This window comes from Plantibacter sp. VKM Ac-2880 (assembly GCF_015351235.1).
GTDB lineage: Bacteria > Actinomycetota > Actinomycetes > Actinomycetales > Microbacteriaceae > Plantibacter.
The window spans coordinates 2468138-2523522 of the sequence record NZ_JADKSJ010000001.1 but is presented as its reverse complement, the minus strand read 5'-3'; the positions used below and the strand labels follow the sequence as shown (position 1 = coordinate 2523522).

Here is a 55385-nt window from a genome sequence, read left to right as displayed (position 1 = left end):
AGCTCCTCGGCGAGTACCGACTCGAGCAGTTCGCACGGAGCCGCCGCATGCTGGTAGAAGGTCGACCGGTTGATGCCGGCGCGGGCTGCGATCTCGGAGACGGACATCTCGCTGGTGGGGCGCTTGGCGGCGAGCTCCAGGATCGTTTTGGCGAGGCGAGCCCGCGTCCTGCGTTGACGTGCGTCCATGGTGGTCCTTCGCGTGAATCGGTGGGGAGGGCGCGATTGCGTCCGATGGTCTGATATTCAAGATATAACATACTCCATCAGGTGGTGGAGAGTTTGTGCACAGCGGGCGTGCGGCGCGGGGTTTCGTGACAGGCTTGAAGCATGACCGACACGCATCCGCCGAGCGACCCCGTGCGCGACGCTGGCGATGCCTGGGTCGAATCCGGAGACGGCCGGAAGTTCTGGGGTCGCTTTGGTGCAGCCGGCCTGTTGGTGCACGATCCCGCACGCGGGGTGCTGCTGCAGCATCGAGCCGGATGGAGCCACTTCGGCGGGACCTGGGGTATCCCGGGCGGTGCTCGACACCAGTTCGAGGACGCCGTCGACGGTGCCGTCCGGGAGTCGAACGAGGAGGCCGGCGTGCCGTCGGACTCGATCGAGCTCCGCTTCGCCTCCGTGCTGGACCTCGGGTTCTGGTCGTACACGACGGTGATCGTCGAAGCGGTCGCGCCGTTCGAACCGGTCGTCTCCGACCCGGAGAGCATCGCGCTCGCCTGGGTGCCGGTCGCGGAGGTCGAGACCTTGCCGCTGCACCCGGGCTTCGCCGACTCCTGGCCGGAGCTCCGGGCGCAGCTCGACCGTCGGGTCACGGTCGTCGTCGACGTCGCGAACGTCGTCGGATCGCAGCCGAACGGGTGGTGGAAGGACCGCGCGGGCGCCGCGCAGGGCTTCGTCTCGCGCCTGGTCGGTCTCGCTCATGACGGCATCGACGCGTCCACCCTCGGGCTGGACTTCGACCGCTGGTGGCCGGCCTACGTCGCCGTGGTCGAGGGCCAGGCTCGTGGCGCCCGGCCGGATGCGACCGCAGCTGGCGCCGGTCCGGAGCTGCGCGCAGGTGTCTCGGTGGTCGATGCGGCGGGGAGTGGCGACGACGCGATCGTCGATGTCGTCGGCGGGCTCCAGGGTGCGGTCGTGGTGGTGACCTCCGATCGCGGACTCCGCGACCGCGTCGAGCGACAGGGTGCGACGACGCGTGGCGCGGCCTGGTTGACCGATCGGCTCGACCACACCGACTGACGCCTGAGCCGGGGTCGGATCGGCGGTTGTCAAGCGGTGCGGTCTTATCCCTGGTGGAGCATACGGGTCCACCTATTCTGGGATGATGCGTGCGTTGTGCACGGCTCGTCTGGAGGATCAGCGTGGACCATCGAGGAAAGACACCCGAGCAGCGCGAGGGCGAAGCGTCGTCGGAGCCGACCGAGGCCGGCGAGGCGCAGCGTCGTCGCCTGGCCGAGCGGCCCTGGCTGTCGTCCTACGCGAGTGGCGTGCCGGCCGACATCGACGAGGTCACCGAGACGCTCGTGGACCTGCTCGACACCTCGGTGAAGCGGTTCGGGGATCGGATCGCTCTCGAGTTCTTCGGGGCCGAGACGAGTTATAGCGAGCTCGGCGAACAAGTCGCTCGAGCGGCCGAGGGGCTCCGGAAACTCGGCGTGAAGCCGGGTGACCGCGTGGCGCTCGTGCTGCCGAACTGCCCGCAGCACGTCGTCGCCTTCTATGCCGCCCTGCGGCTCGGAGCCACGGTCATCGAACACAACCCGCTGTACACGGCTCGTGAGCTGCGCCATCAGTTCGAGGACCACGGAGCGCACGTCGCGATCGTGTGGGACAAGGTCTACGACCTCGTGGCCGACCTCCCGGCCGACGTGATGCGCGGTCGGATCGTCTCCGTCGACATCACGCAGGCCCTCCCGCTGTCGAAGCGACTCGCGCTGCGGCTGCCCGTGAAGCGTGCTCGTGAGTCACGAGCGGCGATGACCGCCACCCCGTCGGCGAAGCACGTGCTCCCGTGGGAGCGGCTGATCGGTGGCCGGAAGCTGTCGAAGCGGGTCGTGCGGCCGACGCTCGACGACACCGCGCTCCTGCAGTACACGAGCGGGACCACGGGGGCGCCGAAGGGGGCCATCCTGACGCACCGGAACCTGCGCGCGAACGCCGCCCAGGGGCGCGCCTGGGTGCCTGGGCTGAGCGAGGGTGAGGAGATCTTCTACGGGGTCCTGCCACTGTTCCACGCGTACGGGATGACCCTGTGTCTGACGTTCGCGATGAGCATCGGCGCGCGGCTCGTGCTCTTCCCGAAGTTCGATCTGGAACTCGTGCTGACGGCGGCGAAGAAGTCACCGCCGACGTTCTTGCCGGCGGTACCACCGATCTACGACGCGTTGTCGCGTGCCTCGACCCGCAAGGGTGTCGACCTGACGAGCGTGTGCTTCGCGATCTCCGGGGCGATGAGCCTCCCGGTGTCGACGGTCACGCGCTGGGAAGAGGCGACCGGTGGGCTACTCGTCGAGGGCTACGGGATGACGGAGTCGTCGCCGGTGGCGCTCGGCAACCCGATCGGTCCGTCGCGACGGCCGGGAACCGTCGGTGTGCCGTTCCCGAGCACCGAGATCCGCGTCGTCGACCCCGAGAACCCGTCGGTGGATCGTGCGGCGGGGGAGTCGGGCGAGTTGCTGCTCCGTGGGCCGCAGGTCTTCCAGGGGTACTGGGGTCGTCCGGACGAGTCGCGCGAGGCGTTGCTCGAGGGCGGCTGGTTGCGGACCGGCGACATCGTGACGGTGTCGGCGGATGGCTTCGTGACGGTCATCGACCGCGTGAAGGAGCTCATCATCACCGGCGGGTTCAACGTGAGCCCGTCCGAGGTGGAGGAGACGCTCCTGTCCCACCCGGACGTCGAGTCGGCCGCCGTGGTCGGACTACCGCGCGATTCCGGTGGCGAGGACGTGACGGCCGCGGTCGTCATGCGCGCCGGCACGGTCTTCGACGCCGGTTCGCTGCGCGACTACTGCCGCACCCGCCTCACGGCGTACAAGGTGCCGAAGCGGGTCGAGCAGCTCGACGAGCTGCCCACGTCGCTCATCGGCAAAGTGCTGCGCCGCAAGGTGCGCGATCAGCTCGTCGAGGCGCGCAAGGCCGAGTAGCGGCTGCCGGCGGGCGAGCGCCGGTGGTCAGCCGCGGGACTCGGGGTGCACCCAGTGGCGCACGACGGGGATGAGCAGCGACAGCGCGACGAAGGTGATGGCGCCGCCGATGACGGCGTCGTCGACCGGGGTGTTGCGGCTGACCTGCACGATGCCGGAGACGATCGCGACGGGCAGGGCGGTGAGTGCCGCGACGCGGACCTCTTTCCAATAGTGGCTGTAGCGCATGATGGTCCTTCGTCGGGCGGCCGCAATGGCCGGTTCATCCTGTCGCGCGGGTGCGAACGAGTCACGGTAGCGTGCCCCGTTCGAGGGTGGGCAGGGGAGACCTCCCGTGTGTCGTGACGGCGGTGCGCTCGGTCGCCGGCACGACCGTCGGAGACGTGTCACGAGGTGGTCGCCGGATCCGCTAGACTGTTCGAGTTGTCTTCTCCGCTCAGCGGAGATGGCATCGGGCTGTGGCGCAGCTTGGTAGCGCACTTGACTGGGGGTCAAGGGGTCGCAGGTTCAAATCCTGTCAGCCCGACAGACTAGACCCGGAAACTCGCGAGAGTCTCCGGGTCTTCTGTTTGTCTGCTAAGCGCCAAGCCCTCCAAAACCCGTCCAATGTGTCGGCGTGTCGTGGCCCCAGCAATTGATGGCCGGATATGCTCCAGCCGAAGAGGGGGCATCAATGGAGATCGAAGAATTGCTTGCACGGGCTTGGTCCGCGGTGGAAAAGGCCCGAATTCCCGAACCTTTGCAGGAATACGCGTTCAAGGAGGCGATCACGCGTATATCTGCGCATGAGGGAACCGGAGCGGCACTGGCCACCCCGTCGCCTCCCAAGCCGCAGGAAGCGAATGCGGCTGAAGATTCCTCGGCGGCGGCGACGACACTGACGGATGCGCAGCTGTTCGCCAAGTTCTCGAAGGAGAGCACGGTAGCGCAGGGTCTACTTGAGCAGGTCTTCTACTTCGAAGGAGGAATACCTCATCTGAACGGACCGAAGGCGAAGTTCGGCTCAAACCTGGCGGATCAATCGCGTGCAGTCGCGCTCGGGTTGACCGCTGCCTATGACTATGCGCTGGATGAACAGAGCACGCCCGCATCGACTATCCGTGCCGAGTGTGATCGGCTCAAGTGTGACCCTGGAACCAACTTCGCGAAAGCGATGAACGGACTCACTACGGTCAATTACGTGGGTGCTTCAAAGAAAAAGACGACGCGCGTGAAAGGTGAAGTCACCTCAGACGCCCTGAAGAAGCTGGTAAACAGCGTCTTGGGCGTCGCTGAATGAAGCTCATTGAGTACCTGGCGCCGCTGAAGAACTCTAGCCAGCAAGCCCGAATTCTTGCATCGATGTATTTCCTCGAAGCGACGGAAGACAAGTCGACGTTCACGACGGGGGATATACGAGCGCAACTCGCGGCTGCGCGTGTTCCAAACCTGAAGACATGGAACATCGCTGCGCGGCTGGGTGCTGCAGGCCATCTCGTGCACGCAGACGGTGCTACGACCGCGCGAATATGGGAGTTGACGAGCAGCGGGCGCACCGAAATAGCTGCCTGGGCGCCGCCGCTGCCCGTAGAGGAACGATCGGTCATCAAGAAAGCCGAAGCGGCGGCACTGCGTGGGAAAGTTGCCGCGATTAGCGACCCCGAGACGAAAGCGTTCGCCTCCGAGGCGGTGGACTGCCTCGACGTCGGAGCGCATCGTGCTGCGATTGTGTTTATGTGGGTGGCCGCAGTTCACGAAGTACAAGAGCGGCTGTGGAACACGTCCGATGGGACGAGCATCACCGCTGCAGCGCAATCACACAATCCACGAGCGAAGGTCTGCAAGAAGCGTGACGACCTGAGTGAGTACAACGAGGAGCTTCTCCTCCAAGTCGCGCACGACCTGGGCATCATCGACAAGAACGAGAAGGCAGAGCTGATTAAAGCTCTTGGGCTACGCAACAGCTCTGGCCATCCGAACAAGCTGCGTCCTGGCGAACACCGGGCCAAAGCCCACATCGAAGACCTAATCACGATGCTCTTCTAGGCTCAGCGAACCGGCGGATACGAAAGGATCGAACCTTGGATAGCGCAATGAATCTGTTTCGTGTGCCGGGCGAACTCGAGTACTTAACTGCGAAGGAAGGCGCTGCCGCTCACCTTAAGGACTCGAGGAACGAGCGGCGAGCGCCGCTTGTGGCGCCTCGTGATCTGAGCGGAGTAGCCGCGCATCGCCTGACCAATCTCATGCGTGCGGAGCTACAGCAGGCGGAACTTGCAATTGCCTACCCGGGTTGGTTGCAGAACCGCGCTGTTCCGCGGCTCATCGTCACGCTGCGGTACGACGGCCATGATGCCTTCGGAGTAGCGCGCGCACTGCAACGACTCGATCTTGCGGCTCGACGCGCGGGCGCGATGCAACGAAGGCTTATAGACAGCGAGGTCGACAAAGCATGGCCGCAACCGTTACGAACGCATCAAGGGGGGCTCCACGTCCTCGATGCCCGCGTCGGCTCCGTCGACATCCTGATGACCGTCTGGGGAGCGCTCGTGACGATCGCAGGGAGCGCTCCAATATCTGTTGCCGCCCTGATGGCTCTGTCATGGGACGTCGGACGCGGAGCCGTCCACCTCACGAAGCGGTGGCAGGGCGGGATCATGGCTCGGCCGCAGCGAGACCCGATGGCGCACGAGCGAGTCGAAGCAACGCAGGATTGGGGCCTCAAGAAAACGAAGGCTCTCGCTCCGGTGCTTGAGAAGGCGATCGCGAATGGTCAAGGTTTCGAGTTTTCTCTCACAGATGGCGCTCAACAACTCAAGCTCACTGTGCTCCCTAAAGATTCTGGCGACAGGTAGTCTCCGACTGCTCGCTGAATTCGGAGTCCGTCTTCCCGCCGAGCCGCTGGCGCCGAGGGAGCGCTACCCGCCGACCTGCCAGGGCCTCTAATTCAAAGTGCGGGATGCTGGCCTCCCCAGTCGAGCCGATCACCGCTGACAACCCCACGCTCGCCGCCGCCTAGTCGGACGCCCGGTGAGGGACCACCATGAAGTCCCGGAAACCATCTGGTTTCCGGGACTTTTTCGTTGGCTCACAGCGTCGGGCGATACTCAGAACCGCTCGTCGTACGCGTTCCGATTCGCTTCGATCGTCGGGACGTGTTCGCCGGCCCACTCGGCGAGCGCCACTGCGTGGGGGATCAGCGATTCGGCGAGGTCCGTCAACTCGTACTCGACCCGCGGTGGCACCTCGGCGAAAGCGGTGCGGGTGATGAGTCCGTCGCGTTCCAGGTTCCTGAGGGTAAGGGTCAGCATGCGTCGGGAGATGCCCGGGATGCGCTGCTCGAGCTCCGTGAACCGGAACGGACCGTCGTGGAGCGTCGCGATGAGGAGGAGCGCCCACTTGTCGGCGATGCGGTCGAGGAGGGATCGGATGGCTTTGCCTTGATCGCCTCGGACGGAACACAGCTTCGCGTAGCGGAACATGACACCTCTCGGGACTCGGGTACACGCGTGTGCCTTTTGTACGCCGATGTTTCGTGGCCCACACTGGCCTGGGTTACCCATCGTAACCATCACGACGAATCAGCTCTCGGAGGTTTCGCATGGTCATCGCATACTGGATCGTGGCAGCACTGCTCGCGGTCATGTACCTGTACTCGGGCGGCGTCAAGCTCGTCCGCTCGGCGGGCCAGCTCCGCCCGATGATGGCCTGGGTCGACACCATGCCGCTCGCGGTGATCCGAGTGATCGGGCTCCTCGAGGTCCTGGGCGCGGTCGGTCTCATCCTGCCGCCACTCGCTGGCATCCTCACCTGGCTGACCGTCGCTGCGGCAGTCGGGCTGGTCCTCGTGCAGGTCGGTGGCATCACCGTGCACCTGCGTCGCGGCGAGGTCCGCGTCCTCGGGCTGAACGTCGCCCTGCTGGTGCTCGCCGCGATCGAGGTCTGGCTGGCGACCGTCTGGCTGTAGGGACGAAGGACCGGGGACGCGCCGGAGGGAGCGAGCGCACGAGCCTCGCCACGGCTCATCTGCTAGCGACCGTCCACCACCGTCGCTGAGCGACTGCCTGCGGTGACCCGTGCTCTCGCCACCTTCTCTACGAGGGGAACCGCTCCTGTGCCGCGGCGCTGGTGGGCGTGAAGACGTTGATGAGGTTGCCGTCAGGGTCGCGGAACAGGAGCGAACGGTTGCCCCACGGCATGGTCGTCGGCTCGTTCACGAACGTTTCGACGACGCCCTGCAGCGTCGTGTAGACCGCGTCGACATCCTCGACCAGGAAATCGAGGGTGATGGACCGGTTCGCGCGCGGCGCGGCAGCGTTCTCACCCAGCAGCGGAATGGTCGCCGAACTGGCGATCGCGAGGGTGCCGGTGTCGGTGCGCAACTCGGCGAAGAGCGGATGCAAGCGGGCCGCGGTCACGCCGGTGACTCGTTCGTAGAACGCGACCAGGCTGTCGACGTCGTCGGTGATGATCCGGGTGGCTGCGAGTCGCATGAGGTCTCCTGGGCTCGATGTGGTTGCCGCTCTTGCGGCGGCCATCCCGACGATAGGAGCAATACCGGACAGAAATTGCCCGGTATTCTGAGGTCATGGCACGATCGGGCTCGTCGACCTCTCGCGCGCTGCAGCTCCTCGAGTTGCTCCAGTCGGCGGAGATCCGCACCGTGCCTGAGCTGGCCGAACGGTTGGGCGTGGATGAGCGCACCGTGCGCCGCACCGTGCAGCGTCTCGTGGACATGGAGGTTCCGATCGAGTCGGTGCGCGGCCGCTACGGCGGGTACCGCCTGGCTGGCGGACGCGGAGTGTCGCCGCTGATGCTCACTGACGAGGAGGCGGTCGCCGTCTTCCTCGGCTTGAGCGACGCCCAGTCGGCCTCCGGCTCCCCGGACGTCGCGGCGCAGATCGCTCTCGCGAAGATCCGGCGTTCCCTCCCCGCCGCATCCCTGGACCGCATTGAAGCGGTCGTCGACGCCGCAGCGCTGAACCCGTCGAGCCTCGAGGTACCTGATGCCGGCATCCTGCTCACCGTCTCCGACGCTCTTCGCTCGAGACGTCCGCTGGAGCTGCGCTACCGCGACGTGGAGAAAACGCCTTCGCGCCGCACGGTGCATCCACTCGACCTGCTCGTCCATTCCGGTCGCTGGTACTTGGATGCGTTCGACGTCGAGCGAGCGGAGGAGCGCACCTTCCGTGTCGACCGGATCCGATCCGCGCGGACGCTGCCCGGCGTCTTGTCCACCCCGGTATCCCGAGCGGAGCGTCCTCGACTCGTCGACCGCTTCGCGGGGGCGGACTACCGATGGCACGTCCGGTTGCGCATCCAGGCGACCGTCCCGCAGATTCGGGCCCACCTCCCAGAGAGCGTGGCGGTCGTGGAGTCGATCCAGCACGCACCCGGCTGGCATCGGCTTTCGATCCGAGCCAAACGCCTCGACTGGCTTCCAGCGGTGATCGCCGGGCTGGGAGATCACGCGGTGATCGTCGACGAGCCGGAGGATCTCCGTGAGCTCCTCCGCGCGACGGCGACACGGATGCTTCGCATTGCCGGCGGTGCTGGAGGGGCGCCACCGGTTCCCGAGTAGCGCACGCCGATACGGAGTCGTCTCAGCGCAGGCGACTCGTCCCGTCCCATCCGGATCGGTCTACCGGATCAGACCCCTACGCCAGCGCTGAGGCGAACCATCACTGGCTCGTCGGGAAGGGGCGCAGCTCCAATCGCCCGTTGCGGGCCATCGGGTGACGGGCGGCGATGTCGAGCGCCTCGTCGAGGTCGGCGCACTCGAGAATGTCGAAGCCCCAGAGGGTGTCGGTCGCCCCAGGGATCGGGCCCTTGGTGACGAGCCGTTCGCCGGCGCGGACACGGACGCCGCGCGCCTCACTCGGGTCGAGCACATCCCCGAGGAGACGTCGCCCCGTCGTGTCGAGCTCCTGGACCCAGTGGTCGACATCCGAGTCGTCGGACGGCTCGTCGGGCACCGGGTCCGTGAGGACGAACATCATGAATCGCATCAGGTGGTTCCTCTCTCTGGGCGCCCGTTCGAGCGCACTCGTCGTTGCTCTCAGATCTCGGCAGTGAACGGTGCTGGGCTGTCGTCGCGCCACAGGGTCTCGATCGGGATGGTCTGACCGAGGACGCGCTCCGCGGCCCGGTGCCCGGAGTGCAGGGCGGCCGACACCGTCGCCGGGTCGTCCGTCCACGTCGCCTCGCCAGCGAGGTGCAGGACGCCACCGACCGGGGTGGCGAGGGCGTCGTGGTCATCCGTCGTCGAGCCGACGGTCATGTAGGCGTAGGACCCATGGGTGAAGCGGTCCTCGTGCCAGCGGGTGATGTGCACCTCCGTCGGGTCCTCGACGCGCTCGCCGTAGAGGCGCCGCAGCTGCTCGAGGATCGACTCCACGACGCGCGAGTCCTCCCAGCCCCGGATCTCCACGGCCGTCGGGCCGGCGGCGAACGTGAGGAGTGTGGGGGAGCCGTGCGCCGATGTCAGGTCGTACCAGGAGTGCCAGCGACGACTCTCCGGCCCCAGCTGCCTGACGGCGTAGACGTCGTCGTCCCAGAAGCGCCGCTCGAACCGCAGGAACACCTTCTCGAACGCGTTCATCCGCAACCGGGAGAGTGCGCCGGCGACCGGCTCCGGCAGCGGGGGATCGATCGTGAACGCCTCCGACTGCAGCACCCCGACCGGCACCGTCACCACCGCCGAGCCCGCATGCAGCACCACCTCGCCTGCCGGACCGTGGGCAGCGACCTCGACGCCGTCCGCGGACCACCGCACGTTCGTCACCACATGCTCCAAGCGCACGTCGAGCCCCTCGGACAGCCGCCGGGGGAGCACGTCGTACCCGTCGTGGAACACGACCTCGTCCCCGTCGATCGCGTCGTCGTCGAGGCCGTGCGCCGCGAGATCCTCGATCGACGCGCCGTACTGCTCCTCCGAACGATGCTCCAGGTACTCGCGGACCCGCTGCACCCGCTCGGTGTCCCACGGCTGCAGGGCGAGTGCCGCCTCGGTCACGTCGCGGTACGAGGCGTCAGGAGCCGACTCGGCGACGACCCCGAGGAGCGTCGCGTCGAGCGCGTGGACGTCCTCGGCGAAGCCGCGAGCGTCGGCGTCCGACAGGCGCTCACCGTCGGCACCGTAGTAGGCGATCGGACGGCTGTCTGGTTGGTAGCCGCCGACGGTGAACTCCACCGTCCGCATCCCGAGCGCCCCGGCCGCCGCCGCGACCGCGCTATCCGTCACCCCGTGCACCCAGGACGCACCGAGATCGGTCACCAGGCCGTCGCGGCGCTCGGTCGACACGCGCCCGCCGACCCGGTCCCGCGCCTCGAGTACGACGACCGTCCGACCAGCGGCCGCGAGGAGCCGCGCGGCGACGAGCCCGGCGACACCCGCGCCCACCACGATCGTGTCGAAGCGGGTGCCAGCGGGCGGGCGGGATGCGGACGAGTCGTCCGACCCGCTCATCGAGGATCGCCCATGTCGCCGGTCGCCGGTGCGCCGTCCACCCGCTCATAGCGGAGGTGGACGGTCCCGGCGGGGGAGGTGGTCGCCGGACCGAGCAACCGCAAAGACGACGGCACGGTCCCATCGGCGAAGACGCGCTTACCCGTGCCGAGCGTGATCGGGTACACCCAGAGGTTGAGCTGATCGAACAGGGCTTCCGCGAAGAGCGTCTGCACGAAGTCGAGACTGCCGATGACATGGATCTGCGCGTGGCGCTCGCGCAGATCCCGAAGGGCCTTCGGGAGGTTGTCTCCGAGCTGCGTCGACTTCGCCCACGCCAGGTCCCGCGGCTCACGCGACGCGACGTATTTCGGCAGCCGGTTGAAGAGCCTGGCGATGCCGTCGTCCTGACCGCCCTCCTGCCCGGGCCAGTACGCGGCGAAGATGTCGTACGTTCGTCGTCCGAGGAGGAGGGCGTCCATGCCGACCATGCCGGCATCGATCTGCTGCCCGTCGACCTCGTCGATGAGCGGCGCCTGCCACCCACCGAACGCGAACCCGTCGCTGGGGTCCTCCTCCGGCCCGCCCGGCGCCTGAGCGACGCCGTCGAGCGTCATGAAGAGGTCGATGTGGATGCGTCCCATGTCCTGCTCCGATCTGCTGCACTCACGATCCACCGGAGGGTGGGCGGTGTCAACGCCTGTCGGCTGAGAACGCACTGACGAAAGGACGCCGGGTACCTCGGGGGCGAGTAGCGTTCGAGGAGGCACGCACGCGCGTCACGACGCCCGTGGACGAAGCCGTTCCGCTGATGAGAGGCACCGCACCATGACCGATCTGGACACCATCCCCGTCACCACCCTCGACGGCCGCGACACCACCATGGCGGAGTGGGACGGTAAGGCGAAACTCGTCGTCAACGTTGCCAGCCGCTGTGGTCTCGCTCCGCAGTACGAGAAGCTCGAGGCCCTCCAGAAGGAGTACGCCGACCGCGGCTTCACCGTGATCGGCTTCCCGAGCAACCAGTTCCTGCAGGAACTTGGCGACAACGAGAAGATCGCCGAATACTGCTCGGCCACCTGGGGTGTCACCTTCCCGATGATGGACAAGGTGAAGGTCAACGGCCGGAACCGTCACCCGCTCTACCAGGAGCTCGTGAAGACGGCCGACGCCAACGGCAAGGCCGGCAACGTCAAGTGGAACTTCGAAAAGTTCCTCATCGCCCCCGACGGCACCGTGCACCGCTTCCGTCCGACGACCGAACCCGATGCCCCCGAGGTCATCGCGGCGATCGAGGAGAGCCTGCCCGCATAGCGGTGTGGCATTCGGCCCCGCTCAGAGGAAGGTGACGCCGGTGAGCGCCTCAGCCTTCGTCCAGAGCTCGGCGGCGATGCGTTCGTCGCGCGCCGCCGAGGTCCGGCCGACGGGCTTCGGATCGCCGCGCATCTCACCGAAGCCGCTCGGTCCGTAGTAGCCGCCCGGTTCGACGTCCGGCGACACCGCCGCGTAGAGCGTCGGGAGCGCGCCCATCTCGGCGCTCTGGCCGAGGAGTCGCGTTCCCCAACCGAGGAGCGGTCCTTGCGCGGACTCGGTGTGCGACTGGAGTTCGGTCGACGCGAAGCCGGGGTGCGCCGCGACGGACAGCACGGGTGAGCCGTTCGCCGTGAGGCGTCGCTGCAACTCGGCCGAGAACATGAGGTCGGCCAGTTTCGACTGGCCGTAGGCGGCCCAGCGTCGGTACGTCCGGCTGCGCCAGTTGAGATCGGCCAGGTCGATTGTGCCAGCCCGGTGGGCGGCGCTCGACAGGGTGACGACCCGCGTCGTGATGCGATCCAGCAGCAGCCCGGTGAGAGCAAAGGGACCGAGGAAGTTGGTACCGATCTGCATCTCGAAGCCGTCGGCCGTGCGTCGCTCGGGCACAGCCATGACGCCGGCGTTGTTCACGAGCACGTCGACCCGCTCGACGCCCTCAGCGAAGCGGCGGACCGACGCGAGGTCGGCGAGGTCGAGGCGACGGACCTCGACATCGCCGGTCATCGTGGCCGCAGCACGGGCACCCTTCTCCGTGTCGCGGCAGGCGAGGATGACGGTTGCGCCGTGCGCGGCGAGTTCGCGAGCCGTGACGGCCCCGATCCCGCTGTTCGCGCCGGTCACGATCGCGACGCCGCCATGCTGGTCGGGAATGTCTGCTGTCGTCCAAGCGCTCATGAGGCTGAGGCTACGCCATGGATTTCTTGCGACTACACATATCGTTCACAGCTTCACCGATATATCGTTGAGCATCGTTCACGAACTACGAAGGAGAGCAATCATGGGTGGATTCCCAAGCGGTGGCGCAGGTTTCGGTGGCGCAGGATTCGGCAACGGCGGCGGATTCGGCAGCGGAGCCGGCTTCGGTACCGAGAACATGTGGCAGATGATGGAACAGCTGCGTTCCAAGTTCGAGAAGAGCGCCGGATCGCGCGCGGGTCGTGGCGACGTCCGCTCCGCCGTGCTGGCCCTGCTGGCAGAGCAGCCGATGCACGGCTACCAGATCATCCGCGAGATCGACGAGCGCAGTGGCGGCTCCTGGAAGCCGAGCGCCGGCTCGGTCTACCCGACCCTGCAGCTGCTCTCCGACGAGGGCATCATCACAGCCGAGGAGTCGGGCGGTCGGAAGACCTACGCCCTGACCGAGGCCGGCCGCGACGAGGTCGCCGAGTCCGGAGCGACCGCTCCGTGGCAGACCGGTGAGTCGACCGAGCACCCCGGCATCACCGCGCTCCCGAAGGCCGGCGTCGAGCTGGCCCAGGCTGCAGCGCAGGTCGGCCGGACCGGTTCGCCTGAGCAGGTCCAGCAGGCCGTCGCGGTCCTCGACGAAGCTCGCAAGCGCCTCTACGCGATCCTCGCCCAGGACTGACCGGGTGTCGTCGACCGGCGGGACGCCCAGCGACTCAGCGTCCCGTTTCGGCGACGTCCCAGGCGTCGTGCGGGCCGGTGTCCACACCGGCCCGCCCGCCGACGGGCGCGCGCGGTACCGCCGCATCCTCAGGTTCGCGAGCTGGCATCTGGCCAACGCATGGTGGTTCGAGATCGTGCTCCCACGCTTCGGGCTCATCAAGCTGACCGAGCGCACCCGCACGCGCCGCATGCAGCGGTTCGCGCGCCGCTTCCACGTGCTCGCCGTCGATCTCGGCGGACTCATGATCAAGGTCGGCCAGTTCATGTCGTCCCGCCTCGACGTGCTGCCGCCGGAGATCACCAAAGAGCTCGAAGGCCTGCAAGACGAAGTGCCGCCGGTCGCGTTCCCGGAGATCCGCGCGCTCGCCGAGTCGGAGCTCCGTGTGCCCCTGCCGCAGGTGTTCTCCACCATCGACGAACGGGCGGTGGCCGCCGCCTCCCTCGGTCAGGCCCACCGCGCACATCTCGTCCCCTCGCTCGCCGCGGATTCCGGCCTCGACGCCGTCGTGCTCAAGGTGCAGCGTCCCGGTATCGACCGGATCGTCGCCGTCGACCTCGCCGCGCTGCGGAAGGTCGGCGGATGGCTGCGTCGCGTCCGCCTCGTCTCGGATCGCGTGGACATGCCGGCGCTCGTCGAGGAGTTCGCCGCGACGAGCCTGGAGGAGATCGACTACCTCCACGAGGCAGCGAGCTCCGAACGGTTCGCGGCCGACTTCGCCGGTGACGACCGCGTCGGCGTGCCGGCCGTCGTGTGGGAACGGACCTCACAACGCGTGCTGACGCTCGAGGACGTCACCGCGATCAAGATCACCGACACCGAGGCGCTCCTGGCCGCCGGGATCGACCCTGCCGAGGTGGCTCCGGTGTTTGCGGCGGTCATGTTCGACCAGCTGTTCACCAACGGGTTCTTCCACGCCGACCCGCACCCCGGCAACATCTTCGTCACGCCGATCGCCGCCGCCCCGGGTGAGCGCTCGTGGAAACTGACGTTCATCGACTTCGGCATGATGGGCGAGGTCCCGCCGACGACGCGGCGCGGCCTGCGGAAGCTCCTCATCGCCGCCGCCTCCCGCGACGGCAAGGGACTCGTCGGCGCGATCCGTGACCTGGGTGTCCTCCTGCCCTCGGCGGACACGACCGAGTTGGAGCGCGCGATGACGGCCCTCTTCGGCCGGTTCGGCGGCATGGGCTTCGCCGAGCTCCGCGACGTCGACCCGAAGGAGTTCCGCGACTTCGGCAACCAGTTCAGCGAGGTCGTGCGGGCGCTGCCGTTCCAGCTGCCCGAGAACTTCCTGCTCATCATCCGTGCCATCTCGCTCACCTCGGGCGTCTGCAGCTCGCTCGATCCCCAGTTCAACCTGTGGGACTCCGTCGAGCCGTACGCGGCGCAGCTGCTGCGCGACGAACGCGGCAACGTCGTCCAGGACCTCGGCCGGGAGGCGCTCGAGATCGCGACGGTCGCGGCCCGACTGCCGAAGCGTCTCGATGCGATGATCATGCGGGTCGAGGACGGCTCCGTCGCCGTCACCAACCCGCGGCTGGAGCAGCGGATCGCGCGACTCGACCGCACGACGGGCAGGGTCGTGTCGGCGGTGTTGTTCGCCGCCCTGCTCGTCGCCGGCACCGTCCTCCGGATCGACGACGCCGTGCTCGGCACCGTCTTCATGTCGGTCTCCGTCCTGCCGCTGCTGCACGCGCTGTTCTCCGGGCGCCGCGGGCGGTAAGCCGGCAGCATGTGCCGCGACCGTCGCGCAGGCGTCGGTTGTGGTGTGGAAGGACATGTCGAGGCTCTTGTCCGCGATGACAGGATCGCCACGCACCGGCGGGACCGTTCCGCGGTGCAGAGCGGAGTGACATGCGCAGGCGACCACAGACCACCGTCCCGAGGTCGGGAGGCACCCGATGATCGACGAGGACCTGCGTGTCCGGCTCGCCGACCTCGGCGGGTTCGACACGGAACGCGGCTCGCTCGCCGGGGTGGTCGTGGTCGACGTGACCCGGGTCGTCGCCGGCCCGTTCTGTTCGATGGTCCTCGCTGACCTCGGAGCCACGGTGATCAAGGTCGAACACCCGGACGAACCCGACTACACCCGCACCTTCCCGCCGTTGCTGCCGGCTGCGGACGACGCCGACGGACGGCCGGTCGAGGACCCGGCGCTCAGCGGGTTCTTCGCGCAGTACAACCGCAACAAGTTGGGTGTCACGGCCAATCTCCGGCACCCGTCCGGCGCCGCGCTCCTCGAACATCTGGTGGCCAGGGCCGACGTCCTCGTCGAGAACTTCCGACCGGGCACGATGGACCGACTCGGGCTCGGGTACGAGCGGCTCCGCGAGATCAACCCGCGCCTCGTCTACGCCGCGCTCAGCGGATACGGCCAGACCGGACCCTCCCGTGGGCGACCGGCCTACGACAACAGCGCCCAGGCGACCGGCGGTCTCTGGTCGATGAACGGGCCGGCCGGTGGCCCACCGACCCGGGTCGGCACGATCATCGGCGACCTCGCGGCCAGTCTCTACGGCACCATCGGCGTCCTCGCGGCGCTCCGGCACGCCGAGAGCACCGGGGACGGGCAGCTCGTCGACATCTCGCAGCAGGACTCGGTGCTCACCCTGACCGAGAACGCCGTCGTCGCATACACGACCGAGGGCACGGTACCGACCCCGCTCGGCAACGCCCACCCGTTCGTGCGCCCGTACGAGGCGTTCCCCTGCCGGGACGGGTTCGTCTTCTTCGGCGGGTACACCGACAAGTTCTGGAAGCTCTCCTGCGAGTTGTTCGGCGGTCCGGACGAGTACGACGCCCATCCGGACCTCCAGACGATGGCCGACCGGTTCGACGAGGAGGTCTACGAGCGGGCGGTCCGTCCGATCGTCGAGCGTTGGTTCGCGGATCGCACCAAGGCGGAGCTGGAAGCGCTCGCCGGCGACCTCGTTCCGCTGAGTGCCGTGAAGGACATCGGCGAGGTGGTCGCCGACCCGCAGATCGTCGCCAGGGACATGGTCGTCGAGACCCGATATCCCGGGTTCGGCCCGCTCCGGACCTTCGGTTCCCCCGTCAAGCTGCAGGTGACCCCACCGCGGACGACCGGCCGGGCACCGGCGACCGGGGCCCATACGGCCGCAGTCCTGCGGGAGCTGCTCGACTACGACGAAGCCGCCATCGACGAGCTCCGCTCCGCCGGGACCATCTGATGGACGGTGTCCGTCTCGACCGCTCCGGAGCGACCGCCGTGATCACCATCGATCGCCCGGACAAGCTCAACGCGCTGACCCTCGCGATGTATGACCAGCTCGGCGCGGCGTTCGCCGAGGTCCGCGACGATCCCCGGATCGGTGTCGCGATCCTGACGGGGGCGGGGGAGCGGGCGTTCTGCGTCGGCGCAGACCTCGGGGAGTCGATCCCCGCGCTGGCCGAGGGGCGATTCGACATCAGCGAGTGGGATGCCGCCCACCAGAAGCACACCACCCTCGACAAACCGGTCATCGGGGCGGTCAACGGCCTCTGTCTCGGGGGCGGGTTCGAGATCCTGCTGTCCACCGACATCCGCGTCGCCGCCGACCACGCGACGTTCGCTCTGCCCGAGACGGGGATCGGCGTGGTGCCCGCAGGGGGCACCCTCAGCCGGTTGGTGCGCCAGATCCCGTACGCCTTCGCCATGGACCTCATGCTGCGCGGCGGGCGGATCGACGCTGCGACGGCCTCCCGGTACGGCATCGTCAACCAGGTGGTCCCGGCCGCCGAGCTGACGGACACCGCGCACCGCCTCGCGGACGAGCTCCTCGCGCGGAGCGGTACCGCGCTCGCCACGGTCAAACGTGCGGTGCGGGAACTGTCCGCGTTGCCGCTGGAGGAGGCCTTCCACCGTGAGGCGGTGCTCGGCCAGGCCGCGTTCACGAGCGACGACGCACGGGCCGGCCTGGCGGCGTTCGCCGCGCGCACGCCACCCGTCTTCCCCTCGCGGGCGTCCTAGACTGAGGCCACCCTGCTCGAGGTGGACGCGGTCCGCCCCACGCTCATGGAGGCCTCATGCGTCCCCCGACCGCTTCCGACGACGTCCGCGCGGACGTCGAGCCCTCCTCGGCGACCGCGACGTTCGCGCTCGACCTCCTCGCCGCCTCACGCGCGGAGCCGGGACGCCCGGGCGCCGGCGTCGAGGACCTCCTCAGCCGGGCAGGACTCGACGGGGCCGACGCCGAGGCCGTGGTCGAGTCCGTCCGCGAAGCACAGTTACGGGGTGCACGGCAGCGCCGTCGGGCGAGCGAGCTCGAGGCGCTCTTCTCCACCGCTCGCGAGCTGGTCCGCCTCCAGGACGTCGACGAGGTCCTCGGCCGTCTCGTGGAACGGGCCCATCAGCTCATGGGCACCGACGTCACGTACCTCTCCGAGGTCGAGAACACCAGGGGTGACCTCCGCGTCCGGCACTCCGTCGGCACGGTGACCCCGGGGTTCCGGGACCTCGCGGTGCCCGCCGGGGTGGGACTCGCCAGCCTGGTCGCCGGCACGCGGGAGCCCGCGTGGGTCGCACGCTACGAGACGATGACCGAGGCCGGGCACGACGATCGGATCGATGCCGCCGTCCGGGCCGAAAGGCTCGTGTCGTTCCTCGGCGTCCCGCTCGCGGTCGGTGACGAGGTGCTCGGGGCGTTGTTCGCATGCAACCGCTTCGGCTACGACTACACCCCGGATGACGTCCTCCTGCTCTCCGCGTTCGCCGACCATGCTGCGGCGGTCCTGCACACCGCGCGGGCGCTCGCCGAACGCGCGGCGGCCGTCGTTCGCGCCGAGGAGGCCTATCGCGAACTGGAGCGCCACCTCGCCGCCACCGAGCTGGCGAGCGGCATCCACGAGGAGCTCACCTCGGCGGCGATGTCGGGTGGGACCGTCGTGGACCTCGTCGCGACGGTGTCGCGCCGGATCGGTCGGCGGGTGTGGGTGCTCGACGACCAGGCACGACTGCTCGACGGCACGGGGGAGCTACCGAGCCGCACCGTGCTCCGCGACGCGGTCGCCCGGAGTCAGGTGAGCGGGCACGCCGAATCGATCGTGGCTCGGGATCGCGCGTGGCTCGTCGTGGCGATCGTGGGCGCCGACCGGGTGCTCGGGTCCATCCTCGCGGAGGACGGACCCGATCCCGCCGACCGGGTCGTCCGACGCACCCTGGAACGGGCCGCCCAGGTCGCCGCACTGGTCTCCTTCAAACGTGACGCGGTGGTCGCCCTGCGCGCCGAGCGTCGTGCGCACTGGCTCCTGGCCGTCGTGGACGGCGGTGCCTCGGAGCCGTCCGCGGACGTCGAGCCCGCTCTGCTCGCGCTGACGCTCGGGGCGTGCGCCGTGATCGACGTGTTGGAGCGGGACGTCGCCGATGCGGCGTTCGTCGCCGCCGGTGCCGTCGGCGATGACGGCGTCGTCGCCCGACGCGACCATCGGGTGATCATCGCCTGGGCGGTCGACGATGCGATCGAGGCCACGGAGCGGGTCCGGCGGCTGCTGGCCGACCGGCTGCACGAACCGGCGCTCACCGCGGTGGTCTGTACCGGGCTGCTCGGGCGGGCGGACCTCGGGCCGGCCGTCGAGCGTGCCGCCGCCGATCTGCGCTTCCTCCGACCCCTCGGCATCGAGGCCACCACGGTCTCCTCCGCCGGTCTCGCGCCGTACCACGCGCTCTCCTCCGGGGAGCCGACCTCGGTGATCCGCTTCGTCGACGAGCTCCTCGGACCGGTGCTCGGGTGGGACGAACGCCGTGGGACCGCGCTCTTCGAGACCCTGGCCTGCTACTTCGACGGGGGCGAGAGCCGACACGCCGTGTCGAAGCGGCTTCGGATCCACCCGAACACCGTGCAGCAGCGGCTCGATCGCATCCGGTCCCTCCTCGTCGGCGACTGGGACGACAGCGAGTTCCGGTTCCGGGTGCAGGCCGCCGCCCGACTCGAACGCCTGCGGCGGTCACTGCGTGAGGCCCACCCGACGAGCTGAGCGGCCCAGGGACGGCTGGCATCCGTGGACCGGTCGTTCCGACACATCATCAGCGCGCAAACATGGGTCGAGGATCCATAGGACGCCTTTCCGTGCTCCACCACACTTGCCTGAATCGAACGGGCAAGCACGAGGGAGCACCACGGATGGATTCATTCGACGTCGCGGTTGTCGGCATGGGAGCCCTCGGCAGTGCGGCCGCCTACCACCTCGCGAGGCGGGGCGCGAAGGTCGTCGCCTTCGAACAGTTCGAGCTCGGACACGTCCGCGGTGCCTCGCACGACACCTCGCGGATCGTCCGGACCTCGTACGGCGCACCCCAGTACGTGCGACTCGCGCAGTCGGCCTACCGTGACTGGGCGGACCTCGAGCAGGAATCGGGCGAACGGCTGCTCACCATCACCGGCGGCGTCATCTTCCTCCCGGTCGACGGACCCTACTCCGCCTCGGACTTCACCGCCGCGCTCGAGGAGTGCGGGGTTCCGCACGAACTCCTGACGCCCACCGAGGTGCAGGCGCGGTGGCCGCAGTTCCGGATCCCGGAGAACGTCGAGACGGTGTACACCGCGGACACCGGTATCGCCCATGCGGCCCGCACCGTGGCGACGCTCCAGCTGCGTGCTCGGGCGCTCGGCGCCGACATCCGTGACCGGACCAGAGTCGATGCGCTGACCCCGGACGGACAGGGTGTCGTCGTGCAGACCTCGGCCGGCGCCGTCCGTGCCGGCAAGGTCGTCCTCGCCGCCGACGCCTGGGCGAACGAGCTCCTCGAACCCCTCGGCGCGGCGATCCCGCTCGACGTCATGCAGGAGCAGGTCACCTACTTCCGCCCGGGCGACGCCGAGCAGCTCGATCGCGAGCGGTTCCCGGTGTGGATCTGGGAGGACGAGGAGTGCTACTACGGCTTCCCGACCTTCGGCGAACCGACCGTGAAGGCCGCCCGTGACGTCTCGGAGAACCGCATGTCGCCGGCCGAGCGCACCTTCGTGCCGTCGCCGGAGCTCACCGGACAGCTTGCCGACTTCATGGCGGACCTCGTGCCGGCGTCCGGACCGGAACTCCGCACCGTGACCTGTCAGTACGCGCTCACGCCCGACCGGAACTTCGTCCTCGGCCCGCTCGAGGAGCACCCCGACGTCATCGTCGCCCTCGCCGCCGGGCACGGCTTCAAGTTCACGCCCGCGTTCGGACGCATCCTCGCGGAGCTCGCCCTCGACGGGGAGACGAGCGACGACATCGCGAGCTTCAGCCCGTCCCACGCGCGCAGCGCCGAGCGGGTCTCGCCGATGCCGACCTCCGCGAGCTGATCCCCATGGCGCGATACCTCGTCTCCCGGATCCTGTCGTCGCTCTTCGTCCTGTTCGTCCTCTCCGTCCTCGTCTTCTCGATGGTGCGGGTCATCCCGGGCGACCCGCTGTCGGCGTTCGCCGACCCCTCGAACCCCGACCCCGCGGCGCTCGACGCCCTCCGCACGGAACTCGGCCTCGACCGGCCCTGGCTGACCCAGTACCTCGCCTGGCTGCTCGGCGTCCTCCAAGGGGACTTCGGACGGGCCATCACCGTCCCCAACGAGGTGTCCAACCTCATCGCCCAGCGCCTCCCGCTCAGTCTCACCCTCGCCGTCATGGCGACCGTCTTCGGCACGGTGCTCGGCATCCCAGCCGGTGTCCTCGCCGCAACCCGGTGGCGTCGGACCCCCGACAACGCGGTGCGCGGGCTGTCCTTCGTGCTCCTCGCGACCCCGCCGTTCGTCCTGGGAACCGTCCTCATCCTCGTGAACTCGCTCACGCTGCGACTCCCGCTCGTCGGCACCGCCGGGGCGAGCGGTGATCCGTTGCGACTGATCGGCGTGCTCGTCCTGCCGGCGCTCCTCATCGGACTCGTCCTCGCGGCGATCGTCGCCCGGTACACGCGCGGCACCCTGCTCGACACCCTCGGTCAGGACTTCGTCCGGACGGCCAGGGCCAAGGGGGCGTCACCGTCCCGACTGGTCGGGCGGCACGCGCTGCGCAACGCGCTCATCCCCGTCACCACCGTGATCGGGATCGAACTCGCCGCGCTCGTCGGTGGGACGGTCGTGATCGAGACCGTGTTCGCGCTCCCGGGGATGGGCTCGCTCCTCCTCACCGGCATCCGCTCGTCGGACTACCCGATCATCCAGGCGACCGTGCTCCTCATCGGCGCGGTCTACGTGCTCATCAACTTCATCGTCGATCTCATCTACCCGTTGATCGACCCACGAGTGAGGGTCCACACGTCATGACGGTCACCCGCGCCATCGCGCTCGCAACGGTCGTCGGCAGACGCCGACGCCGCAACCGGTTCGGCCCTGCCTTCTGGAGCGGATCCGCCATCCTCGTCGGCATCCTCCTGCTCGCCGCCTGGATGACCCTCGCACCGCCATACGACCCGTTCGCGGCGTCCGGCGCGGCACTCGCCGGACCCACGCTCGACCACCTCCTCGGCACCGACAACCTCGGCCGCGACAACCTCACCCGGCTGGCGCTCGCCGCGCGGACCAGCCTGCTCATCTCGGGGGCCGCCGCGCTGCTCGGTGCCGTCATCGGGACGGCCCTGGGGCTGGTGGCGGGGTACCTCGGCGGTTGGGTCGACGCGATCATCATGCGGATCGTGGACGCGGCGCTCGCCCTGCCGGCGATCCTCGTCGCCCTCGTGGTCGGGGTCGTCATCGGCACCGGGCCGTGGCCGCTCATCATCGCGCTGGGTCTCGTGTTCGCTCCGGGCTTCGCCCGCGTCATGCGGGCCCCGGTCATCGCCCTGCGCGAGCGGGACTTCGTCCTCGCGGCCACCCTGAGCGGCGTGCGTGGACACCGCGTGATCGCGGAGCACCTGCTGCCCAACGTGCTGACACCGCTGTTCGTGCAGTTCGCCTCCGTCGCCTCGCAGGTGGTCCTCATCGAGGCCGCCCTCAGCTACCTCGGACAGGGCGTCCAAGCCCCCGAGCCATCAGCCGGTCGCATGATCAGTGAGTTCACGCGGTTCATGCAGGTGCAGCCGCTGCTGATCATCCTCCCCTCCCTCGTGATCATCCTGCTGTCGGCCGCGTGGAACCTCCTCGCCGACGGGCTGCAGGACTACTTCGCGCCGAGACGGGAACCCGCGTTCTCGCTCGGTCGCCCACGCCGGCGTCGGGCAGCCGCGGCAGCGCAGCACGGTACGTCATCCAGCACCACCATCGACGCGGCGTCCACGGACGACGCTCCAGAGAAGAGGCAGCAATGAAGACTCGCATCCTCGTGGGGACGGTCGCCATCGTGGCGGCGTCCCTCGCGCTCAGCGGCTGTGCGCCGTCCGGTCCGGCCGGCGACTCGGGCGGCGACCCCGTCGCCGGTGGCACCCTCCACTGGGGTGTTCCAGCCGAACCGTCCGCGGGCGGTCTCGATCCGATGGCGGCCAGTGCGATCGCCGCCGAGGTCATCAACGCGGTCGCCTACGACACGCTCCTCGCGAAGGACGATGACGGTGAGGTCGTCCCCGCCCTCGCCACCGAGTGGTCCCAGCCGGACGAGCTCACCTGGGTGTTCGAACTGCGCGACGACGTCACCTTCGCCGACGGCAGCGCGTTCAGCGCCGACGACGTCGTGTACTCCTTCAACCTGATGAAGGAGGCGACCACCTCCGCGAGCACGTACCTCGCCAACGTCTCCAGCATCGAGAAGACCGGAGACACCCAGGTCACGTTCCGGTTCAGCGCACCGGACGGCACCTTCCTGGACGCCGTGTCCGCCCGCCAGACGTTCTTCATCGTGAGTGAGGAGGGGTACGGGGCCGCGACACCCGACGAGCGGCAGCGGACGACCTTCGGGACCGGCGCGTTCCAGGTGACCGACTGGAGCGACGGTGTCAGCGTCACGATGGAGAAGAACGAGAACGCCTGGCAGGACACGAAGCCGTACCTGGACGAGATCGTCTTCGACTTCATCCCCGACGAGTCCGCGCGGCTCGCCGCGCTGCAGCAGGGGAGCATCCAGGCCGCGTACTTCATCGACGGCAGCCTCGCCGATCAGGCCGTCCAGGCGGGCTTCACCCTCGGTGAGGCCTCCTACCGTCAGAACCTCGCCATCTACATCAACCCGGAGACCGGACCGCTCGCCGATATCGACGTCCGTCGGGCCGTCGCACTGTCCCTCGACCGCCAGGCGCTCGTCGACACGGCGATGCTCGGCTATGCCGCGCTCTCGTTCGTGCCCCCGGCCGGTGACCCCGGTGCCCTCGACCCGGCGGGCCTGCCCTATTACGAGCGCGACGTCGATCAGGCGAAGCAGCTCCTCGCGGACGCCGGCCAGCCGAACCCGACCATCACGCTCAGCTACATGGGCGACATCGCGCAGTCGCACCACCCCGTCTACGAGATGATGCAGCAGCAGCTCGCCGAATCGGGGATCACCCTGAAGCTCGACGCGAAGCCGCTGTCGGAGATCGCTCCGGTCTTCACGACCGGCGAGAGCTGGACGGACCTCGTCGCCATCCCGGGCAGCCCCCGCGCCGCGTCGCTGTTCTACTACGACCCCGTGCTCGTCGACGGCGGCGTGTACAACCACTGGGAGGGCAACCCCGAGGCGGACGCCGCACGAGAGCTGTTCCAGCAGGCGAAGAGCGCCTCGGATCCGGCGGAGTACGCGAAGCTCGTCGACCAGCTGGCGGAAGAGGCGGCCGAGCAGGTGTTGGAGATCGTGCCGGTCGCGGTCCCGGTCTACTTCGAGGTCTGGGACAGCGCGAAGTTGCACGACTACCAGAGCGACGCGTACTACTCCCGGTACCGCCTCGACGAGGCCTGGCTGAGCCAGTAGCCCCGTCGTCCGCCGCTTCATCCCTCCCGCACCACCCGAGCGAAAGCTGGTCTGACCCATGGATCGAGACGTCGACGCCCTCCACGTGGAGGGGCTGAGCATCGCCTACGGCGGCGCTGCGCCATCGGTGCAGGACGTGTCCCTGCGTGTCGGTCCGGGGGAGATCGTCGGGGTGATCGGCGAGTCCGGGAGCGGCAAGTCCAGCATCGCCCTCGCGATGATGGGGCTGCTGCCGGACTCGGCGACGGTCACGGCGTCCCGAATCGACGTCGCGGGGACCGACATGCAGGGCGCCACGGAACGCGACTGGTCGACGCTCCGCGGTTCGCGCGCCTCGATGGTGTTCCAGGAGCCGATGTCGGCCCTCAACCCGTGCATGCGGATCGGGGCGCAGATCGCCGAGGTCCTCCGGATCCACGGCGTCGCCGACAAGCGGACGGCCGGGGCACGGGCGTTGGAGATCCTCCACCTCGTGCGGATGCCCGACGCGGAACGTCGGCTCGGCTACTACCCCCACCAACTGTCCGGCGGTCAACGCCAGCGAGTCGTGATCGCCATCGCGGTGGCCGCCGGACCGACCCTGCTCGTCGCCGACGAGCCGACGACCGCCCTCGACGTGACCGTGCAGGCGCAGATCCTCGAGCTGCTCCGGACCCTGCGCGACGAGACGGGGATGGGGGTGCTCTTCATCAGCCACGATCTCGGGGTCATCGGACAGCTCTGCGAACGGATCGCCGTCATGTATCGCGGGCGCATCGTCGAGACCGGCCGCGCCGAGCGGGTCCTCGCCGACCCACGGCATCCGTACACGAAGGCGCTGCTCGAGAGCATCCCGCGGCCCTCGGTTCCGGTCCGGTCACCACTGGCGGTCATCCCCGCCGACAACGACTTCGCCGACGCCCCGGCGGTCCTGGAGGAGGTCCGATGAACGACACCCTGCTCCGCGTCGACGGCGTCACGCAGCGGTTCGGCCACGGCGAGCACGCCACGCTCGCCCTCGACGACGTGTCCCTCGAGGTACGCCGCGGCGAGACCCTGGGCCTCGTCGGCGAGTCCGGCTCCGGGAAGAGCACGCTCGCTCGCGCGATCCTGCTGATGCGCCGCCCCAGTTCGGGCCGTGTCGAGTTCGACGGCGGCGACGTCTCGCGGCTCCGCGGGTCGGCGTTGCGCACGCACCGCCGTCGCGTGCAGATGGTGTTCCAGGACCCCAACGACTCCCTCGACCCGCGCTTCACCGTGGCACGGTCCATCGCCGAACCGCTCGTGGCGGCGGGTATGGGCGCGGCCGGGCGTCGGGCACGGGTCGTCGAGTCGCTCCACCAGGTGGGACTCCCCGGAGACGCCGCCGGTCGGTTCCCGCACGAGTTCTCCGGCGGACAACGGCAACGCATCGCGATCGCCCGGGCCATGGCGGCGAAGCCGGAGTTCGTCGTCTTGGACGAGCCGACCTCGGCCCTCGACGTGTCCGTCCAAGCCCAGGTGCTCAACCTGCTCGTCCGTCTCCAGGAGGAGACCGGCGTCACCTACCTGTTCATCACCCACAACCTCGCGGTCGTCCACCACGTGGCGCATCGGGTGGCGGTCATGCGGAACGGCCGCGTCGTCGAGGAGGGAACGGGGGAGCAGGTCATGACGAGGCCGCAGGACGCCTACACGCGGGAACTCCTTGAGTCGATGCCCGTCCTCTACCGGACCTGACCCCACCACCGATCGACGACCAGCAGGAGGAACCCGATGCGCGTGCAACGACTCGGCGACAACGCCCACGAGGTGGCGCTGTACGAGGGCCCCGGCCGGATCGATCTGGAGTGGTACTTCCAGCAGACCACGGCCCTGCCGTCCTCGGTCATGCGGTACCGCCTCGAACCGGGAGCGGCCGAGGGTGAGCATCTCCACCTGGAGGGTGACGACGCGAGCTGTTCGCCGAACAGCTCCGACGAACTGTACGTCGTCACCGGCGGCGAGCTCGTCGTGACCTCGGGCGAGCATCGGAGGCTGTTGCGATCAGGCGACGCGTTCTACGCGCCGGCCGGGCTCGTCCACGGTGTCCGCAACGAGTCCGACGCCGTCGCCGAGATGATCCTCGTCTTCGGCCCGCCCACGGGGAGCCCGTTCCCGCAATCCGGCGAGGAGGCCTTCCCCACGGATGCGGAACGCTGAACCGGCGACCTCGGCTACCGTCCGGCCTGCAACTGCTCCCGGAGCTCGTCGAGGCGGACGGCGATGCCGATCCGGAACATGCGCTCGTCCTCGCGCCACGAGGCGCCGAGCACCTGGTCGAGGCGGTCGAGTCGCTGCAGGATGGTGTTCGTGTGGAAGTTCAGGGCCCGCGCCGTGCGGGTGGGGCTCGCATTGTTCCGGACGAACGCGCGCAGGGTGCCGAGCAGGTCCGCGTTCCGCTCCGCGTCGTACCGTCGGACGAGTCCGATGGTGTCGCGGAGGAAGTCCGCCAGCGCACGCGCATCGGTGTCGAAGATCGCCGAATAGGGGAGGAAGTCGTCGGCCGACGCGGTCAGGTCCGTCAGTTCGAGCGCCGCGATGAGTCTGGCGGTGCGCATCGCGGTCGTGAACGAGGAGGCGAGGGCTCCGGGAGCCGCACGGGGGACGACGGCGACGACCGGATGCTGGAGGCCGGTCGCGATGTGCCGACGGAGCGCCTCGGCGTCGAGGGGTCGACGATCGGAGGCGTGCGCGGCCACGACGTACCCGCGGTACTCGCCGACGAGGTCGTGGTCGTCCAGTTGCCGGCTGAGGGCGCGGGCGGCCGCGGTCTGCTGGTCACCCGGGACCGCGAGCAGCAGCAGGGAGTCGAGCGCCTGCAGGTCGATCCCCAGACGACGCGCACGCCGCTCGACGTCGGTCCGCCGTTCCGGCACGTCGTCGAGGAGATCGGCGATGAGTTCGCTGCGGATGCGGTGGTCGGCACCGGACGCGGCCTCCTGCTGGAGTTCGAGGAGCGCCGCGACCTGGGCGGCACGTTCGACGGTGCGGATGTCGACGGCACCGAGCTCGAACGCCCCGTCACCGAGGATCAGGGCACCGAAGTGCCGGGTCCCGGCCGACAGGGCGGCGATCGCCCCGACGCCGCCACTCGCGACCGTGACGCAGTGCCCGGAACGTCGGCTCTCGGCGATGGCCGCTCGGGCGTCGTCGTCGAGGTCGAGCATGCCGGCCGAGAGCGGCAGGCCGGCGGCGGCGATGACGCGGTCCTGCGCGTCCGTCACGGCGACGGCCCGGCCGAGCGCGGTGGCGAGCGTCTCCGCGACCGGCGCGAACCCACCCCCGGCGAGCACGGCCTGTACGAGTTCCTGGTGGACGGTGTTCGCCCGGTCGCGCTCGACGAGGTGCGCCGTGAGGTCGGCGAGCGTCCGTCGGCTGGCGTCCTCCGAGTCCTGCAGGTCACGCAGGGTCTGCGTCGTCTGCAGGATCACCGAGGCGTGGTCGGCGAGCGCCGACAGGAGGGCGACCTCCTCGGCGGAGAAGTCCTTCCGCTCGCGGTTGCCCACGAACAGCACGCCGAGCACGTCGTCACTCGTGAGCATCGGGACACCGAGCAGCGAGACGAGCCCTTCCGCCGCGACCGCGTCGTCGATCCCGCGTTCGTGTCGATCGGTCGTGTAGTCGGAGTACTCGGCGACCCACTGCGCCGTCCGTGATTCGACGACGACGCTCGCGAGTCCACGACCCGGCGGCACGCGGAGCGTCTGGAACGAGGGGCTGACGGAGCCGCTCGTCTCACGGACCCGCAGCTCGTGGGTGACCGGGTCGAACTCGGACAGGTAGGCGAGGTCGACGCCCATCATCTCGTGCGCGCGCTGGACGAGCCGGGCGAGGACGGCGTCGCTGTCCCGCAGCTCGGCGAGTTCGCGGGCGCTCGAGAACAGGGCGGACAGCTCGTGTTCGCGGCGTCGCAGCCGGACCAGTTCCTGCTGGGGATCGGCATCGGCGTGATCGAAACCGGTGGCCGTTCGCGCGTCGGCAGGCTTTCGCATCGGGTCTCCTGACTGGTCCCTCAGGAGTCTAAGGTGATCGTCCGTCGAGCGGCGTGTGTCATTCAGCCACACGATCGCCGATCCACTGAGTCATCCGCCCATCGCCGTCGATGATCCCCGCTCGTAGGGTCATCATGACCGCAGCGCCGAGGACCCGGTGTCTGCCTGTACCGAAGGGCGAGCCATGCCGAGAAACAGCCGAATCCAAGGGCTGCGCGACCACACCACCGACGAGCGACTCGAGCTCGTCGCCGAGGGTGCCGGCGTGCCGGCCGAGGCGCTCGCCGCCCTGCATCCCGACGCCGGGCTGTCGATCGCCCAGGCGGACCACCTGGTCGAGAACGTCGTCGGCGTCATCGCCATCCCGGTGGGCGTCGCCACCAACTTCACCGTCGACGGCGAGGACCGCCTCGTCCCCATGGCGACGGAGGAACCGAGCGTCGTCGCTGCGGCCTCCAACGCGGCCCGGATCGCACGGGTGCACGGCGGGTTCCGCACCTCGTCGTCGGGTGACGTGATGATCGCGCAGATCCAGATCCTCGACGCGGTCGACCCGCACGCCGCACGACTCCGGGTCCTGGAGGCGCGTGAGGAACTCCTCGCCCTCGCGAACGAGTTGGACCCGATCCTCGTCTCCTTCGGTGGGGGTGCCAGGGACATCGAGGTCAGGGTCCTGCCGACGCGGGTGGGCACACAGGTCATCGTCCACCTCCACGTCGACGTCCGTGACGCCATGGGCGCGAACGCCGTCAACACCATGGCGGAGGCGATCGCACCGCGTCTCGCCGAGATCGCCGGCTCGCGCACCCTCCTGCGGATCCTCACGAACAAGGCCGACCAGCGCATCACCCGTGCCCGGGCCGTGTTCGACGCCGAACTCCTCGGCGGCCCACAGGTGGTCGCCGACATCGTCGCCGCGAGCGCCTTCGCCGAAGCCGACCCGTACCGGGCGGCCACGCACAACAAGGGCATCATGAACGGCATCACCGCCGTCGTGCTCGCCACCGGCAACGACACCCGCGCGGTCGAAGCGGGATGCCACTCCCACGCCGCGCGATCCGGCCGGTACTCGGCGCTGTCGCAGTTCGAACAGGACGCCGACGGGAACCTCGTCGGCACGATCGAGGTCCCGCTGGCCGTCGGGCTCGTCGGGGGAGCCACGAAGGCGCACCCGACCGCGCAGGCGGGCGTCACCCTCCTCGGCGTGGAGACGGCCCGGGAACTGGCGGCCGTCATCGCCTCCGTCGGCCTCGCGCAGAACCTGGCCGCCTGTCGGGCGCTCGCCGCCGAGGGTATCCAGCGCGGCCACATGACCCTGCACGCGAGGACGATCGCGGCGAGCGCCGGTGCGACGGTGGACGAGATCGGAGCGGTGGCGGCGCGGATCGTCGCCGACCGCCGGATCCGGGTCGAGTACGCGCGCGAGGTCCTCGACGAGCTCCGGGCCGGAACCGTATGAGCGGGCTCCCGCGGCCACGGGTGGAGCCGGTCGACGGGCTGCCGACGCACGTGCGCGTGTACGAGGTGGCGCCGCGCGACGGGTTGCAGGCCGAGACGGACATCCTGCCCACCGCGGTGAAGGCGGAGCTGTGTCGGCGTCTGTACGACGCGGGGTCGCGTGACGTCGAGGTGACGAGTTTCGTGCCTGCCACGTGGATCCCGCAGTTCGCGGATGCGGAACGACTGGTCGCGGGGCTCGAGGTACCGCCCGGGGGCCGCGCCGTCGCCCTCGTTCCGAACCTGCGGGGCCTGCATCGTGCGCTCGATGCCGGGATCCGTGAGGTGTCGGTGGTCGTCAGCGCCTCGGAGTCCTTCGCGCGGGCCAACCTCAACACCTCGCGTGAGGGCGCCATCGAGCGGGCCGAGGAGGTCGTGGTGGCGGCGTCCGACGCCGACGTCCCGGTGCGTGGCTACGTGTCGATGGCGTTCGGTGATCCGTGGGAGGGTGCCGTGGATCCGGCGACGGTCGTCGATGCGGTCGTGCGTCTGCACCGTGCCGGCTGTACGACGGTCGCCATCAGCGACACGATCGGTGTGGGGACGCCGGGGCTCACGACGCGGATGGTCCGGGACGTGCTCGACGCCGGGATCCCGGTGGACGCGGTCGCCCTGCATCTCCACGACACCTACGGTCAGGGACTCGCGAACGTGTACGCGGCGCTCTCCCTCGGGGTCGCGGAGTTCGACTCGTCCGTCGGCGGCCTGGGTCGCTGCCCGTACGCGAAGGGCGCCACCGGTAACCTCGCCACGGAGGACCTCGTGTGGATGCTCCACGGTCTCGGCATCGAGACCGGTCTCGACCTCGAGGCCCTCGCCGCGACGACCGCCTGGTTGTCGCGGGTCCGGGGCGTCGGAGCCCCGTCGAACGTGGCGACGGCCTTCGCGGCCGCAGCGTCAGCGGTCGACACCCCGAACGCCACTGGAGGCAGCAGATGAGGCACACCGACGAGTACGTGCTCGACGACGTCGAGGCGGTGCGCGCCCTGGTGCGTGAACACCCCTGGGCCACGGTGGTCAGCCACGTGCCGGGTCGGGGTCTCGTCTCCTCGCACTACCCGATGCTCCTCGACGAGGATGAGGACGGGATCGTCCTCCTCAGCCATGTCGGCCGTCCGGACGAGCGGTTGCACGAGCTCGGACAGCATGAGGCGATGGTGATCGTCTCCGGTCCACAGGGGTACGTGTCGCCGAGTTGGTACGACACGACGCCGGCGGTGCCCACCTGGAACTTCGCGGTCGCCCACCTCTACGGCGTGCCCGAGCTGCTGTCCGACGAGGAGAACCTGCGGGTGCTCGACCGCCTCGTCGCCCACTTCGAGCGGGTCCTGCCCGAGCCGTACCTGATGAACGGGACGATCGCGAACAGCGAGTACGCGGCCCGGATCGTCCACGGCACGGTCGGCTTCCGCATGCGCGTGACCCGGTTCGAGGCCAAGGAGAAGATGAGTCAGGACAAGCCGGCCGAGGTCGTGGAGCGGGTGATCGCGGCCCTCGGCGAGCCAGGACCGTATCGGAATCCGGCGCTGGCGGCACGGATGGGCGCGATCCACGGCATCGACACCGGGGCCCCCGCGCGGGCCACCGACGGCGGGGTCACGGCATCGTGACGGACGCCGCACTGACGCTGCTGAACGCGCGGCCGTACGGCCAGGATCCCGTCGACCTCGTGATCCGCGACGGTCGCATCGCCGCGGTCGGAGCGCCCGGGACCCTCGAATCGGCCGGAGAGGTCGTCGACATCGCCGGTCGCAGCATCGGGCCGGGCCTGTGGGACGCCCACGTCCACATGACCCAGTGGGTGATCCAGCGGCGCCGGATCGACCTGACGGACACCGCGAGCGCCGCCGACGTCCTGGCAGCCGTCCGTCGCGCGGTCGACACCGGTGCACCGCTCACCGACGGGTTCCTCATGGGGTACGGCTTCCGCGACGGTCTGTGGACGCAGCCGGCGACACTCGCCGCGCTGGAGGCCACCGAGTCGGACCTCCCCGTGATACTCGTCAGCGGTGACCTGCACTGCGCGTGGATGAACACCCGGGCCGCGCACCGGCTCGGCCTGGACCTCGATGCGAGCGGTATCGTCGCCGAAGCACCGTGGATCGACGCCCTGCAACGGATCGACCAGCACTCCGGGCTCGCCGTCCACGCCTATCGGGACGCCGCCGAGGCCGCGGCCCGACGCGGCGTCGTCGGGGTCGTCGAATTCGAGAACACCGACAACCTCGGCGAGTGGTCCGAACGCATCGCCGGCGGGGCGACGAGCCTGCGCATCGAGGCCGCCGCCTGGCCGGACCGCCTCGAATCCGTCATCGCGGCCGGTCTCCGGACCGGGGACCCGATCGACCCGGCCGGTCTCCTCACCATGGGCCGCCTGAAGGTCGTCGTCGACGGTTCCCTCAACACGCGGACCGCCTGGTGCTGGGACCCGTACCCGGGTGTCGACCCGTCGAGCCCGCACGCCTGCGGCGTCGAGAGCGTCTCGATCGACGAGCTGCGCCGGCTGTTGGAGCGCGCGAGGGGCGCCGGGATCGAGGCGGCGGTGCACGCCATCGGCGATCGTGCCAACACCGAGGTCCTCGACACCTTCGAAGCGCTGGGGATGCGCGGCGTCGTCGAACACGCGCAGCTCGTCCGCGAGCAGGACTTCACCCGGTTCGCCGAGCTCGGACTCATCGCGAGCGTGCAGCCCGAGCACGCGATGGACGACCGCGACGTCGCCGATCGCCACTGGAACGGCCGCACGGGTCGCGCCTTCGCCTTCGGATCGCTGCACCGTGCCGGTGTCGGGCTCCGGCTCGGATCCGACGCCCCGGTCTCACCGCTGGACCCATGGCTGGCGATCGCCGCAGCGACGACCAGGAGTCGCGACGGCCGCGACGCCTGGCACCCCGAACAACGGCTCCCGATGGACGTCGCCCTCGCAGCGAGCGCGCGGACGTCGATCGCGGTCGGACAACCCGCCGACCTCGTGATCAGCGACCTTGACCCGCTCAGCGCCGACGCCGAGCGGTTGCGGTCGATGCCGGTGTCCGCGACCCTACTCGGCGGCCGCTTCACCTGGCGGGCGATCTGATGCGAGGGTCGCAGCTGTTCACCAACGCGCGGGTCTTCACCGGCGCCGATGAGACGGGGTTCGCCTCGGCGTTCCGCATCGTCGACGGACGCTTCGACTGGGTGGGCGACGCGGCGGCCGTCGGAAACGAGCCCGCAGTGGACCTCGGCGGACGGACGGTCCTGCCCGGCCTCATCGACAGCCACACCCATCCGGCGCTCATGGCCGCCACCGCCGTGGCAGCCGAGTGCTTCCCGCCGTCCGTGGTGTCGATCACCGGCCTCGTCGACCGCCTCCGCGAGCACGCGGCGACCCTGACCTCCGCGAGCGCGTGGGTCCTCGGTCGCGGCTTCGACGACACGAAGTTCCCCGAGGGACGCATGCCGACGGCGGCAGACCTCGACGCCGTGTCCGCCGAGCGGCCCGTCCTCGTCTGGCGCTGCGACGCCCACTCCGCCGTCTGCAACAGCGCGGCGCTCAGGCTCGCGGGCATCACGGCCGCCACGCCCGACCCGGCAGGCGCCCGCTTCGAGCGCGGACCGGCCGGCGAGCCGAACGGCGTCCTCACCGAGATCGCCGCGGTCGAGGCCGTCTCGCGGTTCATTCCGGTCCCGGAGCGCGAGGGACAGATCGCCTCCCTCGTGGCGATCGGCGAGGAACTCGCCTCCCGGGGGATCGTGGCGGTGTGCGACCTGCTGTCGAACCGGCTCACCGACCCGCTCGACGCCTTCCGGAGCGCTGCTGATCAGGGCCTGCGCACCCGGGTCGCCCTCTACCCGGGGTGGGATCCGTCCGCGCCGCTCGCCGAGCTGACCGAGGACGACCGCGAGGGTCGGGTCCGCATCGGCGGGGTGAAGGTCGTCCTCGACGGGGCCTACTCGAACCGCACCGCCTGGGTCGCCGAACCCTACCCGGAGTCCTGCGACCACGGACTCCGCCTCGTCGACGACGAGGACGTCCTCGCTGCAGGCGCTTGGGCTCGCCGCAACGGGGTCCAGCTCGCCGTCCACGCCATGGGCGACCGCGCCCTCGACCGCGTCGCGCGCCTCTTCGAACACGAGGAACCGTGGCTCGACGGGATCCCGTCGGTCCGGATCGAGCACGCCACCATCATCAGCGAGCCCTACGCCGAGCGACTCCGGTCCGCGCGGATGACGTTCGGGATCGCCACCCACACCGTCTTCTTCTTCGCCGAGTACGACGGGTACGAGCTGGCCCTGCGCGCCGAACAGGTGCCGGACGCCTACCCGATCGCGCGGCTGTACCGCACGATCGAACCGCTCGCGCTCTCCTCCGACCGCCCCGCGACCGCGTGGAGTGGCGCGGACGACGTCATGCTGAGCGTCGAGGCCGCGGTCCGACGTCAGGCCTACAACGGCGCCGACTTCGTCCCGGCCGAGGCGATCAGCGTCGCGCAGGCCCTGCTCCTGTACACCGGCCGGGCCGCCCTGCTCTCGCCGCTCGAGGGCGTCGGCCGGATCGCTCCCGGATATGACGGCAGCTTCGCCGTCCTCGACCGCGACGTCTTCAGCGTTCCCTCAGACGAGATCGCCGCCGTGCGGGTCGCCGAGACGTGGATCGACGGTGAGCAGGTGTACCGGCGCCCGCCGGAGGACGAGGAGGACCGGACATGACGACGTTCCAGGAGGACGCGACCGCACTGCTCGAGGAGCTCGTGGCCGTCCGGCGCGAACTGCATCAGGCCGTCGAGGTCGGGCTGGACCTGCCGGCGACCCAGCGGATCATCCTCCGCGAGCTGGCCGACCTCGGGCTCGAGATCACGACCGGGGACTGCCTCTCCTCCGTGGTCGCCGTCCTGCGCGGCGAGCTCCCCGGGCCGACCGTCCTCCTCCGAGCCGACATGGACGGGCTGCCCGTCACCGAGGCGACCGGGCTCCCGTTCGCGGCGACGTCGGGGGCGATGCACGCCTGCGGTCACGATCTGCACATGACCGGCCTCCTCGGTGCGGTCCGCCTCCTCGTGGCCCGTCGCGATCGGCTCGCCGGCACCGTGGTGTTCATGTTCCAGCCCGGGGAGGAGGGGCAGGCGGGCGCCAGGGTCATGCTCGAAGCCGGACTCCTCGACGTCGCGGGGGATCGTCCTGTCGCCGCCTACGCGCTCCACGTCGACCCCAGCACGCGCCGCGGCGACCTCGTCACCCGGGAGGGCGCGATGATGGCGAGCGCCAACGCGCTGCGCGTCACCGTCCGGGGGACGGGTGGTCACGCGGCGTTCCCGCATCTCGCCGTCGACCCGGTGCCGGTGGCCGCGCACCTCATCCTGGCCGTGCAGACCTTCGCGGCCCGTCGATTGCCGGCCACCGATCAGGCCGTCATCTCGATCACCCGCCTCGCCAGCGACTCGGAGGCGAGCAACGTCCTGGCCTCGGCGGTCAGCCTCGAGGCGAACATCCGCACCCTCTCGAAGGCGACGCTCGCGACCGTGCGTGAGCAGTTGCCGGAGCACCTCCGGGCCATCGCGGAAGCCCACGGCTGCACCCTCGAGTCGACGTTCATCGAGTCCTACCCGGTCACCGTCAACGACCCCGCCGAGACGCGGTTCGTGCTCGGTACCCTCGACGCGCTCGTCGGGGCCGACCGGGTCGTCCGGCAGGAGGCCCCGTCGATGGCGTCCGAGGATTTCGCCTACGTGCTCGACGAGGTCCCTGGGGCGCTCGTCTTCGTCGGTGCGGCACCCGAGGGTGGGTCTCCAGCGCTCCACTCGGAGCGGGCCGTCTTCGACGACAGCATCCTGGACCTCCAGGCCACGGTGCTCGCGGAGCTCGCCTGGCGACGTCTCCAGCTGGGCTGACCCGCGCGTCGTCGGCCGGGCCGGCACCGCGAGAGATCGACGACGCTTGGGGGTTGTGTGTCCCCTGAATGGGTAGCATTGGGTCGTTCCGGGTTCCGACGACGAGAGGGCACGCGTGATCACCGCAGAGGACATCACGAGGCGTGCCGCGATCGCCGAGTACCAGGTCGTCGGCCGCCCGCCGGAGACCGATCTCGAGAGCCTGGTCCAGCTGGCGGCGACCATGTGCGGCGTGCCCAAGGCCGTCATCAACATCATCGACCACCGCTTCCAGCACCAGATCGCCGCGGTCGGTCTCGAGCCCGCGAGCTGCTCACGCGAGGACTCGATGTGCGCCGTCGTCTTCCAGGAGCAGGTCCAGACGATGGTGTCCGACGCCAGTCAGGACGACCGTTTCTCCGCGAACCCCTTCGTCACCGGTGAGATCGCGAACGTCCGGTTCTACGCCTCGAGCCCGCTCGTCACACCGAACGGGGTGCCCATCGGCACCCTCTGCATCTTCGACGACCGCGTCCGAGACCTGTCGCCGGAGCACGGCCGTGCGCTCGACCTCCTGGCCCGCCAGGTCGTCGACGTCCTCGAGCTCCTCCGCATCACGCACGAGCTCGGCCAGTCGAACGAGCAGCTCGCCCAGTTCGCCGGACAGGTGAGCCACGACCTGCGCAACCCGCTCATGGCGGTCTCCGGGTTCCTCGAGCTCGCGACGGACAGCCCGGAAATGGCGAACGCACCACACGCGGCGAAGGCGCTCGCCCGCGCCGAGTCCGCCGCCGACCGGATGGCCGTGATGATCACGGACCTCCTGGACTTCGCCCGGATCGGCGGCGCCCGTCCGCGGCGCGAGCGGGTCGACCTCGAGCCGCTCGTCTCCTCGGTGATCGAAGACCTCGATGCGGTCATCGTCGCGACCGGCGCGACCGTCGTCATCGACACGCCGCTACCGGTGCACGGTGATGAGACGTTGCTGCGCGCTCTCTTGCAGAACCTGATCGCCAACGCGGTGAAGTTCAGTGCGGCGGACGGGGCCGTCCCGCACGTGCTGGTGCAGGCCGAACGGGTCTCCGCCGGGGTGCTGGTCGCGGTGGAGGACAACGGTCCCGGTGTCGCCCCGGAGCAGCGCGAACGTGTCTTCGACCTCATGGAACGTGCGGCGGGGAGTGAGGTCGCCGGCCTCGGCATCGGCCTCTCGACCTGTCGGCGGATCGTCGAGGCGCACGGTGGCCGGATCGAGATCGACGAGTCCGGGCTCGGGGGAGCGAGCGTCTGGTTCCTGCTGCCCGACCCCCGTTCAGCGGGCTGAGCCTCCTGCGCGCGCCCGGTGCCGACGCACGCCCGAGCGGTTGGCGCACCGCACCGAGCAGTACCGCTGCCGACCGTTGCGGGTGACGTCGACGACGACGTTCCGACAGGTGTCGCCCGGTTCCGACCCGGCGGCACAGCGGCTGAGACGCTGCATGCCCCGGGTCGTGAGGTGCAGGGCCGTCCCGACGCTGATCACGGCGGCGAGCACCGCCGGCAGGGTCTGATGCTCGTCACGGTAGTGGAGATGCCAGCCTTCACCGTCGTGGTCGGTCAGCCGCGGGAATGCGGCCGCCGAGGCCATCTGCCGGTTGAGTGCTACCGCCCTGGCCTGGTCGTCCGTCGCGTCCACGACCGTAAGCCACTCGTCGACGACGGCGCGCACCCGCAGATGGTCGTCGACCGCCTCGGTGAACGGCATCGTCATCCCGTGCTCACGGGTGCGCGCGACGATGCCGTCCCGGTCGTCGGGCCAGTCGTTCGCGAGCGACCCGGCGAGCAGGACCGCGTACGATCCGTAAGGGTTGAGATGCATAATGCCATTACATCATGGTTGGTGCATGACCATCCTCGCCGCTCCACCACTGCCGTCCGCTCCGACCACCGAGCTGTCCGATGAACACCCGCACACCTGGACGACCGAGTCGGCGCACTCCACCTCGGAGGGCCGCCTCCGGTACCTCCGGTGCGCCTCCTGCGGTTCCCGCCGGGTGGTCCTCGAGCCGTACGAGGAGCTCGGGGCCGTCGTCGTCACGCGGCACGACATCGCGTCACGGTGACGTCCCGCCCGTCGTGCGCGTTAGCGTTGGACCGAGGGGCTGCGGGACCGCGCCCGCCGAGCGAGGAGAGGAACCCCATGAGCGCCGACGTCTGGCTCGACAAGGAATCACCCGAGGTCTACCAGGCGCTCATCGAGACCGGTCGTGCAGCCGGCCGTGCCGCGCTCGCCGCCGGCATCGACAAGCGCCTCATCGAACTCGTCAGGATCCGCGCCTCACAGATCAACGGGTGCGCCTACTGCCTGCGCATCCACGTCGCCGACGCGATCGCGCTCGGCGAGACCACCGAACGCCTGGCGATCCTCTCCGCCTGGCGGGACACCACGTACTTCAGCCCCGTCGAACAGGCTGCGCTCGCGATCACCGAGGACGTCACCCTCATCGCGGACGTGCAGCACCGTCGGCGACTTCCGGACGACGACCTGTCGACGCTCACGAACGGGCAGATCGCCGCGGTGAGGTGGTTGGCGATCGTCATCAACGCCTTCAACCGCGTCTCGATCACGAGCCACCACCCGGTGCACCCGGACGCGGCGCACTGACCCAGGTCAGTCCTTCCGGCGCCTCGCCCCGCGGAACCACGCTGCGACGCGGGCGCCCAGGGAGTCGGAGTACTCGTTCGACAGGTCGAGCGTCTCCTTGCTCAAGTCGCCGCCGTTCCTGATCGCCTCGAGCGCGCGGAGCGCTCGTGCCTCCTGCTCAGCCGCCCGTCTCCTGCGCTCGTCCTCACCCATGCGCCCAGCCTAGACGCGGTCGACGCCCGCACCGGGCCCGACGGTGACGTGGTGTCGGCCGATGGGCAGCATGAGCGGCTTCCCCGAGGTGGGGTCCGTGATCACCTGGTTCTGGAGACCGAACACGGCGCGGACGGTCGCCTCGGTCAGGACCTCGTGCGGTGTCCCGGCCGCGTGGAGGCGTCCGCCGGCCAGGGCGATGAGGTGGTCGGCGTACCGTGCCGCGAGGTTGAGGTCGTGGAGCACCATCACGATCGTCGTGCCGCGGGAGCGGTTGAGGTCGGTGAGGAGGTCGAGCACCTCGATCTGGTGGCTGACGTCGAGGAAGGTGGTCGGTTCGTCGAGGAGGAGCAGGTCCGTCTGCTGGGCGAGGGCCATCGCGATCCACACCCGTTGGCGTTGCCCGCCGGACAGCTCGTCCACGTGGCGGTCGGCGAGCTCGCTCGTCTCGGTGGCGTCGAGTGCCGCGGCGACGGCGACGTCGTCTTCCGTGCTCCACCGCGAGAGGATGCCCTGGTGCGGGTGCCTGCCACGACCGACGAGGTCGGCGACAGTGATGCCCTCCGGAGCGATCGGCGATTGCGGGAGCAGCCCGAGCGTGCGCGCGAGCTGCTTGGCCGGCGTGCGGTGGACCTCCTTGCCGTCGAGGACGACCCGTCCGCCGCGGGGTGCGAGGAGGCGGGACATCGATCGGAGCAGGGTCGACTTCCCGCAGGCGTTGGCGCCGACGATGGCCGTCACCTTGCCGGGTGGGACGGCGAGGTCCAAGTGCTCGATGACGGTGCGGTCGCCGTACCCGAGAGTGAGCTGCTCGACGAGGAGCTGATGGTCGGTGGTCACGGGGTGCCTCCCGGGCGCGGGATCGAGACGGGGGTCGGATCGACCCGGGGCCGCGTCACAGCGAGCCTCCGGAACGGTTCGTGCGGATGATGAGCCAGATGAGGAACGGGGCGCCGAGAACGCCCGTCACGACCCCGACCGGGTAGCGGGTACCGAGCAGGTACTGTCCGGCGAGGTCGGCGACGAGCACGAGGAGCGCGCCGACCAGGGCGGCGGGCACGAGCATCGAGCCGCCGCGACCGACGATCCGGGAGGCGATGGGGCCGGACAGGAACGCGACGAAGGCGATCGGACCGGAGGCGGCGGTCGCGAACGCGATCAGGCCGACCGCGGCGACGATGACGATCAACCGCGTGCGGTCCACCCGGACCCCGAGGGCGGCGGCGGTGTCGTCGCCCAGCTGGGTCGCGGCGAGGTTCCTCGACTGGCCGAGGAGGACCGGTCCGAGCACGAACAGGGCCGCGACGACCGGCCCGACCTGGGCCCAGTTGGTGCCGTTGAGGCTCCCGGTCAGCCAGCGGGTCGCCTCCTGCAGGTCCCACTGCGCGGCACGAGACAGGATGTACGCGGTGACGCTGTCGAGCATGGCCGCGATGCCGATCCCGATGAGGATGAGCCGCGTCCCCGCCACCCCGCTCCGGTACGAGAGGAGGTAGACGAGGACGGCCACGGCGAGGCCGACGACGATCGCGAAGACCGAGACCGCGGTCGCGCCGAGCGAGAGGGTGACGATGGCGAACGCCGCCGCGGCGCTCGATCCGGCGCTGATCCCGATGATGTCGGGGCTCGCGAGCGGGTTCCGGAGCATCGTCTGGAAGGTGACCCCCGCGAGACCGAAGGAGGCGCCGGCGATCACGGCGAGGACGGCGCGGGGGAGGCGGAGCCGGCCGACGGTGAAGCCCGCGCCGGCGACGTCCTCGCCGAGGATCACGCGGACGACGTCGATCGGCGTGTAGAACGTGTTCCCGACCATGAGGGAGACGAGGAACACGGCGACGATGAGCGTTCCGAGCACGCCCATCACGAGGTCGCGGCGCTGCTTTCGCGCGCGGCGTCCCGCGCCGACGAGATCGCGTGTGGACGGCGCCTGCCCGGCGATCGCCGGGTGCGTGCTCCGTGCGTCGACGCTCACAGGGCGCTCACCTTCTGGCGGCGCACGATCGCGATGAAGATCGGCGCCCCGATCAGGGCGGTGATGATGCCGACGTCGATCTCGGACGGTCGGGCCACGATGCGGCCGAGGACGTCCGCGGCCGTGAGTAGGATCGCGCCGACGACGGCTGAGAACGGGAGCAACCACCGGTGGTCGACGCCGACGACGAGCCGACAGGCGTGTGGCACGACGAGCCCGACGAAACCGATGGGGCCGGTGACGGCGGTGGCCGCGCCGCACAGCACGACGGACCCGAGTGCCGCGGCTCCACGGGCGACCGCGACGCGTTCGCCGAGGCCGGCTGCGAGGTCGTCTCCGAGGGCGAGCGAGTTGAGGCCGCGCGCGGACAGGAGGCAGACGAGGAAGCCGACGACGAGGAACGGCAGCACCTGCTCGATCTGCCCGGCGGTGCCGCCACCGACCCCGCCGATCTGCCAGGAGCGCACGCTGCTGGCGATGTCGCCGCGGGGGAGCACGACCGCGGTGATGAACGAGGCGAGCGCGGCGGACGTCGCGGCGCCGGCCAGGGCGAGTTTCAGCGGGGTGGCCCCGCCACGGCCCAGCGAACCGACGGTGTAGACGAAGATGGCGGAGGCGGCGGCGCCGATGATGGCCACCCAGATGGTCGTGCTCGCCGCGGCGAGCCCGAAGTAGGCGAGGCCGGTGACGACCGCGAGCGAGGCGCCGAGGTTGATGCCGAGGATGCCGGGGTCGGCGAGCGGGTTCCGGGTGACGCCCTGCATGACGGCGCCCGAGACGCCGAGGGCTGCGCCGGCGAGGACGGCGAGGAGGGTCCGGGGGATGCGCTTGGCCACCGCGGCCTGGTCGAAGCCGTCGACACCGCCGGCGAAGGCACCGAGGACGGCCGACCACTCGACGTCACGCGATCCGATGGTGACGGAGCAGAGCATGGCAGCGACGAGGACGAGGGCTGCGACGAGGAGCCAGAGCCCGCGAACCCGCCTCGGGCGCCGCACGACGGCGACACTCGAGGCGGGTGGGGTGGCGGTACCGGTGATCACGCCGCCTGGTCTGCCGCCTGCGCGAGCAGCTTCAGGTAGTCGTCGAGGATCCACGAGATCGAGAGCGGCGTCGGGTTGGCGGCGGTGCCGAGCGGGCTGGTGCCTGGGAGGGCGACGATCGCACCGTTCGCGACGGCGGGCATCTGCGACAGCAGCGGGTCGGCCTCGAGCGCGGCGATGAGCTCGTCGCCGCCGTAGGTCACGATGATGTCGACGTCGCGGAAGGCGTCCGCCTGCTCGGCGCTCTGGGTGAGGGAGAACAGCTCGGTCTCGGCGGAGGCCGTCGCGACGCTCTCGGGGAACGCGAGGCCGAGGTCCTCGAAGAACGCGGTGCGCGTGTCGTGGGTCGTGTAGTAGCTGACCTCGCTGAGGTCGCTCGTGTCGACGTGCGTGAGGAACATCGCGGTCTTGCCCTCGAGCTGCGGGTACGCCTTCGCGGCCTCGGTGATCTCGCCCTCCAACTCGGTGACGAGTGCTTCACCCTCGTCGGCCATGCCCATCGCCTCACTGTTGAAGAGGATGGTGTCGCGCCAGGACGTGCCCCAGGCGGTCTCCGGGTATGCGACGACGGGCGCGATCTCGCTGAGCGTGTCGTAGTCCTCCTGCGTGAGGCCGGAGTACGCGGCGAGGATGACGTCCGGGTTCGTGTCGGCGACCGCCTCGAAGTCGATGCCGTCGGTCTCGTCGAAGAGGACGGGGGTCTCGGCGTCGAGGGATTCGAGCTTCTCCTCGACCCAGGGGAGCAGGCCGTCGCCGTCGTCGTCACCGAAGTTGGCGGCGGCCATCCCGACGGGGACGACGCCGAGGGCGAGGGGCACCTCGTGGTTCGCCCAGTTGACGGTGGCGACGCGTTCGGGCTTGGCGTCGATCGTCGTGGTGCCGAGGGCGTGCTCGATCGTGATCGGCGTGAAGCCGGCGTCGCCGCCGGCCCCCTCTTCGGCCGACGACGAGGAGCAGGCCGCGAGGCCGACGGTGAGGAACGCCGCCGCGGAGAGGGCGACGAGACGTGGTGCGCGCTGCATGGGGTCCTTTCGGGTGCTGCTGACTGATGCCGGCGCGCGGGCACGACGAACGACGGCGTCGGAGGACGTTGTCTGCGGTTCGGAGAGGGTGGCCGGTGGAGACCGGCGCCGCGCGGGGAGAGGCGGTGACGAAGGGTTGCCTAACCAAAGTTAGCTGTCGCTCGGTATGAGTGCAATCGAGTGGATCCGACGCGTTCCTTCGCGAATCGGACACGTTCGGTCGCGAAGCGTCAGGCGCTCAGCCGATGCGGAACCGGCCCGGACTCGTCCCGGTGACCCGGCGGAACGCCGTCCCGAACGCCGTGGCCGAGCGGTACCCGACGGCCGCCGCCACCTCGTCGATGCTGTCACCGGCGATGAGACGCGTGATGGCGTGCTGCACCCGCGCGGTGGCGACCCAGCGGGCGAACCCGAGCCCGGTCTCCGACTCGAACGTCCGAGTCACCGTCCGGGTGCTCACGCCGAGGAGTGCCGCCCATTCCGCGAGGGAGGTCCCGTCGGACGGACTCGTGCGGATCCGCTCGACGATCGGTGCCACGAGGCCGGACCGGGGCAGCCGCAGGAGCAGTTCGTGTTCGGCGGGCTCGAGGACGTCCAGGATGGTCGCCTCGGTGGTGGCTCTGGCACGATCCTCGAGCCGGGCCTCACTCAGCCGGTCGAGGAGGAGCCGCAGCAACGGGGTGAGCTCGACCGCCGTCGGCAGCTCGGAGATGGCTGGCACGTGGTCCACGCTGAACATCGCGGCCCGCTGCCAGGTGCCGGCGGGCGTCCAGCCGGTATGGCGCACGCCGGCCGGGATCCAGAGCGCGTGATGCGGGGTCACGGTCCAGACGCGGTCGCCGACGGTGGCGGTGGACGCGCCGTGATCGTTCCACAGGAGCTCGTGCGTGGGGTGCGAGTGTTCGTCCCAGTGGGTGTCGCGCGCGATGCGCTCGGTGTTCCCGCGGATGACGAACGGCACCGGGATCGCTCCCGCCTCGTACAGCGGGAGTCGACGGCGTGCCGGTGCGGTGCCCGTCCGTGCGTCGACGGACTGCTCCCAGGGGTCGAGGGAGGTGGGAGCGGACACCGCTCCAGCGTACGGGCGTCCGCGCCGGACCGCGTCGCTTCAGCGCTGCTTCAGCTTGCCCGCGCCAGACTGGGAGGCGCCGCTCGAGCGTCGACCGGCACGAAGCCGAGAGGTCATACCCGATGCGGATACTCGTCGTGGACGATGAGGTGCGGCTCGCCGACGGCGTCCGGCGGGGCCTCGAGGCGGAGGGCTTCGCCGTCGACGTCGCCTCGAACGGGGTCGATGGACTCTGGATGGCGGGCGAACACCGCTACGACGCGATCATCCTCGACATCATGATGCCCGGCATGAGCGGGTACCGCGTCTGCCAGCAGCTGCGTGACGCCGGAGACTGGACCCCGATCCTCATGCTCACCGCGAAGGACGGCGACTGGGACCAGGTCGAGGCCCTCGACACCGGCGCCGACGACTTCCTGAGCAAGCCGTTCTCGTTCGCCGTGCTCGTCGCCCGCATCCGGTCACTCGTCCGGCGGGGCTCCCGCGAGCGCCCGGCGGTGCTCGAGGTCGGCGAGCTCCGGCTCGATCCCGCGTCCAAACAGGTGCACCGCGGTGACGTCCCGATCGACCTCACCTCCCGCGAGTTCGCGGTCCTCGAGTTCCTCATGCGGCGCGGCGGTGAGGTCGTGTCGAAGCGCGAGGTCCTGCAGAATGTCTGGGACGACGACTTCGAGGGCGATCCCAACATCGTCGAGGTCTACGTCGGTCACCTGCGGAACAAGGTCGACCGGCCCTTCGACCGGGCCTCGCTCGAGACCGTGCGCGGTTTCGGGTATCGACTCGTGGGCGGCCGTGGCTGACGGCGGGCGGCGTGAGCCGGTCGCCGCCCGTCGGGCCCCGTGGCGGTCCGTCCGCGCTCGGGCGGCCCTGGGCTCGGTGCTCGCCGTCGCCCTGTTCCTCGGCGTCGGATCCATCGTCTTCGTCGGCCTGTTCTCGGCGACGTTGCGTTCCGGCGTCGAACAGAGCGCGGCGGCCGAGGCGGAGAGCGTCTCGGCGCAACTGACCGCCGCCGACGCCACGACGCTGCCCGCGGACGACGGCCGCCTGCTGGTCCTGCTGGAGGACGGGCGCGTCGTCGACCGGACGGACGACGAGATCGACCTGCCGACCCCGGTCCCCGACGGCGACTCCTTCGTCGCGATCGTCGACGACGAGCCGGTGCTGTTCGCGAGCGAGGACGTCGAAGTCGACGGACGCGACCTCGTGGTCCTCGCTGGCCGTTCCCTCGAGGAGACCGACGACGCCGTCGGACTCGTGGGCGTGCTGCTCCTGGTCGCCGTCCCTGTGCTCGTGGTGCTGATCGGCGCACTCACCTGGCTCCTCGTCGGACGGGCCCTGGCACCGGTGGAGCGCATCCGCCGCGAGGTCTCGGAGCTGGGAGCGGGGGAGCTGCATCGACGGATAGACGTGCCCGCGACGGGCGACGAGATCGGACGCCTGGCCGGGACGATGAACGAGTTGCTCGGTCGTCTGGAGGACGCTCAGACGGCGCAACGCCGCTTCGTGTCCGACGCCTCGCACGAGCTGCGGTCGCCGCTCGCGGTCATCAGGCAGTACGCGGAGGTCGCCTCGCTCCACCCGGACCGGGTCGACACGGCCGAGCTGTCCGCGACGGTGCTCGACGAAGGCGGCAGGATGCAGACCCTCGTCGAGTCGCTCCTGCTCCTCGCGAAACTCGACGAGGGGGCCTCCGGGGCCGGACGGCGCGCCCTCGACGTCGACGACCTCCTGCTGGCCGAGGCCGGCCGCCTCCGGTCCGTCGGCGGGCTGCGGGTCGATTCCTCGGCGGTCGCCGCGGCGAGGGTCGACGGTGACGAGGCGCTGCTCGCGCGGGCGGTGCGGAACCTCGTCGACAATGCTGCACGGCACGCACGCTCGGTGGTCCGTCTCGGATGCTCGTCCGACGGTCGGTCCGTGAGGATCGCCGTGGAGGACGACGGCCCGGGTGTGCCGGTCGAGCTGCGTGCGCGTGTGTTCGAACGCTTCGTGCGCCTCGACGAGAGTCGTTCCCGCGACGCCGGAGGATCGGGCTTGGGGCTCGCGATCGTGGCCGACGTCGTCCGGCTCCACGGGGGATCGGTCGAGCTCGGAGACAGCGGGCTCGGGGGAGCGGCCTTCGTCGTCGTGCTCCCCGCCTCGACCGCTTCCTGAACGCCGCTTCAGCTCGCTTCAGGCCCGCTTCAGCGCTCCTCGGACAGTCTGGGGCACATGAACGAGAACACAGCCTCTCAGCCCACCGACCCCAAGCACCCCACCGCAGCGACCGAGCGCATCGAGCCCGTCGAGCAGACCGAGCGGACCGGTACGACCGAGCACTCCGGGATCCCCGCAGCCCCCGCATCGAAGCCGACCTTCTGGCGCCGGAAGCCCGTCTGGATCACCGCGATCGTCGTCGGTGCCCTCGCCCTCGGCGGAGCCGGTGCAGCCTACGCGGTGGACGAGTTCGGAGACGCGGACGACGACCGCGTCGCGTCGGCGGCGGACGTCGATCGCGACGGTGGACCCATCGCCGACGACGCCGCAGGAACCAGCGACGACCGCGACGTCAGGGACGCCGACGACGTGCCGCTCACCCAGGACGAGTCGGACGCGGCCTCGAAGGCTGCCCTCGCCGAGGCGAAGGGCGGCTCGGTGGCCGATATCGACCGCAGCGACGACCCCGGCGTCGCCTTCGAGGTCGACGTGCTCCTCGACAACGGTGACGAGCTCGAGGTCGCCCTCGACGCCGACTACACCGTGGTCACGAGCGTCCTCGACCCCCGCGACTGAGGTCGACGCCGCCTGGTGCGGAACGACGAGGGCCGGACGGAATCCTGGGATTCCGTCCGGCCCTCGTCGCATGCGCGGAGCGCTAGGAGCGCGGCTTGCGGTCGTAGGACCCGCCGCCCGAGCCCGACTCGTCGTCGCGTCGGCGGGCGGGACCACCACGGTCGGGACGGAGCTCGATGAGCTTGCCGCTGATCCGGGTGTTCTCGAGCTTGTCGAACACGTCGTTGCCGAGGCTCGCGGGCAGCTCGACGATCGAGAAGTCCGGCTTGATCTGGATCGCGCCGAAGTCCTCGCGCTTCAAGCCGCCCTCGTTCGCGAGCGCACCCACGATCTGGCGCGGGTCCACCTTCTGGCGACGACCGACCGCGATGCGGTAGGGCGCCATCGGGCCGCTGGACGGGCGGCTGCGACGCTCGGGACGGTCACCCTGATCGCCACGGTCGCCACGGTCGAACCGCGCGCCGCGGTCGCCGGAGTCGCGGCGCTCGCGACCGGCGCGGTCGTTGCCGCGGTTGGTGTTGTCGAACTCCTCACGACGACGACGCTCGTCCTCGGCGGAGAGCAGCAGCGGCGTCTCACCCTGCGACACGACGGCCAGGGCCGCGGCGACGTCGGCTTCGGGGACGTCATGGTGCGAGACGTAGTGACCGATGATCTCGCGGAAGCGCTCGATGCGGTCGGTCTGGCCAAGCGCCTCGGTGATGGCGTCGTCGAATCGCGTGAGGCGCGTGGCGTTGACGTCGTCGACGCTCGGCAGCTGCATCTGGGTGAGCGGCTGGCGGGTCGCGCGCTCGATCGCCTTCAGCAGGTGGCGCTCGCGCGGGGTGACGAAGCTGATCGCGTCACCGGTGCGTCCGGCGCGGCCGGTGCGTCCGATGCGGTGCACGTACGACTCGGTGTCGACCGGGATGTCGTAGTTCACGACATGGCTGATGCGCTCCACGTCGAGGCCTCGCGCGGCCACGTCGGTGGCGACGAGGATGTCGAGCTTGCCGGCCTTCAGCTGGTTGACGGTGCGCTCACGCTGCACCTGCGCCACGTCGCCGTTGATCGCCGCGGCCGAGTACCCGCGGGCACGGAGCTTCTCGGCGAGGGTCTCGGTCTCGTTCTTCGTGCGCGTGAAGATGATCATCGCGCTGAAGTTCTCGGTCTCGAGGATGCGGGTCAGGGCGTCGACCTTCTGCGGGTACGACACCGTGAGGTAGCGCTGCGTGATGCTGGCGGAGGTCGTGGTCTTCGTCTTGACCGTGATCTCTTCCGGGTTGTTCAGGTACTTTGCGGAGATACGGCGGATCGACGACGGCATCGTCGCGGAGAACAGGGCGACCTGCTTCTCCTTCGGGGTGTCGGCGAGGATCGTCTCGACGTCCTCGGCGAAGCCCATCTTCAGCATCTCGTCGGCCTCGTCGAGCACGAGGTACTTGAGCTCGGTGAGGTCGAGGGTGCCCTTCTCCAGGTGGTCCATGATGCGACCGGGGGTACCGACGACGATGTGGACGCCGCGGCGGAGCGCGGAGAGCTGCACGCCATAGCCCTGGCCGCCGTAGACGGGGAGCACGTGGACGCCCCGCAGGTGCGTCGCGTACTTCTCGAACGCCTCGCAGACCTGCAGGGCGAGCTCGCGCGTCGGCGCGAGGACGAGGGCCTGCGGCGTCTTCTGCGCGAGGTCGAGTCGGGAGAGGATCGGGAGGGCGAATGCGGCGGTCTTCCCGGTTCCCGTCTGGGCGAGGCCGACGACGTCGCGTCCCTCGAGCAGCAGCGGGATGGTGGCCGCCTGGATGGCGGACGGGGTCTCGTAACCGACATCCTTCAGTACCTTGAGCACCGCGTCGTCGAGGCCGAGGTCGGAGAAGGTCTGCGTAGCGCCGGCGGGTTCCGCCTCGGGCTGCGTCGTGGAATCAGAAGACGTCATACTCCTAACGGTAGTCGCAACGCAAGCGTTTGCAGGACATCGTCTGGAGCGGAGGTCGCCGCGTCGCTGCCCGAGGCGTTCGCCTCAGCGGTTCAGAGGCTGCCCCACCGGGCGCGGGCGCCGCAGAACAGGCCGTAGGCGATGAGGCCGACACCGACCACGAGCAGGATCACGACGCCGAACGGGAGCGCGGCGAGCGCGGAGATGGCACCGTCCATCCCGGAGGCCTTCTCCGCGTCCTGGGTGGCTGCGGCGACGATGAAGAGGATCCCGACGGTGACGAGGGCGACCCCCTTGGCGACCCATCCGACGATCCCGAGGACCACGACGGCCCGCTTGGTCGTGCCGGTCGGCGGGTGCACATCCTCGAGGAACTTCTGCGTCACGCCCTTGAAGACGAAGAAGCCGCCGATCCCCATGACGACGAGGCCGACGGCGATGACGACGAACACCCCGCCGGGTGAGGACAGGAGCGTCGCCGTCAGGCCCTTGCTGGACTGCGACGAATCGCTGCTGCCGCCGAGGGCGAAGGTGAGCGCCGTGGATCCGACGGCGAGGTAGGCGATCGCGCGTCCGGCGGTCGAGATGCGCTTGCTCCACCGTTTCCGCGTGTCGGACTCGCTGACGAGGAACGCCGCGATGACCGTCCACAGCCCGAGTGCCAGCAGGCCGGCGGCGACGACCCAGATGATCACGATCCCGCCTGGTGTGCCGGCGAGCGTCTTGAGTGCACCGGACTGGTCGGCGTCGCCGCCGCCGGATCCGCCGCCGGACAGGGCGATCGAGATCGCGATCCCGCCGATGAGGACGTGGAGGAGTCCGTTGACGGCGTGGCCGGTGCGGGCGAGCGTTCGGAGGGTCGTGCTGTTCTTGGCGGTTCCTGCGGCGTGGTCTGCGGTGGCGCGTGCGTTCGAAGGCATCAGACCACGCTAGCCGCCGCGAACTCGTGCCGACGGGGGGTTGCGCACCCGGCATGCGGGCCGGCCGCCGACCGACGTCCGATCCGGAAGGCACCTCGCTTCCGAATGATCCGCATGCACCTGAACCCCTCCCGCCCTGCCGTGCCGTGCGATCCTTCCGTCATCACCGCCGATGAGACCGCCCTCGGACTCGGACGCGTGACGGTGGACACGGACATCGGACCCGTCACCGTGCGGGCCGGTCGTGAGGCCGGAGGACCGGCGACGATCCTCCTGCACGGCGCGGCGGGGTCCTGGACGACTTGGTCGCCGTTCCTCCGCGCCGACGACGCGCGAGGTGCGGTCGTCGACGACGTCATCGCCGTGGACCTCCCCGGGTGGGGCGAGTCACCGGCGGCTGCTCGGGGACCAGTGAGCGTCCGTGCGCTCTCGGACGCGGTCGCCACCGTGGCCAGATCGCTCGGCTACCGCTCCTGGCGGGTCGTCGGGCACTCGCTCGGCGGCTTCGTGGCGCTCGACCTCGCGGTCCGCGAGCCCGACGCGACGATCCGCGTCGACCTCGTCTCACCGACCGGCGTCGGCGTCGTCGAGGCGATCCGTCACCCCGTGACAGGTGGGGCCCGCCTGCCGTGGTTCGCGGGCATGCTCGTCGGCATGCGCGTGCTGGAGGTCCTGGGCTCCCGGGGCCCGGCGCTCCTCCGCCTCCTGAACCGCGCCGGACTCCTGGCGCCGCTCATGTCGCCGCTCTTCGGACGACGCCGCGACCTCGACCGGTCCGTCGTCGACGCACTCGCCGCGGACGTGCGACCCGCGACCTTCCTGGCGGCGACGCGCGCTGCAGCCGCCTACGACCTGCACGGGTGGCGCGGTGTGCGCTGTCCCGTCCGCTGCGCCATGGGCGAGCGGGACGTCTTCGTCGGTTCCGACGACGCGGCCGTCCTCGCGGCGCTCGTCCCCGACCTCCGGGTGTACACGCTGGCCGGGGCGGGTCACTTCGCCGCGGTGGAACGCCCCGAGGCGGTCCTGGAGCATTACACCGCCGACTGATCTCACGGTCTGTCGGGCGTGTTGCGGCAGGGATCCGCTATCCTGGAAGCCTGCCCGACTTCGTGGTTGGGGTGGTTGATCGTCCGCACCGTGCTGCATTCGCGCCGTGTGTCGAGCATCGATCTGGGGCTGGAAACCCCCAGCACCCGCACCCCTCGCTCGGAGGTCCCCTATGTCTGCGTCCGCAGCCACCGCATCCCACGCCACTGCACCGCCGTCCGGCTCGACCGGTCGCCGTTGGTGGGTGCTCGTCGTCCTCGCGATGACGCAGCTCATCGTCGTGCTCGACGGCACGATCGTCAACATCGCCCTGCCGGCCGCCCAGCGCGAGCTCGACCTGTCCGACACCCAGCGTCAGTGGGTCGTGACCGCGTACGCGCTGGCGTTCGGGGCACTGCTCCTCCTCGGTGGCCGGATAGCCGATTACTGGGGTCGGAAGCGCACCTACCTCGTCGGCATGGTGGGCTTCGGCGCAGCATCGGCGTTCGGCGGATTCGCGCAGAGCGGGACCGAACTGATCGTCGCCCGCGGCCTGCAGGGCGTCTTCGCGGCCCTCATGGCTCCCGCGGCGCTCGCACTGCTCACGGTGACCTTCACCCACGGCCGCGACCGCAACACGGCGTTCGCCGTCTTCGGTACGGTCGCCGGAGCCGGCGCGGCCGTCGGCCTCATCCTCGGTGGGGTGCTCACCGAGTTCGTCGACTGGCGCTGGTGCCTCCTCGTCAACGTGCCGTTCGTCATCGTCGGCCTGATCGCCGGGCTCATCCTCGTGACCGAGAGCAAGGCCGAGGGCGACAACCGCTACGACTGGCTCGGCGCGATCACCGTCATCCTGGGGCTCGGTTCCCTGGTCTACGGCTTCACGCTCGCCGAGGGCGGCTGGGGCCGCATCGACACCATCGGCTTCCTCGCGCTCGGCGCCGGACTCCTGGCCCTGTTCGTCGTCATCGAGATGCGCGTGGCCCAGCCGCTGCTGCCGTTGCGCATCGTCGCCGACCGCGTGCGCGGTGGTGCCTTCCTCATGCAGATGATCGTCGGCAGCGTCATGATCGGCGCGCTCCTCTACCTGACCTTCCACCTGCAGATCGTGCTCGGCTTCCCGCCGCTCGAGGCGGGGATCGCGACCCTGCCGATGACCGCAGCGATCATGATCGTCGCCCCCATCGCCACCAAGCTCCTGCCGGCGATCGGTCCGCGCCCACTGCTCATCGTCGGTCCGCTGATCGCTGCGGCGTCCCTCGTGTACCTCAGCCGCATCACCGCCGACGGGAACTACTTCGTGCAGGTGCTCCCGGCGCTCATCGTGCTCGGGATCGGTATGGCCATGGTCTTCGTGCCGATGCAGAACCTGGCGCTGACCGGTGTCGCCCCGCACGACGCCGGAGCCGCCTCCGCCACGGCGAACGCCTCCATGCAGATCGGCGGCTCGATCGGGCTGTCGGTCTTCACCACCGTCTACGCCAGTGTCACCGACCAGGCGACCGTCACCGATCAGGCGTCGCAGCTGGTGGCGTTCACCCAGGGCTACTCGGCCGCGTTCATCGCCGCTGCCGTCGGACTCGTCATCGCGAGCCTCATCGCCGTGGTCTGCATCCGGGGCCGCAAGGAGGACCTCCTGCCCTCCGGTGACCAGCAGGCGGTCCACCTGGGCTGAGTCCGCCCGCGCGTCGCTAGCTGCGGGGTGCGTAGGTCGAGAGCACGTTGCCGGAGCTCGTCTGCACGGAGCGGACGAGCTCCAGCCGCGTCACGGGGTCGCTCGGCTCGAACAGGTGGCGCCCGGCGCCGGCGACGACCGGGTGGACCATGAGCGTGAGGCGGTCGAGGAGACCTGCGAAGAGGAGCTGCCGCACGACGGAGATGCTCGACGTGTCCGTTCTACTCCGCTCCGGCCATGAGCACCACCCTCGTGACGACCTCCGGACGGACGCGTACCGTGTTCGGCATGGCCAGCACCGCGATCGTCCTCACCGTCCCCGGACCGCACGGCGACCGGGAGGTGCGGCTGTCGAGTCCCGAGCGGGTGCTCTGGGAGGAGCCCGGCATCACCAAGCAGGAGCTCGCCGAGTACCTCATCGAGGTGGCGCCGGCGTTCCTCGCGGCCAACGGCGACCGGCCCGTGTCGCTGCAGCGTTTCCCGGGAGGTGTCGACGGTGAGTGGTTCTTCTCGAAGAACCCGCCGAAGGGTGCCCCCGCATATGTGCGCGCCGTGGACGTCGTGTACCCGAGCGGGCGGCAGCATCCGCAGCTCGTGCTCGATGAAGCGGCAGCGGTCGTCTGGGCCGCGCAGATGAACACGGTCGTGTTCCATCCGTGGCCGTCGCGGGCGGTCGACCCTGATCGGCCCGACGAGCTGCGGATCGACCTCGACCCGCAGCCGGGTACCGACTTCGCCGACGCCGTCCGTGTGGCCGGCTCGCTGCGGGAGCTGCTGACGGAGGTCGGGTTGACCGGTTTCGTGAAGACCTCCGGGAGCCGCGGGGTCCACGTGTTCGCCCCCATCGAGCCGGAGCACGAGTTCCTGGACGTCCGGCACGCGGTGATCGCCGCGGCACGCGAACTGGAGCGGCGGGATCCGTCCCGCGTGACGACGTCCTGGTGGAAGGAGGAACGCGGCGAGCGCATCTTCGTCGACTACAACCAGGCGAACCGGGATCGGACCATGGCCGGTGCCTACAGTCCGCGTGCGTTGGCAGCGGCGACGGTCTCGTGCCCGGTCACCTGGGACGAGCTGGCGGAGATCGACCCTGGCGCGTTCACGGTCCGGACGGTGCCGGAGCGGCTGCGGTCGACGGGCGACCCGTGGGCTGGGATGCATGATCACCCCGGACGGATCGACGTCCTCCTGCAGTGGTGGGCACGGGACCTCGAGCAGGGCTTGGGCGAGCTCCCGTTCCCTCCCGACTTCCCGAAGATGCCGGGGGAGCCGCCGCGGGTGCAGCCGAGTCGGGCGAAGCACCCCGAGGAGTGACCTGTGGACGCACGAACGCCCGGTGATCGTCGATCACCGGGCGTTCCGTGCGTGTACGGGGCTATTCGGCCTTGCCGAGGGCGAAGCGCACGCCGCCCTGCTCGTCGATCTGCGCGTCGAGGACGGCGTCGCTGAGCGCGACCGCTGCGGACTCCTCGAGGAACACGGTGGCTCCTGCGCTCTCGATGATCTGGTCCGCGTCGTGCGGCGTGGCGGTCATGGTGACTTCGAAGTTGTTGTCGTCGGAGCTGCTGATGCGCAGTCCGGCGCCGTGCGTGAGCGACGACGCGTCGTCCGGGACGACCAGTCCCGGGGTGAGTGGTGCGTTCTCGGCGAGGGTCTTGACGACTCGGCCGGCGTTCTCGGTCAGGGTGAGCATGTGTGTTCTCCGTTCCGTTCGCGGATACGAGTTCCCCACCTTGCTCGGGTTCGGCCGGGTGCGCCACCAGCTCGGCGATCCTCTGCGGGAACTGCCAAGCAACTCTGCAGGGATTCACACCTGGCGGGTCGGCAGTAGCACACCTCGCGCGTGAGCTCTTGGGGGAGGCCCGGGCGGAGCGGGCTGCTAGCGTCGAAGGTGCTGTCCGGCGCGATCACCCCGCCCCACGGCACCCCCAACCCCCACAGCTCGAGGAGTCCTATGACCACCGTCGCCGCCATCATCAAGCCCACTGCCGACGCCCCCTTCGAGGTCGGCTCGATCGAGCGTCGCGCTCCGCGGGCCAACGACGTCGTCATCGACGTCCTCTACGCGGGCATCTGCCACAGCGACATCCACCAGGCCCGTGAGGAGTGGGGCAAGGCCATCTTCCCGATGGTGCCCGGTCACGAGATCGCCGGTGTCGTCACCGAGGTCGGCGAGGGCGTCACGAAGCACCGGGTCGGCGACCGCGTCGGCATCGGCTGTTTCGTCGACTCCTGCCGTGAGTGCGAGAACTGCGTCGCCGGCGAGGAGCAGTTCTGCCTCAAGGGCAACGTCGCCACCTACAACGGTCGCGAGTACGACGGAGAGCCCACCTACGGCGGGTACAGCAAACAGATCGTCGCCGACGAGAACTACGTGTTGAGCATCCCCGAGGGCATCGAGCTCGACGTGGCCGCTCCGCTCCTGTGTGCCGGTATCACCACGTACTCCCCGCTGAAGCACTGGGGTGCCGGTCCCGGCAAGCAGGTCGCGATCGTCGGCATGGGTGGCCTCGGTCACATGGGCGTGAAGATCGCGCACGCGCTCGGCGCCGAGGTCACCGTCCTCAGCCAGACGACCTCCAAGGAGGCCGACGGCAAGCGCTTCGGAGCCGACCACTACTACGCCACCGGTGAGGAAGGCACGCTGAAGTCGCTCCGTGGCCGCTTCGACCTCATCATCAACACCGTCTCGGCCGACCTCGACATCGACGCGTACCTGTCGACGCTGAAGCTCAACGGCTCGATGGTCTTCGTCGGCCTGCCGGAGAACACCCAGCAGTTCCGCGTGTTCTCCCTGGTGGGAGGCCGTCGCTCGCTCGCCGGCTCGAACATCGGCGGCATCCGCGAGACGCAGGAGATGCTCGACTTCTGCGCCGAGCACGGCATCGGCTCGGAGATCGAGCTCATCGGCGCCGACGAGGTCGAGGGCGCGTACGACCGCGTCGTCCGCAGCGACGTCCGCTACCGCTTCGTCATCGACACGGCGACGATCGGCTGATCGCACCGTTAGCCTGAGAACATGATCCGGCTCCCGTTCCGTCGCCCAGGCGGAGCGGGAGCCGTTGCTCGTGAGCCGCTCGGTCGCGAGGTCCTCGTCCTCGGTGGTGTCGCCTTCTTCGTGATGCTCGGCTTCGGGGTCGTGATCCCGGTCCTGCCGGTCTACGTCCGCAGCTTCGGTGTCGGCTATCTCGAGGTCGGAGCGGTCGTGTCCGTCTTCGCACTCATGCGACTCGTGGCGAACCCGTTCGTCGGGGCGCTCGTCGACCGGATCGGCGAGCGGGTGGTGCTGGCCTCGGGGATCGGGATCGTCGCGATCTCCAGCGCCCTCGTCGGCCTGGCGGCTGACTACCCGCAGCTCCTACTCCTCCGCGGCGTCGGAGGGATCGGGTCGGCCATGTTCTCCGTGGCGGCGATGACCCTGCTCCTGCGGACGACCGCGCCGCATCGCCGCGGCCGGGCGGTCGGCTTCTACCAGGGCGGGTTCCTCGTCGGAGGCATGGCCGGTCCGGC

At 69.9% G+C, this 55385-nt stretch carries 56 protein-coding genes, 1 tRNA gene and 1 pseudogene (2 of these 58 running past the window's edge); 38 read left to right on the top strand and 20 right to left on the bottom strand.

What is annotated here, in order from left to right; translation table 11 throughout:
• Positions 1-188, bottom strand: partial view of a TetR/AcrR family transcriptional regulator gene (locus tag ITJ57_RS12120; RefSeq protein WP_194670207.1) — the beginning only. The gene continues 460 nt to the left of window position 1, outside the view; 188 of the gene's 648 nt are visible here — the first part of the coding sequence; it begins with the start codon at positions 186-188; the stop codon falls past the left edge of the window.
• 141 nt (positions 189-329) lie between these two features.
• Between ITJ57_RS12120 and ITJ57_RS12115 the strand changes: the two genes are divergently transcribed.
• Together ITJ57_RS12115 and ITJ57_RS12110 are read left to right on the top strand one after the other, a co-directional pair.
• Positions 330-1244 carry an NUDIX domain-containing protein gene (locus ITJ57_RS12115; RefSeq protein WP_194670206.1) on the top strand — a complete coding sequence of 305 codons (915 nt, stop codon included), beginning with the start codon at positions 330-332 and terminating at the stop codon, positions 1242-1244.
• Between the two features lie 209 nt (positions 1245-1453).
• Complete coding sequence (locus ITJ57_RS12110; protein WP_228507214.1) at positions 1454-3148, top strand: long-chain-fatty-acid--CoA ligase; 1695 nt, start codon at positions 1454-1456, stop codon at positions 3146-3148.
• Between the two features lie 27 nt (positions 3149-3175).
• Here the strand turns inward: ITJ57_RS12110 and ITJ57_RS12105 are convergent, their stop codons facing one another.
• Positions 3176-3376, bottom strand: a complete 201-nt coding sequence (locus ITJ57_RS12105; RefSeq protein ID WP_194670204.1) for a hypothetical protein — start codon at positions 3374-3376, stop codon at positions 3176-3178.
• A gap of 224 nt (positions 3377-3600) precedes the next feature.
• Between ITJ57_RS12105 and ITJ57_RS12100 the strand changes: the two genes are divergently transcribed.
• The 4 genes from ITJ57_RS12100 (at position 3601) to ITJ57_RS12085 (ending at position 5982) form a co-directional block, all read left to right on the top strand.
• A tRNA-Pro gene (locus ITJ57_RS12100) sits at positions 3601-3674 on the top strand.
• Positions 3675-3821: 147 nt separating this feature from the next.
• Positions 3822-4427 (top strand): hypothetical protein, encoded by a 606-nt coding sequence (locus ITJ57_RS12095; protein ID WP_194670203.1) that lies wholly within the window; start codon positions 3822-3824, stop codon positions 4425-4427.
• Positions 4424-5173, top strand: coding sequence for a hypothetical protein (locus tag ITJ57_RS12090; RefSeq protein WP_194670202.1), 750 nt, complete (start codon positions 4424-4426; stop codon positions 5171-5173). The genes ITJ57_RS12095 and ITJ57_RS12090 overlap by 4 nt, the downstream gene beginning before the upstream one ends.
• 47 nt (positions 5174-5220) lie before the next feature.
• Positions 5221-5982 (top strand): hypothetical protein, encoded by a 762-nt coding sequence (locus ITJ57_RS12085; RefSeq protein ID WP_194670201.1) that lies wholly within the window; start codon positions 5221-5223, stop codon positions 5980-5982.
• A 252-nt stretch (positions 5983-6234) separates the two neighbouring features.
• Here ITJ57_RS12085 and ITJ57_RS12080 read toward each other — a convergent pair whose 3' ends face one another.
• Positions 6235-6609 carry a helix-turn-helix domain-containing protein gene (locus ITJ57_RS12080; protein ID WP_194670200.1) on the bottom strand — a complete coding sequence of 125 codons (375 nt, stop codon included), beginning with the start codon at positions 6607-6609 and terminating at the stop codon, positions 6235-6237.
• 119 nt (positions 6610-6728) lie between these two features.
• Here ITJ57_RS12080 and ITJ57_RS12075 point away from each other — a divergent pair, with 119 nt between their 5' ends.
• On the top strand, positions 6729-7094 hold the full coding sequence (locus ITJ57_RS12075; RefSeq protein ID WP_194670199.1) for a DoxX family protein: 366 nt from the start codon (positions 6729-6731) through the stop codon (positions 7092-7094).
• Positions 7095-7221: 127 nt separating this feature from the next.
• Here ITJ57_RS12075 and ITJ57_RS12070 read toward each other — a convergent pair whose 3' ends face one another.
• Positions 7222-7620: a VOC family protein gene (locus tag ITJ57_RS12070; RefSeq protein ID WP_194670198.1), complete on the bottom strand. Its 399-nt coding sequence runs from the start codon at positions 7618-7620 to the stop codon at positions 7222-7224.
• A gap of 95 nt (positions 7621-7715) precedes the next feature.
• Here ITJ57_RS12070 and ITJ57_RS12065 point away from each other — a divergent pair, with 95 nt between their 5' ends.
• Positions 7716-8708, top strand: coding sequence for a YafY family protein (locus ITJ57_RS12065; RefSeq protein WP_194670197.1), 993 nt, complete (start codon positions 7716-7718; stop codon positions 8706-8708).
• A 100-nt stretch (positions 8709-8808) separates the two neighbouring features.
• Here the strand turns inward: ITJ57_RS12065 and ITJ57_RS12060 are convergent, their stop codons facing one another.
• Genes ITJ57_RS12060 through ITJ57_RS12050 form a run of 3 tightly spaced genes read right to left on the bottom strand, consistent with a single transcriptional unit; the run spans position 8809 to position 11218 of the window.
• Positions 8809-9135 carry a YciI family protein gene (locus ITJ57_RS12060; protein ID WP_194670196.1) on the bottom strand — a complete coding sequence of 109 codons (327 nt, stop codon included), beginning with the start codon at positions 9133-9135 and terminating at the stop codon, positions 8809-8811.
• Positions 9136-9185: 50 nt separating this feature from the next.
• Positions 9186-10595, bottom strand: coding sequence for an NAD(P)/FAD-dependent oxidoreductase (locus ITJ57_RS12055; protein WP_194670195.1), 1410 nt, complete (start codon positions 10593-10595; stop codon positions 9186-9188).
• Positions 10592-11218 carry a dihydrofolate reductase family protein gene (locus ITJ57_RS12050; RefSeq protein ID WP_194670194.1) on the bottom strand — a complete coding sequence of 209 codons (627 nt, stop codon included), beginning with the start codon at positions 11216-11218 and terminating at the stop codon, positions 10592-10594. Before ITJ57_RS12050 ends, ITJ57_RS12055 begins: the two co-directional genes overlap by 4 nt.
• A gap of 184 nt (positions 11219-11402) precedes the next feature.
• Between ITJ57_RS12050 and ITJ57_RS12045 the strand changes: the two genes are divergently transcribed.
• Positions 11403-11888, top strand: coding sequence for a glutathione peroxidase (locus ITJ57_RS12045; protein WP_194670193.1), 486 nt, complete (start codon positions 11403-11405; stop codon positions 11886-11888).
• A gap of 21 nt (positions 11889-11909) precedes the next feature.
• Here ITJ57_RS12045 and ITJ57_RS12040 read toward each other — a convergent pair whose 3' ends face one another.
• A complete protein-coding gene (locus tag ITJ57_RS12040) occupies positions 11910-12782 on the bottom strand; it encodes an oxidoreductase (protein WP_194670192.1) in 873 nt (290 codons plus the stop codon).
• A gap of 199 nt (positions 12783-12981) precedes the next feature.
• Here ITJ57_RS12040 and ITJ57_RS12035 point away from each other — a divergent pair, with 199 nt between their 5' ends.
• From ITJ57_RS12035 to ITJ57_RS11985, 12 genes are all read left to right on the top strand, one after another.
• On the top strand, positions 12982-13473 hold the full coding sequence (locus tag ITJ57_RS12035) for a PadR family transcriptional regulator (protein ID WP_228507212.1): 492 nt from the start codon (positions 12982-12984) through the stop codon (positions 13471-13473).
• 67 nt (positions 13474-13540) lie between these two features.
• Complete coding sequence (locus ITJ57_RS12030; RefSeq protein WP_194670407.1) at positions 13541-15238, top strand: AarF/UbiB family protein; 1698 nt, start codon at positions 13541-13543, stop codon at positions 15236-15238.
• A 178-nt stretch (positions 15239-15416) separates the two neighbouring features.
• On the top strand, positions 15417-16706 hold the full coding sequence (locus ITJ57_RS12025; RefSeq protein WP_194670190.1) for a CaiB/BaiF CoA-transferase family protein: 1290 nt from the start codon (positions 15417-15419) through the stop codon (positions 16704-16706).
• Positions 16706-17485, top strand: coding sequence for an enoyl-CoA hydratase/isomerase family protein (locus ITJ57_RS12020; protein WP_194670189.1), 780 nt, complete (start codon positions 16706-16708; stop codon positions 17483-17485). The genes ITJ57_RS12025 and ITJ57_RS12020 overlap by 1 nt, the downstream gene beginning before the upstream one ends.
• Positions 17486-17541: 56 nt before the next feature.
• The gene (locus tag ITJ57_RS12015) at positions 17542-19488 is read left to right on the top strand and encodes a helix-turn-helix domain-containing protein (RefSeq protein WP_194670188.1); all 1947 of its coding nucleotides are present in this window, start codon (positions 17542-17544) and stop codon (positions 19486-19488) included.
• A 146-nt stretch (positions 19489-19634) separates the two neighbouring features.
• Positions 19635-20795 (top strand): N-methyl-L-tryptophan oxidase, encoded by a 1161-nt coding sequence (gene solA, locus ITJ57_RS12010; protein WP_194670187.1) that lies wholly within the window; start codon positions 19635-19637, stop codon positions 20793-20795.
• A gap of 5 nt (positions 20796-20800) precedes the next feature.
• Complete coding sequence (locus ITJ57_RS12005) at positions 20801-21751, top strand: ABC transporter permease (protein ID WP_194670186.1); 951 nt, start codon at positions 20801-20803, stop codon at positions 21749-21751.
• The gene (locus tag ITJ57_RS12000; RefSeq protein WP_194670185.1) at positions 21748-22731 is read left to right on the top strand and encodes an ABC transporter permease; all 984 of its coding nucleotides are present in this window, start codon (positions 21748-21750) and stop codon (positions 22729-22731) included. The genes ITJ57_RS12005 and ITJ57_RS12000 overlap by 4 nt, the downstream gene beginning before the upstream one ends.
• Positions 22728-24299, top strand: a complete 1572-nt coding sequence (locus tag ITJ57_RS11995) for an ABC transporter substrate-binding protein (protein ID WP_194670184.1) — start codon at positions 22728-22730, stop codon at positions 24297-24299. The genes ITJ57_RS12000 and ITJ57_RS11995 overlap by 4 nt, the downstream gene beginning before the upstream one ends.
• Positions 24300-24357: 58 nt before the next feature.
• Positions 24358-25227, top strand: coding sequence for an ABC transporter ATP-binding protein (locus ITJ57_RS19405; protein ID WP_228506606.1), 870 nt, complete (start codon positions 24358-24360; stop codon positions 25225-25227).
• Positions 25224-25997 (top strand): ATP-binding cassette domain-containing protein, encoded by a 774-nt coding sequence (locus ITJ57_RS19400; protein WP_228506604.1) that lies wholly within the window; start codon positions 25224-25226, stop codon positions 25995-25997. The genes ITJ57_RS19405 and ITJ57_RS19400 overlap by 4 nt, the downstream gene beginning before the upstream one ends.
• A gap of 36 nt (positions 25998-26033) precedes the next feature.
• Entirely contained in the window at positions 26034-26459 is a 426-nt protein-coding gene (locus tag ITJ57_RS11985) for a cupin domain-containing protein (RefSeq protein ID WP_194670183.1), read from the top strand.
• 14 nt (positions 26460-26473) lie between these two features.
• Here ITJ57_RS11985 and ITJ57_RS11980 read toward each other — a convergent pair whose 3' ends face one another.
• Positions 26474-28291, bottom strand: coding sequence for a GAF domain-containing protein (locus tag ITJ57_RS11980; protein ID WP_194670182.1), 1818 nt, complete (start codon positions 28289-28291; stop codon positions 26474-26476).
• A 184-nt stretch (positions 28292-28475) separates the two neighbouring features.
• Between ITJ57_RS11980 and ITJ57_RS11975 the strand changes: the two genes are divergently transcribed.
• From ITJ57_RS11975 to ITJ57_RS11945, 7 genes are all read left to right on the top strand, one after another.
• Entirely contained in the window at positions 28476-29750 is a 1275-nt protein-coding gene (locus ITJ57_RS11975; RefSeq protein ID WP_194670181.1) for a hydroxymethylglutaryl-CoA reductase, degradative, read from the top strand.
• Entirely contained in the window at positions 29747-30727 is a 981-nt protein-coding gene (locus tag ITJ57_RS11970) for a hydroxymethylglutaryl-CoA lyase (protein WP_194670180.1), read from the top strand. The genes ITJ57_RS11975 and ITJ57_RS11970 overlap by 4 nt, the downstream gene beginning before the upstream one ends.
• Entirely contained in the window at positions 30724-31398 is a 675-nt protein-coding gene (locus ITJ57_RS11965; RefSeq protein WP_194670179.1) for an FMN-binding negative transcriptional regulator, read from the top strand. The genes ITJ57_RS11970 and ITJ57_RS11965 overlap by 4 nt, the downstream gene beginning before the upstream one ends.
• Complete coding sequence (locus ITJ57_RS11960; RefSeq protein ID WP_194670178.1) at positions 31395-32864, top strand: amidohydrolase family protein; 1470 nt, start codon at positions 31395-31397, stop codon at positions 32862-32864. Before ITJ57_RS11965 ends, ITJ57_RS11960 begins: the two co-directional genes overlap by 4 nt.
• A complete protein-coding gene (locus ITJ57_RS11955) occupies positions 32864-34477 on the top strand; it encodes an amidohydrolase (RefSeq protein WP_194670177.1) in 1614 nt (537 codons plus the stop codon). The genes ITJ57_RS11960 and ITJ57_RS11955 overlap by 1 nt, the downstream gene beginning before the upstream one ends.
• Complete coding sequence (locus tag ITJ57_RS11950; RefSeq protein ID WP_194670176.1) at positions 34474-35655, top strand: M20 family metallopeptidase; 1182 nt, start codon at positions 34474-34476, stop codon at positions 35653-35655. The genes ITJ57_RS11955 and ITJ57_RS11950 overlap by 4 nt, the downstream gene beginning before the upstream one ends.
• Positions 35656-35770: 115 nt before the next feature.
• Positions 35771-36955: a GAF domain-containing sensor histidine kinase gene (locus tag ITJ57_RS11945; protein ID WP_194670175.1), complete on the top strand. Its 1185-nt coding sequence runs from the start codon at positions 35771-35773 to the stop codon at positions 36953-36955.
• On the opposite strand, the gene ITJ57_RS11940 is transcribed toward ITJ57_RS11945, so the two are convergent.
• Entirely contained in the window at positions 36944-37489 is a 546-nt protein-coding gene (locus tag ITJ57_RS11940) for a CGNR zinc finger domain-containing protein (protein ID WP_194670174.1), read from the bottom strand. The two genes, ITJ57_RS11945 and ITJ57_RS11940, sit on opposite strands and share 12 nt — an antisense overlap.
• 25 nt (positions 37490-37514) lie before the next feature.
• On the opposite strand from ITJ57_RS11940, the gene ITJ57_RS11935 reads away from it, so the two are divergent.
• Together ITJ57_RS11935 and ITJ57_RS11930 are read left to right on the top strand one after the other, a co-directional pair.
• On the top strand, positions 37515-37733 hold the full coding sequence (locus ITJ57_RS11935; RefSeq protein ID WP_194670173.1) for a hypothetical protein: 219 nt from the start codon (positions 37515-37517) through the stop codon (positions 37731-37733).
• A gap of 77 nt (positions 37734-37810) precedes the next feature.
• On the top strand, positions 37811-38275 hold the full coding sequence (locus ITJ57_RS11930) for a carboxymuconolactone decarboxylase family protein (RefSeq protein ID WP_194670172.1): 465 nt from the start codon (positions 37811-37813) through the stop codon (positions 38273-38275).
• Positions 38276-38281: 6 nt separating this feature from the next.
• Here the strand turns inward: ITJ57_RS11930 and ITJ57_RS11925 are convergent, their stop codons facing one another.
• The 6 genes from ITJ57_RS11925 to ITJ57_RS11900 form a co-directional block, all read right to left on the bottom strand.
• Positions 38282-38467, bottom strand: coding sequence for a hypothetical protein (locus tag ITJ57_RS11925; protein WP_194670171.1), 186 nt, complete (start codon positions 38465-38467; stop codon positions 38282-38284).
• A gap of 9 nt (positions 38468-38476) precedes the next feature.
• On the bottom strand, positions 38477-39307 hold the full coding sequence (locus tag ITJ57_RS11920) for an ABC transporter ATP-binding protein (protein ID WP_194670170.1): 831 nt from the start codon (positions 39305-39307) through the stop codon (positions 38477-38479).
• A gap of 55 nt (positions 39308-39362) precedes the next feature.
• Positions 39363-40439 (bottom strand): FecCD family ABC transporter permease, encoded by a 1077-nt coding sequence (locus ITJ57_RS11915; RefSeq protein WP_370582350.1) that lies wholly within the window; start codon positions 40437-40439, stop codon positions 39363-39365.
• On the bottom strand, positions 40436-41479 hold the full coding sequence (locus ITJ57_RS11910) for a FecCD family ABC transporter permease (RefSeq protein ID WP_370582367.1): 1044 nt from the start codon (positions 41477-41479) through the stop codon (positions 40436-40438). Before ITJ57_RS11910 ends, ITJ57_RS11915 begins: the two co-directional genes overlap by 4 nt.
• The gene (locus tag ITJ57_RS11905) at positions 41479-42504 is read right to left on the bottom strand and encodes an iron-siderophore ABC transporter substrate-binding protein (RefSeq protein ID WP_194670169.1); all 1026 of its coding nucleotides are present in this window, start codon (positions 42502-42504) and stop codon (positions 41479-41481) included. The genes ITJ57_RS11910 and ITJ57_RS11905 overlap by 1 nt, the downstream gene beginning before the upstream one ends.
• A gap of 238 nt (positions 42505-42742) precedes the next feature.
• Positions 42743-43573: an AraC family transcriptional regulator gene (locus tag ITJ57_RS11900; protein ID WP_194670168.1), complete on the bottom strand. Its 831-nt coding sequence runs from the start codon at positions 43571-43573 to the stop codon at positions 42743-42745.
• Positions 43574-43695: 122 nt separating this feature from the next.
• Here ITJ57_RS11900 and ITJ57_RS11895 point away from each other — a divergent pair, with 122 nt between their 5' ends.
• Genes ITJ57_RS11895 through ITJ57_RS11885 form a run of 3 tightly spaced genes read left to right on the top strand, consistent with a single transcriptional unit; the run spans position 43696 to position 46342 of the window.
• Positions 43696-44373 (top strand): response regulator transcription factor, encoded by a 678-nt coding sequence (locus ITJ57_RS11895; RefSeq protein WP_194670167.1) that lies wholly within the window; start codon positions 43696-43698, stop codon positions 44371-44373.
• Positions 44366-45724 (top strand): HAMP domain-containing sensor histidine kinase, encoded by a 1359-nt coding sequence (locus tag ITJ57_RS11890; protein WP_194670166.1) that lies wholly within the window; start codon positions 44366-44368, stop codon positions 45722-45724. Before ITJ57_RS11895 ends, ITJ57_RS11890 begins: the two co-directional genes overlap by 8 nt.
• Positions 45725-45781: 57 nt before the next feature.
• The gene (locus tag ITJ57_RS11885; protein WP_194670165.1) at positions 45782-46342 is read left to right on the top strand and encodes a hypothetical protein; all 561 of its coding nucleotides are present in this window, start codon (positions 45782-45784) and stop codon (positions 46340-46342) included.
• A gap of 82 nt (positions 46343-46424) precedes the next feature.
• Here ITJ57_RS11885 and ITJ57_RS11880 read toward each other — a convergent pair whose 3' ends face one another.
• Positions 46425-48254: a DEAD/DEAH box helicase gene (locus ITJ57_RS11880; RefSeq protein ID WP_194670164.1), complete on the bottom strand. Its 1830-nt coding sequence runs from the start codon at positions 48252-48254 to the stop codon at positions 46425-46427.
• A gap of 92 nt (positions 48255-48346) precedes the next feature.
• A complete protein-coding gene (locus tag ITJ57_RS11875) occupies positions 48347-49174 on the bottom strand; it encodes a DUF1206 domain-containing protein (protein ID WP_194670163.1) in 828 nt (275 codons plus the stop codon).
• A gap of 114 nt (positions 49175-49288) precedes the next feature.
• On the opposite strand from ITJ57_RS11875, the gene ITJ57_RS11870 reads away from it, so the two are divergent.
• A complete protein-coding gene (locus tag ITJ57_RS11870; RefSeq protein ID WP_194670162.1) occupies positions 49289-50221 on the top strand; it encodes an alpha/beta fold hydrolase in 933 nt (310 codons plus the stop codon).
• Positions 50222-50393: 172 nt separating this feature from the next.
• Positions 50394-51875, top strand: a complete 1482-nt coding sequence (locus ITJ57_RS11865) for an MFS transporter (protein WP_194670161.1) — start codon at positions 50394-50396, stop codon at positions 51873-51875.
• Positions 51876-51891: 16 nt separating this feature from the next.
• On the opposite strand, the pseudogene ITJ57_RS11860 reads toward ITJ57_RS11865, so the two are convergent.
• A pseudogene (locus tag ITJ57_RS11860) lies at positions 51892-52083 on the bottom strand (dihydrofolate reductase family protein); the annotation flags it as partial.
• Positions 52084-52163: 80 nt separating this feature from the next.
• Here ITJ57_RS11860 and ligD point away from each other — a divergent pair.
• A complete protein-coding gene (ligD, locus tag ITJ57_RS11855; protein WP_194670403.1) occupies positions 52164-53189 on the top strand; it encodes a non-homologous end-joining DNA ligase in 1026 nt (341 codons plus the stop codon).
• Between the two features lie 61 nt (positions 53190-53250).
• Here ligD and ITJ57_RS11850 read toward each other — a convergent pair whose 3' ends face one another.
• Positions 53251-53568: a Fe-S cluster assembly protein HesB gene (locus ITJ57_RS11850; RefSeq protein WP_194670160.1), complete on the bottom strand. Its 318-nt coding sequence runs from the start codon at positions 53566-53568 to the stop codon at positions 53251-53253.
• A 261-nt stretch (positions 53569-53829) separates the two neighbouring features.
• Between ITJ57_RS11850 and ITJ57_RS11845 the strand changes: the two genes are divergently transcribed.
• Together ITJ57_RS11845 and ITJ57_RS11840 are read left to right on the top strand one after the other, a co-directional pair.
• Positions 53830-54873, top strand: coding sequence for an NAD(P)-dependent alcohol dehydrogenase (locus ITJ57_RS11845; RefSeq protein ID WP_194670159.1), 1044 nt, complete (start codon positions 53830-53832; stop codon positions 54871-54873).
• Positions 54874-54894: 21 nt separating this feature from the next.
• On the top strand, positions 54895-55385 hold the 5' end (the start) of the coding sequence (locus ITJ57_RS11840; protein ID WP_194670158.1) for an MFS transporter. Its footprint extends 733 nt past the window's final position; the window shows 491 of its 1224 coding nt (coding positions 1-491); it begins with the start codon at positions 54895-54897; the stop codon falls past the right edge of the window.

Coding starts and splice junctions, on each gene's coding strand:
- ITJ57_RS12115 (WP_194670206.1), top strand. CDS start 330: ATGACCGACACGCATCCGCCGAGCGACCCCGTGCGCGACGCTGGCGAT.
- ITJ57_RS12105 (WP_194670204.1), bottom strand. CDS start 3,376: ATGCGCTACAGCCACTATTGGAAAGAGGTCCGCGTCGCGGCACTCACC.
- ITJ57_RS12095 (WP_194670203.1), top strand. CDS start 3,822: ATGGAGATCGAAGAATTGCTTGCACGGGCTTGGTCCGCGGTGGAAAAG.
- ITJ57_RS12090 (WP_194670202.1), top strand. CDS start 4,424: ATGAAGCTCATTGAGTACCTGGCGCCGCTGAAGAACTCTAGCCAGCAA.
- ITJ57_RS12085 (WP_194670201.1), top strand. CDS start 5,221: ATGAATCTGTTTCGTGTGCCGGGCGAACTCGAGTACTTAACTGCGAAG.
- ITJ57_RS12080 (WP_194670200.1), bottom strand. CDS start 6,609: ATGTTCCGCTACGCGAAGCTGTGTTCCGTCCGAGGCGATCAAGGCAAA.
- ITJ57_RS12075 (WP_194670199.1), top strand. CDS start 6,729: ATGGTCATCGCATACTGGATCGTGGCAGCACTGCTCGCGGTCATGTAC.
- ITJ57_RS12070 (WP_194670198.1), bottom strand. CDS start 7,620: ATGCGACTCGCAGCCACCCGGATCATCACCGACGACGTCGACAGCCTG.
- ITJ57_RS12065 (WP_194670197.1), top strand. CDS start 7,716: ATGGCACGATCGGGCTCGTCGACCTCTCGCGCGCTGCAGCTCCTCGAG.
- ITJ57_RS12060 (WP_194670196.1), bottom strand. CDS start 9,135: ATGCGATTCATGATGTTCGTCCTCACGGACCCGGTGCCCGACGAGCCG.
- ITJ57_RS12055 (WP_194670195.1), bottom strand. CDS start 10,595: ATGAGCGGGTCGGACGACTCGTCCGCATCCCGCCCGCCCGCTGGCACC.
- ITJ57_RS12050 (WP_194670194.1), bottom strand. CDS start 11,218: ATGGGACGCATCCACATCGACCTCTTCATGACGCTCGACGGCGTCGCT.
- ITJ57_RS12045 (WP_194670193.1), top strand. CDS start 11,403: ATGACCGATCTGGACACCATCCCCGTCACCACCCTCGACGGCCGCGAC.
- ITJ57_RS12040 (WP_194670192.1), bottom strand. CDS start 12,782: ATGAGCGCTTGGACGACAGCAGACATTCCCGACCAGCATGGCGGCGTC.
- ITJ57_RS12035 (WP_228507212.1), top strand. CDS start 12,982: ATGTGGCAGATGATGGAACAGCTGCGTTCCAAGTTCGAGAAGAGCGCC.
- ITJ57_RS12025 (WP_194670190.1), top strand. CDS start 15,417: ATGATCGACGAGGACCTGCGTGTCCGGCTCGCCGACCTCGGCGGGTTC.
- ITJ57_RS12020 (WP_194670189.1), top strand. CDS start 16,706: ATGGACGGTGTCCGTCTCGACCGCTCCGGAGCGACCGCCGTGATCACC.
- ITJ57_RS12015 (WP_194670188.1), top strand. CDS start 17,542: ATGCGTCCCCCGACCGCTTCCGACGACGTCCGCGCGGACGTCGAGCCC.
- solA (WP_194670187.1), top strand. CDS start 19,635: ATGGATTCATTCGACGTCGCGGTTGTCGGCATGGGAGCCCTCGGCAGT.
- ITJ57_RS12005 (WP_194670186.1), top strand. CDS start 20,801: ATGGCGCGATACCTCGTCTCCCGGATCCTGTCGTCGCTCTTCGTCCTG.
- ITJ57_RS12000 (WP_194670185.1), top strand. CDS start 21,748: ATGACGGTCACCCGCGCCATCGCGCTCGCAACGGTCGTCGGCAGACGC.
- ITJ57_RS11995 (WP_194670184.1), top strand. CDS start 22,728: ATGAAGACTCGCATCCTCGTGGGGACGGTCGCCATCGTGGCGGCGTCC.
- ITJ57_RS19405 (WP_228506606.1), top strand. CDS start 24,358: ATGGATCGAGACGTCGACGCCCTCCACGTGGAGGGGCTGAGCATCGCC.
- ITJ57_RS19400 (WP_228506604.1), top strand. CDS start 25,224: ATGAACGACACCCTGCTCCGCGTCGACGGCGTCACGCAGCGGTTCGGC.
- ITJ57_RS11985 (WP_194670183.1), top strand. CDS start 26,034: ATGCGCGTGCAACGACTCGGCGACAACGCCCACGAGGTGGCGCTGTAC.
- ITJ57_RS11980 (WP_194670182.1), bottom strand. CDS start 28,291: ATGCGAAAGCCTGCCGACGCGCGAACGGCCACCGGTTTCGATCACGCC.
- ITJ57_RS11975 (WP_194670181.1), top strand. CDS start 28,476: ATGCCGAGAAACAGCCGAATCCAAGGGCTGCGCGACCACACCACCGAC.
- ITJ57_RS11970 (WP_194670180.1), top strand. CDS start 29,747: ATGAGCGGGCTCCCGCGGCCACGGGTGGAGCCGGTCGACGGGCTGCCG.
- ITJ57_RS11965 (WP_194670179.1), top strand. CDS start 30,724: ATGAGGCACACCGACGAGTACGTGCTCGACGACGTCGAGGCGGTGCGC.
- ITJ57_RS11955 (WP_194670177.1), top strand. CDS start 32,864: ATGCGAGGGTCGCAGCTGTTCACCAACGCGCGGGTCTTCACCGGCGCC.
- ITJ57_RS11950 (WP_194670176.1), top strand. CDS start 34,474: ATGACGACGTTCCAGGAGGACGCGACCGCACTGCTCGAGGAGCTCGTG.
- ITJ57_RS11940 (WP_194670174.1), bottom strand. CDS start 37,489: ATGCATCTCAACCCTTACGGATCGTACGCGGTCCTGCTCGCCGGGTCG.
- ITJ57_RS11935 (WP_194670173.1), top strand. CDS start 37,515: ATGACCATCCTCGCCGCTCCACCACTGCCGTCCGCTCCGACCACCGAG.
- ITJ57_RS11930 (WP_194670172.1), top strand. CDS start 37,811: ATGAGCGCCGACGTCTGGCTCGACAAGGAATCACCCGAGGTCTACCAG.
- ITJ57_RS11925 (WP_194670171.1), bottom strand. CDS start 38,467: ATGGGTGAGGACGAGCGCAGGAGACGGGCGGCTGAGCAGGAGGCACGA.
- ITJ57_RS11905 (WP_194670169.1), bottom strand. CDS start 42,504: ATGCAGCGCGCACCACGTCTCGTCGCCCTCTCCGCGGCGGCGTTCCTC.
- ITJ57_RS11895 (WP_194670167.1), top strand. CDS start 43,696: ATGCGGATACTCGTCGTGGACGATGAGGTGCGGCTCGCCGACGGCGTC.
- ITJ57_RS11885 (WP_194670165.1), top strand. CDS start 45,782: ATGAACGAGAACACAGCCTCTCAGCCCACCGACCCCAAGCACCCCACC.
- ITJ57_RS11880 (WP_194670164.1), bottom strand. CDS start 48,254: ATGACGTCTTCTGATTCCACGACGCAGCCCGAGGCGGAACCCGCCGGC.
- ITJ57_RS11875 (WP_194670163.1), bottom strand. CDS start 49,174: ATGCCTTCGAACGCACGCGCCACCGCAGACCACGCCGCAGGAACCGCC.
- ITJ57_RS11870 (WP_194670162.1), top strand. CDS start 49,289: ATGCACCTGAACCCCTCCCGCCCTGCCGTGCCGTGCGATCCTTCCGTC.
- ITJ57_RS11865 (WP_194670161.1), top strand. CDS start 50,394: ATGTCTGCGTCCGCAGCCACCGCATCCCACGCCACTGCACCGCCGTCC.
- ligD (WP_194670403.1), top strand. CDS start 52,164: ATGGCCAGCACCGCGATCGTCCTCACCGTCCCCGGACCGCACGGCGAC.
- ITJ57_RS11850 (WP_194670160.1), bottom strand. CDS start 53,568: ATGCTCACCCTGACCGAGAACGCCGGCCGAGTCGTCAAGACCCTCGCC.
- ITJ57_RS11845 (WP_194670159.1), top strand. CDS start 53,830: ATGACCACCGTCGCCGCCATCATCAAGCCCACTGCCGACGCCCCCTTC.